This is a genomic window from Actinomadura fibrosa, assembly GCF_900659615.1.
GTDB classification, from domain to species: Bacteria; Actinomycetota; Actinomycetes; order Streptosporangiales; family Streptosporangiaceae; genus Spirillospora; species Spirillospora fibrosa.
In genome coordinates this window covers 1-56,630 of the sequence record NZ_CAACUY010000006.1, presented here as the reverse complement: position 1 = coordinate 56,630, position 56,630 = coordinate 1, and the positions used below count along the sequence as shown (strand labels likewise).

Here is a 56,630-nt window from a genome sequence, read left to right as displayed (position 1 = left end):
CGACCGCGAGGAACACCAGGAGGCTTAGGGCGGACCAGATGAGGAAGGTGGTCCGCCAGCCGGTGAGGTCTTCGACGGCCGTCCCGAGCGGGATCCCGACCACGGCGGCGATCGAGATGCCGGACATCACGACCGCCGCGGCCCTGCTCGCGTGCCGTTCGGGCACCAAGCGCATCGCCATGCTGACGCCGATGGCCCAGAAGACGCCGCTGGCGAAGCCCATGACGAGCCGCGTGGTCAGGACCAGCGGGTAGTTCAGTGCGACGGCCGTGACGAGGTTGCCCAGCGTCAGGACCGCCAGCAGCGCGGACAGCAGGACGCGCCGGTCGACGCGTCTCGTCCAGGCCACGATGAACGGCACGCCGAGCCCGGCCGACACGCCGTACAGGGTGACCATCAGGCCGGCGACGCCCACGGAGATGTCCAGGCTCGAACTGATGGGGGTGAGCAGGCCGACGGGCATCAGCTCGGTCGTGAGGAAAACGAAGAGGCTGGCTGTGATCGCGGAAACGCCCAGCCACGCCCTGAGAAGGCCGTGGTTCGTCATGGATGCAGTCTCACGCCGGAGCGATCGATGAGTCCAACACATGTTTGTCATCCGATCGATCTGCATCCACGATGGATGCATGGAGCTCCAGCAGATGCGCTACGTGGTCGCCGTCGCCGAGACGAGCAGCTTCACCCGCGCCGCCGAACGCTGCCAGGTCGTCCAGTCCGCGCTGAGCCATCAGGTCGCGCGCCTCGAACGGGAGCTCGGGGCGAGGCTGTTCGAGCGCACCAGCCGCCGGGTGCGGCTGACGCCCGCCGGGGAGGCGTTCCTGCCCGCGGCCCGGCAGGCGCTCGACGCCGCGGAACGCGCTCGCGCCGAGGTGGCGGCGGCCTCCGGGGAGCTGCGCGGCCGGCTCGCCATCGGCACCATCCCGACCGTGACGGCGGTCGATCTGCCGAGCGCGCTGAAGGGCTTCCACGTGCGCCATCCGCAGGTGCGGATCACGCTGCGGGTCGGGGCGAGCGACGAGCTGGCCGAGCAGGTCCGGCAAGGTTCCCTGGACGTCGCGTTCCTCGGGCTGCCGCCGAGCGTGCGGCCGAAAGGCGTCTCCGGGCGGGTCCTCGCGCGCGGCGAGCTGGTCGCGGCAGTGGAGCCGGGCCACCCACTGGCCGGGGAGGCGGACGTGGACCTGCGGCGGCTGTCGGCCGAGGTGTTCGTGGACTATCCCGCCGGGACGGCCGCGCGCGTCCAGTCGGACGAGGCGTTCGCCGCCGCGGGCCTCACCCGGGAGGTCGCCTACGAGGTGACGAACGCGGACCTGCTGGCGCGGCTCGTCCGGCTCGGCCTGGGCGTCGGCATGCTGCCCGCCGCCTTCGCGCCCGAGGTGCCCGGCGTGCACGTCATCGAGCTCCGCGATCCCCCGACCCGCGTGGAGCACATGATCTGGAGCCGCTCGCGGCCCTCCCCGCCCGCCACCGCGTTCCTCGACGCCCTGGAAGCCGAGTGACCTGAGGCGCTGCAGCGCCGTCGGGGGCGGCGGTCCGGTGCCGGTCGCATGGTGGATCTTCCGTACCCGCTTGGCGATGATGGTGTCGGCCAACATGCGCGGACGACCCGACGCGGAGGCGGCATGGCGGCATCGTTGCGCGGTGGTGACCCCGAACGGCTCGGCCCCTACCGGCTCACCGGCCTGCTCGGCGAGGGCGGGCAGGGCACGGTCTACCTGGCGGAGGCACCGGACGGCCGCCGGGTGGCGGTGAAGGTCCTGCACGCCCGGTTCGCCGAGGACGAGGCCACGCTCGACCGCTTCACGCAGGAGATCACCGCGGCGCGGCGGGTCGCCGGGTTCTGCACGGCGGCCGTGCTGGACGTCTCCACCGACGGGCCCGCCCCCTACATCGTCAGCGAGTACGTCGACGGCGAGCCGCTCAGCACCGTCGTCGCGCGGGACGGCCCGCGGACCGGGGGCACGCTGGAGCGGCTGGCCGTCGGGACCGCGACCGCCCTCGCGGCGATCCACCGGGCGGGCGTCGTGCACCGGGACTTCAAGCCGAGCAACGTGCTGATCGGCCCGGACGGCCCACGGGTGATCGACTTCGGGCTCGCACGGCCGCTGGACACGCTGACCACGGTGTCGCGCGGGCCGGTCGGCACGCCCGCCTACATGTCGCCCGAGCAGATCTCCGGCGGCCCGGTCGGCGAGCCGTCCGACGTCTTCTCGTGGGGCGTCACGATGGTGTTCGCCGCGACGGGGCGTCCGGCGTTCGGCGCGGACACCGTCCCCGCGGTGATGAACCGCATCCTGCACGAGCCTCCCGAGCTGGCGGGGATGGCGCGGGCGCCCGGTCCGCTGCACGATCTGGTGACGGCGGCGCTGGACAAGCGGCCGGAGCGCAGGCCGTCCAGCACGGACCTGGTGCTCGGGCTGCTCGGCCGCGAGAGCGCGGGCGGACGGCCGGAGGAGGCGCTGCACCAGGGCGCCAGGCAGGCGACGATGCTGCCGCGGCGGCCCGAGCCCCGCCCTGAGCCCCGCCCCGAGCCCGCCGGTGCGCGCAGGCGCCGGGCGTGGTGGATCGCGGGCGCGGGCGCCGCCGTCGTGCTGGCCGCCGCGGCGGCGACGGCCCTGTTCCTGCATCCGGCGGGTCACGGGACGCGGCACGTGACCGCGGCGAACGCGCCCCAGCAGAGTTCCGCCGCCGTGCCGTCGGTGCCGCCGGAGTCACCGTCGCCCGAGGCGAGCCCGTCCCCGACGATCTCCGCCGAGCGCACTCCGTCCCCGGCTCCGGCCTCCACGTCCGCCCGCGCGCCGCGGAAGTCGACGACGGCGCCCGAACCCGCCGCGCCGGAGAAGGACGAGCGCGCCGGGGACGTCCCCGAGTACATCACCCCGTCGAACGGGCAGCGCGTCGACGCCGACGGCGACTACCGGGTCGAGGTCACGCCCGTGCGGGGCTCGTCCGGCTACCTGTTCGGGTTCTTCCAGGACGGTTCCATGGTCTGGGAGAACTACCGGGACGAGAAGCGGCTGTCCGGACCCGAGTACGTGATCGCGAAGGGCACCGCCGCGCACGCCCGCTTCCACAAGGGCAGCGTGGACGTGTGGGCCCGCGCCTACGTCGGCGGGAAGTGGACGGACGCGGCCGTCATCACGATCAGGCTCGTGTGATCGTTCAGAGCTTCTCGACTGGGGCGTAGCGGAGGACGAGGCGCTTGACGCCGTACTCGCCGCCGAAGTCGACGCTGGCGGCGGCCTTGTCGCCCGCGCCGTCGACGGAGACGACGGTGCCGAGGCCGAACGAGTCGTGCGTGACCTTGTCGCCCGGCGACAGGGATGGGACGTCACGGTTGCCCGGCGAGCGGACGCCCGGGCGGGCCGCCATCCGCGACATCGCCGAGGTGGACGCGGACGAGGCCTCGCGCTCCCAGTCGATCAGCGTCGACGGGACCTCGCCGAGGAACCGGGACGGCGGGTTGACCTGCGGGGCGCCCCACGAGCTGCGCATCGTGGCGCGGGAGAGGTAGAGGCGCTGCCGGGCGCGGGTGATGCCGACGTAGGCGAGGCGGCGCTCCTCTTCGAGCTCCTTGGGGTTGCTCATGGCGCGCAGGTGCGGGAAGACGCCGTCCTCCATGCCGGTGAGGAAGACGACGGGGAACTCCAGGCCCTTCGCGGTGTGCAGGGTCATCAGCGTGACGACGCCCTGCTCGGTCTGCTCGGGCTGCTCGCCGGGCGGCACCGGGTTGCCCTTGGCGCCGCCGGGGATGGAGTCGGCGTCGGCGACGAGCGCGACCTGTTCGAGGAAGTCGGGCAGGCGCCCCTCGGCGGACTCGCCGTCGAGGCGCTCCTCGAACTCGCGGGCCACGGCCTCAAGCTCGTGGAGGTTCTCGATGCGGGTCTCGTCCTGCGGGTCCTTGGAGGCCTGGAGCTCGGCGAGGTAGCCGCTCTTGACGAGGATCTGCTCGACCAGCTCGGCCGGGGTCGCGGACTCGGCGGCGGCGCGCAGCTCGTCCAGCAGGGCGACGAACTCGCGGACGGCGTTGGTGGAGCGGGTCGCCATGCCGGGGACGTCCTCGGGCGCGCGGAGCGCCTGCCAGAACGAGACGCGCTCGCGGGACGCGTGGGCCTCGACGCACGCCTCGGCGCGGTCGCCGATGCCGCGCTTAGGGACGTTGAGGATGCGGCGCAGGGAGACGGTGTCCTCGGGGTTGGCGAGAACGCGCAGGTAGGCGAGGAGGTCGCGGATCTCCTTGCGCTCGTAGAAGCGGACGCCGCCGACGACCTTGTAGGGCAGGCCGACGCGAATGAACACCTCTTCGAAGACACGGGACTGCGCGTTGGTGCGGTAGAAGACGGCGACGTCGCCGGGACGGGCGTCGCCGGCGTCGGAGAGCTTGTCGACCTCGGACGCGACGAAGGCGGCCTCGTCGTGCTCGTTGTCGGCCACATAGCCGGTGATCTTGTGGCCCTCGCCCTGGTCGGACCAGAGCTTCTTGGGCTTGCGGTCGGCGTTGCGCTCGATGACGGCGTTGGCCGCGGACAGGATCGTCTGCGTCGAGCGGTAGTTCTGCTCCAGCAGGATCGTGGTGGCGTTCGGGTAGTCGCGCTCGAACTCCAGGATGTTGCGGATCGTCGCGCCGCGGAACGCGTAGATCGACTGGTCGGCGTCACCGACGACGCACAGCTCGGCGGCCCCCACACCCTCCACGGGAGCGGTCAGCTCGCGCACCAGCTCGTACTGCGCGTGGTTGGTGTCCTGGTACTCGTCGACGAGGACGTGCCGGAACCTGCGCCGGTAGTGCTCCGCCGCCTCGGGGAAGACCTGGAGCAGGTTGACCGTCATCATGATCAGGTCGTCGAAGTCCATCGCGCCGGCCTGCTGGAGCCGCGCCTGGTACATCTCGTACGCCTCGGCGAGCGTCTGCTCCATGTGCGTGGACGCGCGGTTCTTGAACGTCTCGTAGTCGATCAGCTCGTTCTTCAGGTTCGAGACCTGGGCGCTGAACGACTTCGGCGGGTACCGCTTGGGGTCGAGGTCGAGCTCGCGGCAGACGAGCGCCATGAGGCGCTGCGCGTCGGCCTGGTCGTAGATCGAGAAGCTCGTCGGGAAGCCCAGCCGCTTGGCCTCGCGGCGCAGGATCCGCACGCAGGCGGAGTGGAACGTCATCACCCACATGGCGCGCGAGCGCGGGCCGACGAGGGCGTCCACGCGCTCCTTCATCTCCGCGGCGGCCTTGTTCGTGAACGTGATCGCCAGGATCTGGCCGGGGTGCACGTCCCGCTCGCCCAGCAGGTGGGCGATGCGGTGGGTGAGCACGCGGGTCTTGCCCGAGCCGGCGCCCGCGACGATGAGCAGGGGGCCGCCGGAGTGCACGACGGCGGCCCGCTGCTGCGGGTTCAGGCCGTCGAGCAAGGGGTGAGCTTCGGTCTTCGACATCACGTGCGAGTGTACGGCTCCGCCCGGACGTTTTCGGCGCGCTCGCCGCTACACGCCGGTCACCGGACGGCCGCCCGCGGTCACCCGGACGGCCGCCTCCGGTCATCCGGGCGGCCGCCTGCGGTCACACGGCGTCCGCTCATGGTCACCAGTCCGCATTAGGACAATCGACGCTACTCGGCGCCTTTCCGGGTTGACTCGACCTTGTGACGGGCGGAGCGTGAACCGCGTAGGGCGACGCGCACCACGGCCCGTCGGCCCCTTGAGGTGGCCCCACTGGGCTCAATCCCCCCTTGGAGGCGTCCTCGCGCGTCCGCCCTCAGCCGCGCAGGGCCAGCAGGGGCCCACGCACAGTGACGGAAGGTGGCGTCGAGGATGATCCACCAGGAGGAGCTCGTTCAGCAGCAGCAACAGCAGTACGCCCCGGTGCAGTCCATGCCCGGGCGGGGGACGGAGGTCCCCGAGTCGCGCATCGAGCGGCTGGCGCCGCAGCTCCGCGTCGAGGGGGCGCTCCGCGCCACCCGCCGCCCGGCCGAGCGGGAGGTGCCGATCCCGGTGCCCGCGGCGGCGGGCCACCGCTTCCTCATCTACAAGCAGGACCCGTCGGTCGCCGAGCTCGGCGTCCGGCTGGTCTTCGTCCCGACAGTCGTGCTGAACGGCCCCACGGACGCGCGCATCACGACGGAGCTGCCGGGCACCGCGCCGGTCGCGCGGAACGCCAACGGCGACTTCGTCTTCCCCCCGAACTCGCCGCAGTTCGACTGCGCGCACACGTTCGCCGTCGTCCGGGAGACCCTGACGATGTACGAGCGGCACAACGGCGGCAATCCGATCCCGTTCGCCTGGAACGTCGGCGGCAACACCGACCGCATCACGGTGTTCCCCCGCGCCGGCACGGGCGCGAACGCCTTCTACAGCCGCACGGCCAAGGCGCTGAAGTTCCTGTTCTTCACGCCGCAGGGGCAGCCTCCGACGGCGACCGTCTACACCTGCCGCTCGCTCGACATCGTCTCCCACGAGACGGGCCACGCGGTGCTGGACGGTCTCAAGCCCGGCTGGCTCGCCGCGGGCAACCCGCCGCAGACCGGCGGCCTGCACGAGGCGTTCGGCGACATCTCGGCGATCTTCCTGGCGCTGTCGCAGCCCGACCAGGCCGAGGCGCTGGTGGCGCTGACCAAGGCGAACCTGCACGACAGGTCGTTCCTGCCGGCGCTCGCCGAGGAGTTCGGCCGGGCCCTCGGCCTGCCGACCGGCCTCCGCAACGCCGACAACGACCTCAAGCTCAGCCAGGTCGGCAACGAGGTCCACGCGATCTCCCAGGTGTTCACCGGGGCGATCTACGACGTGCTCGCGGACGTCTTCACCTTCGAGCTGGCCGCCCAGCGGCGCGCGAAGGACCCGACGATCATCCTGATCGAGGTCGCGTCCAGGCTCTGCAAGCTGCTGTTCGACGCGATCGTGGCGGCCCCGGCGACGGGCGCGACGTACGTCGACGTGGCGAACAAGATGCTCCAGATCTCGGCGAGCCGCGGCGACCCCGCGATCTACCGGACGTTCATCCGCAACCGGTTCGCGGTCCGCGAGATCACGACGGCGGCGACGCCGCTGCGGGACCTGATGAGCGGGCGGGTCAAGATGACCGAGGCCGACTACACCGGCGACGGCCGCGACGTCACCGAGGTCGAGACCCACGACGAGCACTCGGCGAGCCTGCGGGCCGAGCAGGACCGCTCGCGGTGCTGCGGCACGATGCAGATGCCCGAGTACCGGGTCGTGGACGCCAAGAAGCTCGCCAAGCGCGGCACGCTGGAGGACGACGACATCCTCCGGCACGAACTCGACGAGCTGAGCAGGGCGTTCAGCAAGTGAGCCGCGCCTCCGGCGGGTGAGCCGGGCGGTCCCGTACGAAAAGACCGGTCTTCCCGGTCGTCACGCCCGAAGGCGGGCATGACGACCGGGGAGGCGGTCCTGCGGAGGCCCGCCGGAAAGGTGGCGTGCCATGCGCGTGACGATCGAGAGCAGCGGCGGCTTCGCGGGACGGGACGTGGTCGTCGCGCAGTACGACACCGCGGACCTGCCGCCGGGCGAGGCCAAGCGCATCAGGGAGGCGGTGGACGAGCTGGCCGCCGCGGAAGCCCGCGGCGGCACGAGCGAGATCGGCGCCGACATCCCCTCCTACCGGATCACGGTGGAGGACCCGGACGACCCGGGCGCCGCCGGCTCGCGGACGTACGAGCTGCGCGGCGACCCGTCCGCGGACGCGAAGGCGCCCCTGGCCACCCTCCTGGAGGTCTCGGGTTCCTGAGCTCCCGGCGCCGCCGCCTCAGCTCTTGCGGTGGTCGCGGGCGGACTCGGCGGCGGCGAGCACGGCGGCCAGGTCGGCGCCAGCCGCGGCCATCGAGGCCGCCGCGACGGCGCCCTCGACGAGCGGCGCGTCCGCGAGGACGACACCGCCCTGGACGCCGTCCTCGTCGTCCTCGGCGGCGTCCTCGATGTACATCTTCGCGGTGAGGACGGAGCTGCCGAGGTCGGCGAGCAGCACGACGCCGTCGCCGCCGTCCGCGGCGGCGACGGCGCGCTCGACGAGGTCGATGCTGGTCCCGAACCCGCCGTCGGCGTCGCCTCCGGCGGGTTCCACGACGGCCTTCCCGACGCCGAGCGCGCGGGCGAGCTCGGCCACGCCCTCGGCGAGGATGCGGCTGTGCGAGATCACGACGAGCCCGACCACGCGGCACCCCCTTCCGCGGTGACGTCGGCGAGCGCGCGCAGGACGAGCGCGGTCGACGAGGCGCCGGGGTCCATGTGCCCGGTGCTGCGCGGGCCCAGGTAGCTGGCCCTGCCCTTGCGCGCCTGGAGCGGGACGGTCGCCTCGGCGCCCCGGGCGGCGCCGTCGGCGGCGGCGCGCGCGCAGGCGGCGAGGTCGGCGCCGTCCGCCAGCGCGGCCTCGTACCCGGCGACCGCGGGGAGCAGCGCGTCCACCATGGTCTTGTCCCCTTCGGCGGCCTGCCCGAGTTCCCGGACGCCCTCCAGCGCGGCGGCGAGCGCGTCGCCGAGGGCAGCGGCGTCAGCGGTGTCGGCGGTGCCGAGCGCCTTGCCCGCGCGGCGCAGCGCCGTCCCGTACAGGGGCCCGGACGCGCCGCCGGTCTTGGAGACGATCGCGCGCCCGGCGGCGATGAGGACCTTGCCGGGCGGCGTGCCGCCCGGCAGCGCCTCGACGGCCTCGACGGCGGCGGTGAGCCCGCGGTCGAGGTTGAGGCCGTGGTCGCCGTCGCCGATGGCCGCGTCGAGCCGGGTGAGGCGCTCGGCGTCGGCGGAGACCAGGCGCGCCGCGTGCCGGATCCAGGACGCGACGCCCGCGCCGTCCAGCGCGCGGCCGCCCGCCGCCCCGGCGCTCATCGGCCCCACCTCAGCGCGGGCGTCTCGACGGGCGCGTCCCACAGCCGGGTCAGCCGCGGCGTCAGCCGGCACACGCTCACCATGCAGCCGGCCATCTCCAGGCTCGTCACGTAACCGCCGACCAGGGGGCGGACGACGGCGGCGCCGTGCGCGGTGAGCCACTCGGCCGCCGCCGCGTAGGCGACGTACTGCTCGATGAGCGGGGTGCCGCCCATCCCGTTCACGAGGACGAGCAGCTCCTCCCCGGCGAGCGGCATGTCGGCGTCGATCGCGGTCAGCGCCGCGTCCACGATCTCCGCGGCGGTGCCCGCCTTCACGCGCTCGCGGCCGGGCTCGCCGTGGATGCCGATGCCGAGCTCCATCTCGTCCTCGCCCAGCTCGAACGTGGGCGTGCCCGCCGCCGGCACCGTGCAGGGCGACAGGGCCACGCCGAACGAGCGGCTGCGCTCGTTGACCTCGCGCGCCACCGCGGCGACGGCGGCGAGGTCGGCGCCCTCCTCGGCGAGCGCCCCGGCGATCTTCTCGACGAACAGGGTGGCGCCCGTGCCGCGGCGGCCCGCGGTGTAGGTGCTGTCCTCGACGGCGACGTCGTCGTCCACGAGGACGGTGGCGACCTCGATCTCCTCGTCCTCGGCCAGCTCGGCGGCCATCCGGAAGTTGAGGACGTCGCCCGTGTAGTTCTTGACGATGTGCACGACACCCGCACCGCCGCTGACCGCCATGGTCGCGGCGATGATCTGGTCGGGCACCGGCGAGGTGAACACCTCCCCGGCGCAGGCCGCGTCGAGCATCCCGTGGCCGACGAACCCGGCGTGCAGCGGCTCGTGGCCGGAGCCGCCGCCGGACACGAGGGCGACCTTCCCGGCGCGCGGCGCGTCCGCCCGCAGGACCGTCCCGCTCCCGGGATCAACGCGCAACGAGGGGTGGGCCGCGGCGAGTCCGCGCAGCGCGTCGGAGACGACGTCCGCGGGGGCGTTGATGAGTTTGCGCATGTCTCAGCTCTACCCCGCCCGGACGCGGCGTCCCAGGCCCAAAGGGCGATCAGCGCGGAAAGCGCGCTTCTTGATCGCACGGAGTGCCGGGTGCCGCGCGCGCCGCTTATGGTTGAAACCGTGACCGATGTTCTGGACGACAGTGAGGTGCGGCGAATCCTCGCCGTGATGGCGCATCCCGACGACGTCGACTTCGGCGCGGCCGGGACGGTGGCGGGCTGGACGGACCGGGGCATCGAGGTGGTGTACCTCATCGTCACCGACGGCGACGCGGGCGGGTTCGACGACGCGGTCACTCGGGCGGACATGGCCGTGCTGCGCCGCGACGAGCAGCGCGCCGCCGCCAAGTGCGTCGGCGTGACCGACGTCCGGTTCCTCGGCTATCCCGACGGCCGCGTCGAGGCGACGCTCGACCTGCGCCGCGACATCGCGCGGGTGATCCGCCAGGTGCGGCCCGACCGGGTGCTGATGCCGAGCCCGGAGCGCAACTACGAGCGGATCTACCCGAGCCACCCCGACCACCGGGCGGTGGGGTCCGCGGCCCTGGACGCCGTGTACCCGGACGCGCGCAACCCCTACGCGTTCCCCGAGCTGCTCTCCGCCGAGGGCCTCGACGCCTGGACGGCCCGCGAGGTGTGGATCAGCGGCGGCCCGGCGGTGAACCACCACGTCGACATGACCGACCAGTACGACCGGAAGGTCAACGCGCTGCGCGCCCACGCCAGCCAGACCGGCCACATGGGCGACGGGCTCCACGACATGCTGCGCGGCTGGCTGTCCGCCAACGCGACCGCCGCGGGCCTGCCCGGGGGCCGCCTGGCGGAGGCGTTCCAGGTCGTCGACACGGCCTGAATCGAGAACGGGCTGAAGCGGGAGGAAAGGGCGCCCCACGCGGTTGTCACGTTCCAAAAGCTCGCGGTCACGGGCCGTTATCTTCGCCAGAGCGGGCATGTACCCCCCTGTCGCGCTCGCGCGGCGGAGCCCTTGCCGGCGCCCGTCCGCCGCGCGGGCGGCCGGGAAGCGGGGGAAGGCATGCCGTACGAGATCGAGGCGACCGCCACCTGCTTCGCCGCGCCCGAGGTGATCTTCAAGCACCTCTGCGTGGCGGAGGCGTGGGGCGAATGGGGCGGATTCTGGACGCGCCCGCGGCGCGAGCGCGCGGGCCGGGAGCATCCCAACGGAATCGGGGCCATCCGGTACATCCCGCCGTGGCGCGAGGAGGTCGTCGTCTACGAGCCGCCCCGCCGCTACGGCTACGTCGCGCTCGCCGGCCCGTCCCGCGGCCTGCGCGCCGAGATCACGCTGGTCCCGCAGGGCTCCAACACGCTGATCCGGTGGCGCGGCGTCTTCGAGGGAGGCCTCCCCGGCGCCGGCCCCCTGACACGGGCGGTGCTGCGCCGCAGGCTCAACGGCTACGCCCGCCGGGTCGCCTGGCACTCCGAACGCTGCGAACCCGGCTGCCCGGCCCGCCTGCCGGGAATCCTGTAATCCCGAGAAGATCTGCCCCCAGAGGTCGCACTGCTCGACCCTCCGGGCACCCTCAATCCGGTAATGGACGACAAAGACTCCGTACGGGTCGAAGGGCACCGGGTGAAGGACGAAGCCCCCCGGGTAGGCCGCGAGTGATCATGGTGGTCCGGCGGGACCGCCGCCGTCGCGCGGATCGGGGGATCGATGCGGCGCCACTTCACCGTGCTCCTCATCGCGGCGTCCGCCGTGGTGTCGACCGGAGCCGGCCTCATGGCCGCCCTGGTCATGCGGGACGGACCGGACACCGACCGCACACGCCCCGCCGAGCAGGCCGACGCCCCCCGCACCCCGCACTCCGGAGACCACGCCGCCGACATCGCGGCCGGATCGCGGGACACCGCGAAGGACACGCTGCGACGGCTCCGGTTCGACCCCGCGAGACTGCGGCGGACCGTCCAGGCGTACCTCGCGGGACGTCCGGCCAAGGCGGGCGTGATGGCGCTCGACCTGCGCACCGGCAGGGCGTTCGGGCACAACGAGAACGCCCGCTTCGTCATCGCCAGCGTCATGAAGGTGGACATCCTCACCGGCCTGCTCCTCCAGCGCCAGGGCCGCCACCGGGACCTGTCGACCGAGGAGCGCGACCTCGCCGACCGGATGATCAGGGAGAGCGACAACACGGCGGCCGACGCCCTGTACGCCAGATCCGGCTACGGGACGGGCATCCAAAGGGCGAACCGGCACCTCGGCCTGCGGAGCACGACCCCGTTCACCACGTCCTGGGGCTCCTCGCTGACGAGCCCCGCCGACCAGGTGCGCCTGCTCAGCGCCCTGACCACGTCCACGAGCCCGCTCGGCGCCCCCGGCCGCGCCTACGTGCTCGGCCTCATGGGCTCCGTCCTCCACGAGCAGGCGTGGGGCATCAGCAAGGCCGCCCTGAGCGGCGAACGCGTCGCGCTCAAGAACGGCTGGACGCCCGTCCACCACCAGGGCCACGGCTGGGCCGTCAACAGCATCGGCCGCATCACCGGCCCCGACCACGACTTCCTCGTCGCGGCGTGCAGCGCGGAGAGCCCGACCATGGAGTCCGGCGTGACCACGATCGAGCAGCTGACCACCATGGTCGTCTCCAGCATGCGCTGAAAAAATAATGCCGATGGGAATACAAGGAAATCACTGAGGGGTTGCCGCCGACATGACCATCGGCGTAGCCCTGCACCCCTCCCCCACCGGCAACCTCGTCGACGAGACCGTCACCCTGGCGAAGGAGGCCGCCGACGCGGGCCTGGCCTCCGCCTGGCTGGGCCAGCGCTTCGACTACGACTCGGTCGGACTGGCGTCCATCGTCGGCCGCGAGGTGCCCGCCCTGCACGTCGGCACCTCCGCCGTCCCGATCTTCGCCCGGCACCCGATCCTCGTGGCGAGCCAGGCGCAGACGGCCCAGGCCGCGACCCGCGGCCGCTACCACCTCGGCCTCGCCCTCGGCGCGAAGGCGTTCGTGGAACCGGTCTTCGGCGTCCCGTACGAGCGCCCGATCACGCGGCTGGCGGAGTTCCTCACCGCCCTGCGCTCTCTGGTCGAGACCGGCACCGCCGACCTCCACGGCGAGACCCTGACCGCCGCGCCGCCGCTGCCCACCACCGTCCCGGGCGCCGAACCCCCCGTCCCGCTGCTGGTCGCGGCGATGGGCCCGCAGGCCCTCCGCGTCACCGGCGAACTGGCCGACGGCACGCTCCCCTTCCTGGCCGGCCCCCGGACGCTGAGCGAGCACATCGTCCCAGCCATCACCAAGGCCGCCGAACAAGCCGGCCGCCCCGCCCCCCGCATCGTGGCCCTCCTGGCAGGCGTAGTCACCGACGACATCGACACCGCCCAAGAAGCCGCCGCCACCCAAACCGCCTTCTACGACAGAATCCCGTCCTACCAGCGAGTCATCGCCCTGGAAGGCAAGACCAAGGCCGCAGAACTAGTGGTCGTCGGCGACGAGAAGAAGTTGTCAGCCGAAGTAGCACGCTACTTCGACGCAGGCGCCACAGAAGTGGTCCTAACCCAAACAGACCTAGCAGGCCCAGACACCCGCAAAAAGACCTGGCAAACCCTAGGCACCCTGACCAAGAAGCGCCAAGAAGCCTGACCGAAGCCGCGAAGCGGCGAGGGACAAACCGCAGGAGCACGGACCAGCGGGGACACGGTCGGGGCAAGGTATGAACCGAAGTGTCGGCGAGCCGGGGCGTTGCGATCGCGTGCGAAGCCAGATCCGAGCTTGCGAGGATCTGATCGCGAAGTGAGCCGCCAGGCGAGCCGAAGCGATGCAGCGATCGCCGCAAAGCCCGTTGAAGGGAGGCGCGCCAGCGCCGACCGCCAAGGGCTTTGCAATAAACCCGGACGGCGGGCCGGCCGCCCGGCTTGCGTGGACCCGGTGGATCAGGCGTGGATGCGGCGGGTCAGTTTCTTGCCTTCGGTGGCGTGCACGGCGACGCAGGTGACGGTGCGGTCGCCGCGGGTCCAGGATTCGGCGGTGGGGTAGTAGTAGGAGGTCGCGAGGCTGTTGGCGGCGGGGTCGCGGGCGAGGCGGGCGCCGATGCGGGCCTTGCAGCCGGTGGATGCCTTCTGGCTCATCTCCTTTTCGCTGGGGAAGAGCCCGGAGAGCTTGAAGACCGCGAGGACTTCGCCGTCGTGGGGTCCGGTGCAGGGGACGACCTTGACGCTTTCGACCTCGACGGGTCCGGCGGTGGGGTCGGAGGTGGCGGCTCCGGAGTTGTCGTTGATGCAGTCGCCGAGTTTCATCTTGGCGGCGTCGACGTCCTTGGGCTTGGTGGAGGACGTCTTGGGCTTCGCGCCGGTGCTGCCGGAGTCGTCGTCGGAGCCGCTGGCCATGGCGTAGAGGATGATGCCGCCGACGACCCAGACGGCGGACAGGGCGATGCCGGCGATGGCCATGCCCTTGCCCTTGCCGCCGCGCTGGCCGATCTGGCGGAGCGCGATGGCGCCGAGGACGGCGCCGAGGATGCCGAAGCAGCCGAGGAGGCCGGTGACGAGGGAGGCGATGGCGAGGCCGTTGGTCTTGCCCTCGTTCGACTGGCGGCCGTGGCCGCCGTAGGAGGGGCCGCCGGGCATGGGCGGCGGGGGTGCGCCGTAGGACGGCTGGCCGGGGCCGCCGGGCGGAGGGGGCGGCGGGGGCGGGTTGTGCTGGGAGTCGAATCCGCCGCGCGGCGGTTCAGAGGGATAGGTCATGAGCAGCGACTGTCCCATATCGGTACGACAAGGGAGATCATGTCGCTAGAAAATGGGGGCATTACGATTTGCTCACAACAGCCCCGTAGTGTGGCACCGCGATCACGGAGGGTGCTTCCGCTCAGACCAGACGGCGTGCCGCCGCCCACCGCGACAGCTCGTGCCGGTTCGAGAGCTGGAGCTTGCGCAGGACGCTGCTGACGTGAGTTTCCACCGTCTTGACGGAGATGAAGAGTTCTCTCGCGATCTCCTTGTAGGCGTAGCCGCGGGCGATCAGCCGCAGCACGTCCCGCTCCCGCTGGGTGATCTGGTCGAGCTCCGGGTCGACGGCGGGCGCGTCGGTCGCCGCGAACGCGTCCAGGACGAAGCCGGCGAGCCGCGGCGAGAACACGGCGTCGCCGTCCGCGACGCGGCCGATCGCGTCGGTCAGCTCCGGTCCCGAGATCGTCTTGGTGACGTAGCCGCGCGCCCCGCCGCGCACGACGCCGATGACGTCCTCCGCCGCGTCCGACACCGACAGGGCGAGGAACCGGGACCGGACGGCGCCGTGGAGCCGCCGCAGCACCTCGATGCCGCCGCCGCCCGGCAGGTGCACGTCCAGCAGCACGACGTCCGGTTCCGCGGCGCGGATCACCGCGACCGCCTCGTCGACGTCGCCGGCCTCGCCGACGATCTCGACGCCGCCGCCGAGCTCGGCCTTCACGCCGGTCCGGAACATCTGGTGGTCGTCGACCAGCACGACCCTCGTCATCGCCTCACCCACGGCTCCGCCTCACCCCGCCTCGCGTCGCTCACGACTTCCTGATCTCCAAGCGCACCTCGGTGCCCTCACCGGGGGCGGTGCGGACCGTCGCCTTCCCGCCGTTGCGCTCCATACGTCCGATGATGGACCCCCGGACGCCCATCCGGTCCGCCGGGACCTGATCCAGGTCGAATCCCTTGCCCCGGTCGCGGACGAAGATCGCGATCTCGTCGCCCTCGACCTCCGCGTACACCGACACCGACGGGGCCTCGGCGTACTTGGCGGCGTTCACCATCGCCTCCCGCGCGGCCTGCAACGCCGAGCCGAGCCGCTCGTCCAGCGCGGTGTCGCCGACGCAGACGACCTCGATCGGGACGCCGTGGTCGTCCTCCACCTCCCCGGCGGCCTCCCGGATCGCGGCGGCGAACGTCTGGTCGGGGTCGGCGCGCGGCTGGTAGAGCCAGGTGCGGAGCGTCCGCTCCTGGGAGCGGGCGAGCCGCTGCACCTCGCGGGTGTCGTGCGCGTTCCGCTGGATCAGCGTGAGCGTGTGCAGTACCGAGTCGTGGATGTGCGCGGCGAGCTCGGCGCGCTCCTGGGAGCGGATGCGCTCGTGCCGCTCGGCGTCGAGGTCCTGCCAGAGCCGGACCACCCACGGCGTCACGATGAACGCGACCCCGGTGAGGATGATCAGCATGGCGATGACGACGGAGCGGGCCTGCCCGGCGTCCACCTTCTGCGCCACGAAGCCGCCGATGCCGCCGACGACCAGCAGCAGGCCGAGGAGGCTGCGCAGCCACCGCTGCCGCAGCGGCAGCACCCACCGCTGCCGCTGGTCGCGGTCGGCCTGCTGCCACAGGATCGCGGCGCCGATGCCGCCGATCACGAACGGCCACAGCGCCCACTGGACGAACCCGGCGCCCCACGGCAGCGCCAGCAGGCCGAGGGCGACCGCCGCGTAGGCGAGGAGCTGCCCCCAGTCCCGGCGCGACCCGGACCGGGCGGCCTCCGCGGGCGCGCCCGCGAGGGTGTCCGCGGCCTCGGCGGTGGTCTCGCGCGGGACCAGCACCCAGAACGCGGAGTACGCGGCGAGGCCGAGGCCGCTCGCCGCCATCAGCAGGATGAACGCGGCGCGGACGACCAGCACGTCCACGCCCAGGTGCGCGGCCAGCCCGCGGCACACCCCGGCGACGAGGCGGCCGCTCGCGGCGCGCTCCAGCCGCGGCACCGGCCGCTCCCGGCCGCCGGTGTCCGCGCCGGTGGCGGCCGGTCCGCTCGCGTCCCGCTCGCTCACCGCCGCCGTTCCCATGGTCCCTTGCGATCTCCCACGTCATCGATCGTCACACGCCCGCGCCCGGCGCGCATCAGGGCGGCACCCTGGTCCTGTTCAGGGTCGGGTCAGGGACGTCCCGGATACCGCGCGGGGACGCGGCCCGCCACGATGGTCACCATGGGCGAGGAGCAGAAGGCCACCACCGGGGCGGGGGAACCCGCCGAGCCGCAGCCTGACCCGGCGCAGGAGCCCCGGCAGGGGGCGACGCGTGCGCGCCGGGAGGAATCCGCGCAGGAGACGCCGTCCGGGCCCGGGTACCGGCGGCTGGCCCGCGATCCGGAGCGCCGCCTGCTGGCCGGGGTGTGCACGGGGCTGGGCCGCTACACCGGCATCGACCCGGTCGTCTACCGCGTCGGGTTCGCGGTCCTCGTGCTCGCGCACGGGCAGGGGATCATCCTCTACGTCGCGGCGGCGCTGCTGATGCCGGCCCGTCCCGGCGGGTCGTCGGTCGCCGAGCAGGTCCTCCGCCGGTGGTTCGACGCCTCCGCCGTCCTGACGATCCTCGGCGCGCTGCTGGCCCTGGGCGTCGTCGGCAGCGTGTTCGGCGGCGTCACCACGGACGCGGTCGCGATCGTCGTGGTGTTCGGGCTCGTGCTGCTCGTCTCGCACGCCAGGGGCGTCGACCTGCTCTCGGTCGCCCGGACCGTCCCGGAACGGCTGGCCGGGCATCCGCCGGAGCCGTCCGCGGCCCGGTCGGCGCACGCCTCGTCCGCGAGCACCTCGCCGGGCGGCGTCTCCCTCGGCAAGGACGGCCCCGGCGGCCTGCCCGAGGGCATGATCGACCTCGCCGCGTACGGGACCGCGTGGTCGGCCTCGGTCAAGACGGCCGAAACGGACGCGTCCGCCGCCCGGTATGCCGGGAAGACGGACACGGTGCGGCGGGAACGGCCCGGCTCGCCGGTCGCCTCGATCACGCTGCTCGCCGCCATGGCCGCCGGTGCCGCGATGATCCCCCTCGCCCGGACGCATCCGACGCCGGACGCGTGGATGCTGGTGATGGCGCCCGCCCTCGCGGTGATCGGCCTCGGCCTCGTGCTCGGCGGCTGGTTCCGGACGCGCGGGCTCGCCGCCGCGGGCACCGTCCTCACCCTCGCGCTCGTGACCTCGACCGCCGCCGCCGAGATCCCCCGCGACTCCCGGTTCGGGGAGGTGGAATGGCGGCCCACCGACGTCGGCTCCGCCCAGCAGCAGTACCGGGTCGCGTTCGGCCAGGGCACGCTCGACCTCACGGCGCTGCCCCTCGCCGCCGGGCAGAGCGTCTCGATCGAGGCCGGCGTGACGGTCGGCGGGCTGGTGGTCCGGCTGCCCCGCGACGCCCGCGTCCGGCTGGACGCCCGGATCGGGCTCGGCGACCTCCGCATCGAGCTGCGGACCACCAGCGGCCCGAACGCCAAGGCCGTCCAGGTGCTGGAGCCCGAGACCCCGGTGAAGAACCCGCCCGAGATCGTCCTGCGCATCCGCGGGAGGCTGGGAGATGTGGACGTGAAGCGTGTCTGACGACTACTCCGGCGGGCGCCCCTACGCGGGGCGCCCGGCCCGCGCCCGCCGCCGGTTCGACCCGGCGGGCCCCGTCACGGGGTTGTTCTTCCTCGTCCTCGCCGGGCTCTTCCTCGCGGACGGGCTGTCCGGCGACCTGACCCTGCGCGCCGAGATCATGGTCCCGGTGGTGCTGATCGGCCTCGGCGCCGTCGGGACGGTCCGCGTCATCACCCGGTCGCGCCGCCGCACCCTCCGCTGACCTGCGGACGGGCTGTGAGGGAGGTCATGCGGGGGAACGGGAAGCCTCCGCGCATGCGCCGTCGTTGAAGCGACCCGTGGAGTTCTCCGAGAAGAGCGTCGTGCTCGTGGCCCGGCTGCACATCGACCTGTGCCGCCTGGCCAGCGTGCTGTGTAGCGCCTGAACGCGCTCCCGCCCCCTTCTCGTTCCGTCCAACGCGTCCGCCGCGCCCCCCGTTCCCGGGCGCGGCGGTCCCTCGCGCCTGGAGAGACTTCAGTGAACCCTCGTGTCTGGCAGTGGCAGTTCTGGCAGCAGATCGTGCTGTCACTGGTGCTCGGCGTCATCGCCGGCGCCCTGATCAACACCTTCGCGGACGGCGGCGCCACCGCCGAGGACTGGCTCGATCCGTTCGGCGACGTCTACGTCAGCCTGCTCAAGGTCGTCGTGGTGCCGCTGGTGTTCGCGGCGATCGTCGTCAGCGTCGGACGGCTCCGCGGCGTCGGCAGCGTCGCGCGGCTGACCGCGAAGACCCTCGGCTGGTTCGTCGTCACCTCGGCGATCGCCACCGCGATCGGCCTCGCCGTCGCGCTGCTCATCGAGCCGGGCAAGGGCCTCGGGAAGCTGGCGAGCGAGTCCGCCGAGACCGACCCGGTCACGTGGACGCAGGTCCTGCACAACCTGTTCCCGTCCAACATCGTCCAGGCGATGGCGGACGGCAACGTCCTCGGCGTCGTCACGTTCGCGGTGCTGTTCGGCGCGGCGCTCGTCGCGATCGGCGAGCGCGGCGAGCGGCTCACCGGCCTCATCGACGACCTGTACGTGGTCATGCAGAAGGCCGTCTGGTGGGTCGTGCGGCTCACCCCGATCGGCTCGTTCTTCCTGATCGGCTCGGTGGTCGCCACCTACGGCCCGAGCTCCCTCGAACCGCTCGCGAAGTTCACCGGCGCGATCTACCTCGCCGTCGCGATCATGCTGCTGGCCGGCTACCCCGTCCTGCTGCGCGTGTTCGGCCGCGTCAGCCCGCTGAAGTTCCTGCGCAACTCCTGGCCCGCGATCCAGTTCGGGTTCGTCTCGTCCTCCTCGCTGGCCACGCTGCCGATCGCGCAGCGCGTGTCGACCGAGCGCAACGGCGTCCAGCGCGAGTACGCGAGCTTCGCCCAGCCGCTCGGCGCGACGATCAAGTTCGACGGCTGCGGCGCGATCTACCCGGCCGTCGCCGCGGTGTTCGTCGCCCAGTACACCGGCGTCCACCTCGGCATCGCCGACTACGCGCTGATCGCGCTCGCCGCGGTGATCGGCCAGCTCGGCACCGGCGGCACGCCCGGCCCGGCCCTCGTCGCGCTGACGCTGACGCTCACCACCGTCGGCCTGCCGCTCCAGGCGGTCGGCTACCTCATCGCGATCGACAAGGTCATCGACATGGCGCGGACGGCGCTGAACGTCACCGGCCAGCTCACCGTCCCGGTGCTCGTCGCGCGGTCCGAGGGCCTGCTGGACGAGGACGTCTTCAACGGCCGCCCGGTCGAGCTGACGTCCGGCCAGGCCGACGTGGCCCGGACCGAGGCGCACGAGCCCGAGCCGGAACGGGAGCGGACGCCCGAGCCCGTGTGACCCGTTACGCACGATCCGGCCGTCCCGCCGCGCCGGGTACGGGAAGTAGTCTGTCCCCGACGGCAGGTGACCACCCCGTCCCGGCGCGGGCGGACCGGAAGCGAGGGAACCGCGAGCTCGTGACGCCACGCCAGCCCGGCACGCCCGAGAACAGCGGCCAGGACATGCTCCTCCCCGGCTCGCGCTCGGCGCTGGACCCCGGCCGCGCCATCAAACCGGGACGGCACGGCCTCTCCCCCGAGGCCGTCGCGGACATCCAGCGGGAACGGCTCATCGACGCCTTCGTCCAGGTCGTCTCCGAGCGCGGCTTCGCGCACACCACGATCGGCCGGGTCACCGAGGCCGCCGGCGTCACGAAGAAGACCTTCTACGCGCACTTCGCGGACCTGGACGCCTGCTTCCTCGCCGCCTACGAGCGCGGCATCGACATCCTCCTCGGCCGGATGCTGGAGGTCTACGCGGCCGCGCCGTCCTGGCCGGAGGGCATCCGCGCGGCGCTCCGCGCGCTGCTGGCGATCCTCGCCCGCGAACCCCGCTTCGCGCGCGCGTCCCTCGTGGAGGTGAACGCGGCGGGCCCCCGCGTCCGGCACGCGAGCATCGGCACCCTCGCCCGCTTCCGCGCCTTCTTCACCGACCCCGCCTACGGCCTGCCGCCGGTCCCGGTGCCCGTCGTCGACGCGATCGTCGGCGGCATCCACACCGCGATCTACATCCAGCTCGAAACGGGCGAGGCGGAGCGGCTGCCGTCGCTCCTGCCGTCCCTGACCTACTTCGCGCTGCTCCCGCTGATCGGACGCGAGGCCGCCGCCCCCTACCTCACCGACACCGACTAGGACGCCAGGTCGGCGTGCAGGCTCACCGCGAACGCCGGACCGGGATTGCTGAACGCGTGCGTGCGGCTCCCGTGCACCCGGACCCGGTTCGCGCGCAGCGGCCGCTCGGTCACCCCGTCGCTCGCGATCACCACCTCGGCGAGCTCCCCCGCGATCAGCGTGCTCACCGCGGTCCCGGTGTGGTCGTGGACCCGCGTCCGGTGCCCGGGCGGCCAGGTCGTCAGCCACACCCGGACGCCGTCCAGCTCGTCCAGCAGGATCTTCACGGGGACGGCGTCGAAGCCGACCAGCCGCCACCACCCGGCGGGCCGCGCGGCCAGCTCGCCGAGGCGGGCGGCGAGCTGCCCCACCGTGGGCTGCCGCGCGATCGTCGCACGGCCGTGCGGGTCGTCCTGCCCGCGCATCGTCAGATCGGGAACCATGTCCAGAGGTCCATTTCGTGTCGGCCGGTATCCGGGGACGCTTCACCCGGGGAAAGGGGAACTAGCGGCGACACGAAGGACACAGCGCGCTGGCCACGCGGCGGAGCGCCACGGGGCTGTCGGAGGAGACACGCGCTGACATGGGCTCTAGGAGACACTCCGTCACCGAGCGTTGTCAAGTCGATCGGCGTTGTTCACCGCCCGTCCACCCGATGATCCGCCGTAACGGTGCAGCATGCGGCACGGATCACCCTAGGGAAACGGAGACGTCGATGGACCGTCGGAGCGTTCTGCGCGGTGGGCTCACCGCGGGCGGCGGCGCCGCACTGACCCTGCTCACGGGCGGGCAGGCGTCCGCCCTCGTCCGGACGGGCCGCCCGAGCCTCACCCACGGCGTCCAGAGCGGCGACGTGACCGCCCGCGAGGCCGTCGTCTGGGCCCGCGCCGACCGCCCGTCCCGGATGCTGGTCGACCTCAGCCGCCGCCCCGACTTCCGCGGCGCCCGCACCGTCCTCGGCCCGGTCCTCACCCCGGACACCGACCTCACCGGCAAGGCGTTCCTGAACGGCCTGCCGCCCGGCGAGGAGATCCACTACCGCGTCCGCCTCACCGACCTCGACCGCCGCCTCACGTCCGCGCCCGCCGCCGGACGGTTCCGCACCGCGCCCCGCACCCGCCGCGACATCCGCTTCGTCTGGTCCGGCGACCTCGCGGGCCAGGGCTGGGGCATCAACCCCGACGTCGGCGGCTACCGCATCTTCCGCGCGATGAACGCCGTCGACCCCGACTTCTTCCTGTGCAGCGGCGACCTCGTCTACTCCGACGGCCCCCTCACCGAGACCGTCCAGCTCCCCGACGGCCGCACCTGGCGCAACCTCGTCACCGCCGAGAAGTCCAAGGTCGCCGAGACGCTCCCCGAGTACCGCGGCCAGTTCCGCTACAACCTCCAGGACGCCAACCTCCGCGCGTTCAACGCGAACGTCCCGATGCTCTACCAGTGGGACGACCACGAGACCCTCAACAACTGGTACCCGGGCGAGATCCTCGACCTCCCCCAGTACACCGAGAAGCGCGTCGACGTCCTCGCCGCCCGCGCCCGCCGCGCGATGTCCGAGTACACGCCCGTCCGCACCGCCCGCTCCGGCCGCCTCTACCGCAAGATCGCCTACGGCCCGCTGCTCGACGTGTTCATGCTCGACATGCGCACCTACAAGTCGCCGAACGACGCCGGCACGTCCCCCACCCAGAAGGACGGCCTCCTCGGCTCCGAGCAGGCCGCCTGGCTCAAGCGCGAGCTCCGCGCCTCCAAGGCCACCTGGAAGGTCATCGCCGCCGACCTCCCCCTCGGCCTCGTCGTCCCCGACGGCACCGCCCAGGAATCCGCCTCCCAGGGCGACAACGGCGCCCCCCTCGGCCGCGAACGCGAGATCGCCGACCTCCTCTCCTTCCTCAAGCACCACCGCGTCCGCAACACCGTCTGGCTCACCGCCGACGTCCACTACGCGGCCGCCCACTACTACGACCCGTCCAAGGCGTCCTTCACCGACTTCGACCCCTTCTGGGAGTTCGTCTCCGGCCCCCTCAACGCCGGCGCCTTCGGCCCCAACACCCTCGACGGCACCTTCGGCCCGACGGCCAAGTTCGTCGCCGCACCCCCGCACGCGAACACGTCCCCCCTTGAGGGCTCGCAGTTCTTCGGCGAAGTAGAGATCGACGCGCACACGTCCGTCCTGACCGTCCACCTCCACGACCTGAACGGCAAAACCCTCCACACCCAACCCCTAACCCCAAAGCACTGAGGCACCCCGAACAAGGGCGGCGCGGCCCACAACAAACCGCGCCGCCCAACCCCTACGCCCGCGAGTAAACGGCACCGAAAGAGTGCGCGATCAACTCGGCCGCATCCTCGGGATCCCGGCTGATCTGCGTGCCAGCGTCGGGGCCGTCCTGCCACGCGTACGCGTCACACTTGACGTCCCACCCCACGTGAACCGCCGGACGGTCCTGGTAGGTGATGAACACGGCGCTTCCACAAGCTGGCCGGTCGATGCGCTTCACACCCATCTGCGGCGCACCGCGCCGAAGGGCGGCATACAGAGCATCATCGGGCCCATACCCCTGACGGCCAGCGTCCCGACGCCCGTCCATGGCCATGGTTCACCTCCTCGTGAGATCGCGGACGCGAGCGACCAACCCCCGCGGCTCGACGGGAACCGCTGCGGACACCATCGCGTGGCAGGCCGCCTCGGTGAGCGACTCCATCCACCCGATGACGGCGGCACACGCCTCAAGCAGGTCGTGGCACGGCGCGAGCGGGTGCCCGGTCGAGGTGACGAACCACGGCACGCCCCCGACCCCGGCCTTGACGCGGATGCTCTCCCCGACCGTGGCCTTCTCGGACGCAGCCACGATCACCAGCGGCGGAGTGCTCGCGATCCGTGGGCGGCACGTCCACCCGGCGGCGGCGAGGACGCGGGCGAGACGGAGCAGGTAGTCGGTGTCCCTCATCCGCCCGTCCAGACCACGGCGCCGGTGCCCTCGTCCCGGCGGGCCTCACCGACCCGATCGAGCTCGAGGTACTCGACCGACCCGCTCGCCGACGCGACGACCTTCCGAACCCTGCCGGACGTACCGGACCCGGCGTCCCGCAACCCGCGAGTGACGCGCGAGATAGCCCGATCCCGATCGTCGGTGACCCCGCATTCGCCACCGCGCGGCCCATCAACGTCCCACGCATACAACACCGGCACCTGAGCACCGCCGCTCGGCGTGATCGACGATCGCGCGACCGACTCGGCAGGACGATCCTGATCACCCGTACGCTGTCGCATAGCCGGACCTCGTTTCCGGTCAGGCCCCGGATCCCCGGCGTTCCCGCGCCGGCCGGGGCCGCTTCTGTGTCGTAGGACACAGGGTCAGCCCGGCGGCACACACGCAGAGACAGGATTCCTGTCCCCACGTCATCAGACCAGCAGCCCGATCCGATCAGCGAGGTCCCGGGCACCGTGCCGGATCGACGGTGGGCCGTCCTGCGCCATCTCCGTCGTCATGCGGCGCGCATACCCGTTCCAGCGGATCGTTTCGGGCGCCACGGTGTACGCCGTGACGAGGCTGCCGAGCGCCTCGGTCCGGTCCCCGGCGAGCTGCCACGCGCGCGCGACCTCGATGAGATGCCGGCCTCGCCGCGGCTGTGACGGGATGGCGGCCTGCTCCACCTTGCGCGCCTGCTTGCGGGCTTCGCCGCCCTGCCTCAACTCGACGGCGAACGTGACGGCATGGGCGCCCATGATGATCCGTGAGAACGACGTCATCGGGTCGTAGTGGTCGGCGGGCAGGCCGCGAGCGATGCGGTCGGCCTCCTCCCACCACCCCCACGCCACACCACGCTGCCCAGACCGCGCTGCGGTGTATCCGGCACTCACGTGCAGTGCGCCCCACATCGCGCGCAGCTCGGCTCCGGCGTTGTCCATATGCGGGCGAAGAGCGTCGAGTCCCTGCCGGTTCACCGTCTCGGCGGCGTCGAAGTCTCCGGCGTCGCGGTGCGCTTCGGTGAGCAGCCACACCGCGCCGCCGAACGCGCGCGGATCCTCTGACTCCTCAGCCGCCATGATGGACCGCTCGGCGATCCGCCAGAGCAGCCCGGAATCCGGCTGGTAGGCCGCATAGAACTGGGTGAGAGAGTAGACCTCCGAGAGAATGGCCAAGGCTCGACGCCGGTCGGCTCCCTCCAGGGCACGGGACGCGCGCTTGGCGTCGCGGATCAGCTCGGGCAGCAGCGAACCGAGGACCGTCCGGTGATCGGGTGCCGCGTGCCGAGCCCGCCAGGCCGCGTCCAGCCGGGCCTGAAGGTGCCTCAGCGGCGGAGGCGCGTCGGCCGTCGACACGGCGACCGTGTTGATCGCAGCCCGGACGGTCGACAGCGCGGGATGACCGGGTCCGCGGAACATGCTCATGGGGACCGGCTTGCCGCCGGTGAGCGTGGCGACGTCGCGGAGCCTCAGCGCCTCGGCAATGCTCAGGAGGGTGGGAAGCTTGGGCTGGCCGATCTCGCCGCGCTCGACGGCTTTGATCCATCGTCCGTTCCTGCCGATCAGGCCGCCCAGAACGTCCCGAGGCATCCCACGTCGCTCCCGGTAGTACTGGATGCGCTGCCCGACGGACAGGCCTGGATCAGCGGGATCGATGCTACGGTCACGCATAGGCCGGAACCTCCCGGAAAACTCGACACTCCCAGGCTAGGCGTGGGGCGTGTGCCTTTTACAGGAGCATGCGGATCGGGTCTTCCGCTGGCCACTGCGCAGGCGCCCAGCTCGTGGAGATGCTCGTCCACCTTGGGAGGATTGACGTGAGTCTGCGGACGCCCCTCACCGCCGAGCAGGTCACCGAGCGGCTCGCCCGAACCGGGTGGTCAGGAGACACCACGTCGATCTATCGGGTCTTCGCCGTGGAGTACGACGTGGCGATGCGGATCGTCTCCGAGGTCGCCGTCGCCGCCATCGAGCTGGAACACCGCCCCGACATCGACATCCGTTGGGACCGGCTGCGCTTCTCGATGACCACGCACACTGCCGGCGACGTGGTCACGGAACTCGACTTCAAGACAGCCGAACGGATCAACGAGATAGCCACGCGCCACGGCGCGAAGTCGGTACCGGACGACCAGACCGGATGACCACCCGACAGCGGCCAGGCCTGGCTGTGCCGTCGTGACGACGGCATCGCCGAACCGCGACTCCCATGGAACGCGTCGAGGCGCTGAAGGCGTTCGCCGCAGCGTTGGCTGGGGCCTGTGATCCTTGGCCGAGAGAGTTGTCGAGATCGCGGGGCGGGCTGTCGCGGCGTGTGGTGAGACGGGGTCCGAGCGCCTTCGCGAGGAGTTGGGCGCGCTGCCTGCGCGCGCGGCGGCCTGGGCCCACAACTCGGCGGGACGCGAGCTCGCTGGGATCATCGCGTCCATCGCCTGATTGCGGGAGGTTGCCGTGCCCATTCCCGAGCCTTTGACGGACCGGCAGATCGCCGAGCGCCTCGCGTCCCTTCCCGGATGGGAACGCGACGGGAACGCGATCACCCGGACGTTCGCCCACACCTACCACGAGACGGTGCACCTGGCGATGTACGTCGCGGCGAAGGCCCGCGAGGTCGGGCATCACCCGGACATCCACATCACGTGGCAGCGGATTCGGTTCGAGATCACCACACATGACGCCGGACACCGGCTCACGGCCAAGGACTTCGAGTTGGCCGCGCACATCGACTCGATCGCCGCGGGGCATGGCGCGGAGCCGGTCTGACCTGCGCCTGATGGTTCACTACGCGGCGGCTCAACACCGACCGGCCGAAGTGTCGGTGGCTCACGTACGGATTGTCGTGTGGTGGTTGGCCGTGTTTAGCGCGTGGCGGCTAGTACTGCCTTCAGGCCCTTTTGTAGGTCTTTTAGGAAGTACTCGGGGACTTCTAGGGAGGGGAAGTGGCCTCCGCGTTCGGGGGTTTTCCAGTGGACGATTTGGCGGTAGCGCTCTTGTGCCCAGGGGCGGGGGTACTTCTCGATGTCGCGGGGGTACATGGTGATCGCTGAGGGGACGTCGACTCGGAGGTCGGGGTCGAGGGAGTTGTGGCTTTCGTAGTAGATGCGGGCTGCTGAGGCGCCGGTTCGGGTCAGCCAGTAGAGGGTGACGTTGTCGAGGACGCGGTCTCTGGAGATCGTCTCGAACGGGGTTTCTTCGGTGTCCGACCATTCGGCGAACTTGTCGAGGATCCAGGCGAGAAGGCCTACGGGTGAGTCGACGAGGGAGTAGCCGATGGTCTGTGGGCGGGTCGCCTGTTGCTTTGCGTAGGCCGCGCGGTTGTGCCAGAAGTCGCGGGTCTGCTCGGTCCATTCGCGCTCGGCCGTTGTCAGGCCGTCCGTTGTCAGTCCGGGCGGTGCCTGCGCGAAGGTCGAGTGGATGCCGAGGACGTGCTCGGGGAATCTGCCGCCGAGGACCGTGGTGATGACGCCTCCCCAGTCTCCGCCGTGGGCGACGAACTCGCTGTAGCCGAGCCTTTCCATCAGTTCCACCCATGCGGACGCGATTTTCTCGGTTCCCCAGCCGGTGGCGGACGGCTTGTCGCTGTAGCCGAAGCCCGGCAGTGAGGGGACCACGACGTGGAACGCCGGCGCGTCCGTGTCTTTCGGGTCCGATAGTTCGTCGATGACGTCGACGAATTCGACGATGCTGCCTGGCCAGCCGTGGGTCAGGACGAGAGGGGTGGCGTCCGGGCGTGTGGATCGGCGGTGCAGGAAGTGGATGCCCAGGCCGTCGATGGTCGTGCGGAACTGGCCGAGTTGGTCGAGGCGCTCTTCGAGTGACCGCCAGTCGTATCCGGTGCGCCAGTAGTGCACGAGATCGGCGAGGTCGGTGAGGGGGACGCCCTGGTCCCATCGGCGGCGGCCGGACGCGGTGCGGTCCACCGTCTCGGGCTCCGGCAGCCGGGCGGCGGCCAGGCGGGCGCGCAGATCGTCGAGGTCGGCGTCGGTCGCGCGGGCTTTGAACGCCTGCACGTCGTGCGGGGACATGGAACCTCCTAGAACCGGCTAAGACGGTTCTAACAGGTGTCCGCGGGCAGGTGCAACCGGCTAAGGTGGTTCCATGCGTGCCGGGTTCCCTGAGTTCCGCCTGGGTAGCGTGCTGGCAACGAGCTTCACGGCGACCCTGACGGAGCGGTGCGGCGACTCTGTGGAGCGCATTCCGACGCCGCAGCGGCTCGTCGACTGGCTGGCGGTGAGCGGTCTGGCCGTGGACTCCTGCACGGCTGCCCAGCTCGACCTCGCTCGGGAGTTGAGGGAGTCGATTCACGCTGCCGCGACGGCGGCGGCGGTCCAGGAGCCTCTTCCCGTTTCTGCTATTCAGGTCATCAATGACCGCAGTGTTGACGGACGGGCGGCGGCGGTCCTGACGTCCGAGGGCAAGCGGGAATGGCGGCTCGGCTCGGCTCGCGTGGAGGATGCCCTTGGCGTGATCGCCGCCGATGCGGTCAGCATCATCGCGGGTGAGCGGGACGGGCGGCTGGCCCTGTGCGCATCACCGACCTGCCGGGCCGCCTTCTTCGACACGAGCCAGAGCCGCACCCGCAAATGGTGCGACATGAACACGTGCGGGAATCGGCAGAAGAAGGCGCGGTTCAACGCCAAGCAGCGTGAGAAGTCCGGGTGACCCGTTAGGCGGGGTGGGCTTCCACGAGACCGTCTTCCGTGAGTTGGCGGGGTGCCTCGACTCGCCGCCGCACCACCGATGTCCCCCTTCCGGTCGGGAAGTTCCGGGGGCGAAGCAACCTTTGGGGCGTTCGGTGGTTGTCAGTGCATGACGTTCGACCGAAGTCCGACCGCCGCGGTCGCCCGGGACGCCGGGACGCCCGGTGACGGCGTGGCGGAACTGTTCCGCGTCCATCATCTGGCGCTCGTCCGGCTCGCTCTGCTGATGCTGGGCGACCGGGCGGGCGCCGAGGACGTGGTGCAGGACGTCTACGCCCGCCTGCACCGGCGCCGCCGGGCGGTGCCGGACGTCCCCGATGAGCTCCTCGCCTACGCCCGCGCGTCCGTGCTCAACGCGTGCCGGACGCTGCTGCGCCGCAGGGCCCTGATGAGCAGGCTCGTCCAGGCGCCCGACCCCGTGTGGTCCGCGGAGAACGACGTGCTGATCGCGGACGACCGGCGCCGCGTGCTGCAGGCCCTGCTCAAGCTGCCGCCGAGGCAGCGCGAGGCGATCGTCCTGCGCTACTACCTCGACCTGTCGGAGGCCGAGATCGCCGCCGCCATGGGCGTGCGCCGCGGCACGGTGAAGTCGACCGTGGCCCGCGGGCTGAACGCGCTCGGCGAGCGCTACCAGGAGGAACGATGACCCGCTTGACCGACGATCTCGTCCGCGCCGCGCTGCGGGACGGCGCCGGCACCGTCGACCGCGACGGCCTCCGTCCCCTCGCCGCGCCCGCCCGTTCGCGGCGCCGCTGGGTGATTCCGGCGTGCGCCGCCGTCACCGCGGCCGCCGCGGCGGTGGCCGCCGTGTTCGCCGTGCCGCATCAACGCGGTGAGCCTGAGATGTCCCTCGCGTCCTACGTCGGCGCCCGGTACGTCGTGGACGGCGCCTGGCCCACGGGCGGGAAGGAGCTGACGATCAGCGAGGTCTCCACCGACCGGATCGTCGGGCGCGTCCCCGCGCCCGCGGGCTCCTCCGGCTTCATCGACGCCGCCGGTACCGGGGACAACCGGACGTTCCTCCTCACCACCGCCGACGCCAGGGCCTGCCGGACGTACTTCTACCGGCTGACGCTCCGTGGGAACGGGACGCCGGAGGGGCTGACCGCGCTGCCCTCCGCGACCGTCCCGGGAAGGCAGGGCGACGGCCCGGACCAGCTCGCCGCGGCGCCGGGGGGCGGCAGGCTCGCGTACTCCACCGTGGGCTGCGGCGCCGGGAAGCCCCAAGGGCACATCACCGTCGTGGACGTCGCGACGGGCGTCCGGCACGAGGTCGGCCTGCCCCGGGGGGCGCAGGCCGAGGACCTTCGGTGGGCGCCCGACGGCCGCCGGCTCACCTTCCGGCTCGCCGCGGACGGGTGGGACGGATGGCAGATGAACCTCTTCGACCTCGCCACGGGCGCGAGGACTCCCATCTCGCTCGGGCCTGCCGGGTCCAGCTTCGAGATCGGCCAGATCACACCGGACGGCGGGCATCTGGTGGCGATCGTCTCCACGGGCGGGGAGCGGCGGATCGTGTGGTACTCGCTGACCTCCCTGGCCGTCACGCACCAGGTGTCCCTGGGCGCCGGTCCGGCGAACGTCCCGATGATCGCCGGCGCCGGGACCGACGACGTCGTGTTCGCGATCGGTGACCGCTTCTACCGCGTCCGGGGCACGAAGGTGGAGTCCAAGCGTGTGCGCAACGACGGTACGACCGGCATCTGGTGACGGGCGCCGGTCAGGCGGGGTGGGCTTCCAGGATTGAGACGACCGTTCCTGTGGGGACGATGTTCGTCAGGCGCAGGTCGGCCGCGGTGAAGAGGTGCTCGAATTCGGCCTGGGTGCGTTCTCTGCCGGTGAAGGCCGCCATGAGCAGGACGTCCAGGGCCTTGGCCTGGTGGGGCTCGTTGCCGCGCGGGACGACCGCGTCGAAGACGAGGACGCGGCCGCCGGGAGCGAGGGCGCGGCGGCAGTTCCGCAGGATCTGGACACACCGCTCGTCGTCCCAGTCGTGCAGGATGCGCTTCACCATGTGGACGTCGCCGAAAGGGACCTCGGTGAAGAAGTCGCCGGGGACGACCTCCCAGCGGCCCGCGGTCTCCTCGGTGTCCAGGCGGTGGCCGGGCACCACGTGCGGTTCGTCCAGGAGGACGCCGCGCAGGCCGGGGCGGCGGCGCAGGACCTCCAGGAGCAGGCCGCCCTGGCCGCCGCCGACGTCCACGACCGTGCCGGTCTCCGGGAAGTCGTAGGCGGCGGCGATCGGCCCGTTCTCCTGGTCGGAGAAGGCGGCCATGCCGTTGTGGAACGCGGTCGCGGTGCGCTCCTCCTTGCCGATGTACTCGAAGATCGGCATGCCGAAGAGGTCGTCGAAGATCGGGCCGCCGCGCCGGACGCAGCGGTCGAGCTCGCCGGCGGGCGCCCACAGCGACCGGTCGGTGATCATCAGGATCGCGGGCCCGGCGGGCGGTTCGGCGTCCGAGCGGAGGGGCTGCCCGAGGTCTGTGAGGCGGAAGCGGCCGTCGTCGAGCTCCTCGACGACGCCGCGGGTGGCGAGGACGCGGAGCATGCGGAGGAGGTTGCCCTCGTGCACGTCGGACCGCGCGGCGAGGTCGGCGACGGGGAGCGGGCCGTCCGCGAGGTGGTCGGCCAGGCCCAGGAGGGCGGTCGCGCGGAGTGCGGCGGGGAAGACGAAGTCGAGCGCCTGGTCGATGAGGGCGGACGCCGCCTCAGCGGCCGTGCCGTTCTCGGTGTGCATCGCGGTCTCCCTTCCGGCGGAGGGCCGACGGTCTCCATGGAACATCGCCGTCCGTCCGCCCGCCAGACCCGGAAACCCGCGGAGTCAGGGTGAACGGTCCGGCTGCGGTAGGTCGGCTGGACGGCCGGCCGCGTCGGCGAGCGCGTCCAGGTACTTCAGGAGCAGGCCGCGCGAGAGCCTGCCGTCGTACTTCTCCACGGACACGAGGTCGTCGCCGCGGCGGAGACCGTCCAGGCCGCCCGGCTGGAGGACGTCGATGACCTCGAACCGGTCGCGTTCCCACGCCATGAAGGCGGGGTAGCAGGCGAGCCTGAGGTCTTCGCCGGACGCGGCGGGCGGCGCGGTCATGGCGAGGGTGACGACGTGGTCGTAGCGCCAGACGCGCCGGGGCGACACCTTGACCCGCCGCTGGCGCGCGTGGAAGACGTGCCCCCGGTACTCACCGAGCAGTTCGATGTGGGTGTCGGGGAGCGGACCGTCGTCCCAGCGCGCGGCGCCGTCACGCGGCCGTTCGCCGCGGTTCCACCACCAGCGGCGGTGGAACCGCAGTGACCAGCCGTTCTCGCGGGCCATGCGGCGCGCGAGGAACAGGACGAACAGCAGCCGCGGCACCTCGCGGTACGCCCACCAGGCCAGGGCGGCGAGGACGGGGATCCAGATCGCCCACTCGACCGGTCGGTCAGGCAGGAACAGCAGCCAGTACTCCATGGCGAACGCACCGTAGGGCAGGGCTCACGTGCGCGGCAAGCCTCGCGGGGCTCAGTGGACGCGGAGAAGGATCGGCCAGGTCTTCGGGCCGACGACGCCGTCCGCGGTGACGCCGCCCCATTTCTGGACGGCCTTCACGGCGGCCTCGGTGGTGGCGTCGAAGCGGCCGTTCATGGTGACCTCCGGGTGGCTGCGGGCCATGAGCAGGCCCTGCACGCTCTCGACGTGCTCGCCCGAGTCGCCCTTGCCGAGCTGGGGTAGTTTCCTCACGATCTCCTCCGTCCAGTCGCCGCCGCCGTAGGCGGGACGTCCGTATCCGGCGATCACCGACGCGTCGCGGACGCGGCGGCGGCAGGCGTCGCCGGTGTTGGCCTCGATGGTCTGCACCCGGGCGCCGCTGAGGACCTTCTCGACGATGCCGACGTGGTCGATGGCGTCGATCCGGTTCGTGGCGTCCCAGTCGAAGAAGACGATGTCGCCCGGTCTGGCCGCTCTGAGCTGGGCCGTGGTGCCGGCGTGCCATCGTCCGATCTTGCGGAAGTCCTCGGCGTGCCAGGGGGTGTAGGCGCGGTCGCCGGCCGGGAGGACCGTGGCCGCGTTGCCGCTGTGCCGGGCCCAATAGGTGACGGCCATGTCGCACCAGGAGGCTTCGAGGAACTCGTCGCCGTGCCGGGACGCGTACTCGCGGGTGATCCGGTTCGGCCGGCCCGACATCCCGATGCACTTGCGGGCCTCGGAGAGCATCCGCGCGGCGCTCATCAGGCATCCTCCCCGCGGAAGTACCCGTCGGAATCGGGAGCGCCGTACAGCTCTTCGAGGACCTGCTCCTCGTCGGACTCGGTGGCGCGGTGGACGTCGGGGTGCGCGTCCACCGCGTCCATACGGGTGAGTTCGTTGGCGTCTTGTCTCGTCTGGGGGGTCACTGCGCCTCCGGACCGTCGACTGTGACCGTCTCTCTGCGTGGGCGGTCACCGACCGAACGTAATGAGTCCCCCCTCTCTTCACCGGTTTTGCCTTTGGACGACGCCACGAGTGACCCAAGTGACGGCAAAGCCCGGCGGTGGGCGTCCGGTTGGCTATTCGTCGTCCGATTCGCCGGGTGTCAGGGTGGTGGACGAGCCGGTCAGCGCGCCGCTGGCCGAGCCCGGGGACATCGCGGTGGACGCGCCGCTCACCTCGTTGATGACGTCGCTTCCGGGGCTGCCGTCGCCCTTGGCGAGGTTGAAGGAGCGGTCGATCTCCAGCCAGCTGTCGTTGCCGGCGTCCTCACCGCTGTTGGTGAAGTTGAACGCGTGGACGTCGATGGCCTTCGCGTCGGCGGACGCCGGGGACGGCGCCGCCGCGAGGAGGGCGGTGGCGGCCGCCGCGGTCAGAAGGGTCGTGGCGACAGTACGCATGGGTGTTCTCCGGGGGATGTTCAGGCGGCGGCGGTGGCGGCGTCCGGTACGGGCGCCGGGCGCGTGGCGAAGCGCTGGGCCAGCCACGAGCAGACCAGCAGCTGCATCTGGTGGTAGAGCATGAGCGGGAGGACGGTGGTGCTGACGGTGGCGTCGGCGAACAGGACGGCCGCCATGGGGAGGCCGCTCGCGAGGCTCTTCTGCGAGCCGCAGAACAGGATGGCGACGCGGTCCTCGCCGGAGAAGCCGGCGGCCCGCGCGATCAGTTCGGCGATGGCGAGGGCGACGGCCAGCAGCAGCGCGATGACCAGCGCCAGAACGCCGAGGGTGGCGGGCGCGAGGCCGTCCCAGACGCCAGCGACGACGCCCTTGCTGAAGGCCGTGTAGACGACCAGGAGGATGACGCCGCGGTCGTAGCGCGACAGCAGCCCGCGGCGGGCCCGCACCCGGTCGCCGATCCAGCGCTGGACGAGCTGCCCGGCGAGGAACGGCAGCAGGAGCCGGACGGCGATGTCGCCGAGGGCGTCGAGCGAGAACCCGCCGCCGTGCCCGGCCTCGATCAGCGCGGCGGCCAGCAGGGGGGTGAGCAGGACGCCGAGCAGGTTGGACAGGGAGGCGCTGCAGATCGCGCCCGCCTCGTTGCCGCGGGCCATCGAGGTGAGCGTGATGGACGACTGGACCGTCGACGGCAGCACGCACAGAAACACGACACCGGCGTAGAGCGGCTCGTCGAGGATCTCGGGGACGAGCAGCGCGCACGCGACCGCCAGCGCCGGGAACACCAGGAAGGTGACGGACGTGATGGCGGTGTGCAGGCGCCAGTGCCGCAGCCCGCGCAGGGCCTCGGCGGTGGAGAGGCGGGCGCCGTAGAGGAAGAACAGCACGGTGATCGCGACCGTGCCGGCATGGTCCAGGGCGGTCGCGGCCGGGCCGCGGGCGGGGATCATCGCGGCGATTCCCACCGAACAGAGAATCGCCGCGATGTAGGGATCGATGTGCAGCCGCGTCAGCGCCGCGGTGACAACGCGCATCTCGTCCTGTGCTCCTTACAACGTGCCTTGCCGTCATCGATCCCAGGCGGTGTCACACCGGGGCGCCCGCGAGCTCCTTGTCCTGCGAGGCGACGCCCGGCTCCGGGTCGACCGGTTCCGAGCAGGCCGGTTCCGGGTCGGCCGGTTCCATGCGCGCCGGCCGGACGGCGACCGGCTTCGCGTGGTTCCGGCTGATGTTGCGCTCCAGCAGCGCGAGCGACTCCTTCACGCCGACGGCGCCGGCGGTGACCTCGGGCAGCCGCCCGTCGTCGCCCTTGAGCCGCAGCAGCGCCTCGTCCATGGCGCTCTGCGCCGCGAACAGGCACGGCGTGCTGTAGATGGCCACGTTGACGCCGAGGTCGGCGAGCTCGGGCAGCGAGATGCGGGGCGACTTGCCCCCGGCGATCTGGTTGAACAACAGCGGCTTGTCGCCGATCACCGCTCGGACCCGGTGGATCCACTCGACGCTGCGGACACCGTCCACGAGGATGACGTCGGCGTCGGTCTCCGCCAGCGCCCGCGCGCGGATCAGGATCTCCTCCTCGTCGGTGGCGTCGGTGCGCGCGACCACGACCAGGTCGCGCCGGGTGTTGAGCACCATCTCCAGCTTGTCCAGGTACTCCTGAAGCGGGAGGATCCGCTTGCCCTCGACGTGCCCGCAGCGGCGCGGCCGCTGCTGGTCCTCCAGGATCACGCCGGACGCGCCGATCATCTCCAGCTGCTCGACGACGTGGCAGGCGACCTCCGGGTCGACATAGCCGTCGTCGATGTCGACCAGCAGGTGCTGGGCCGGGAAGGCGAGCCGCAGCCGCTGCACGAACGCCACCATGTCCGGCCAGGCGATGAAGCCGATGTCGGGCAGGCCGTAGTACGAGGCCGCGAACCCGAAGCCGGAAACGAAGAGGCCGTCGTAGTGCTGCGCGGCGACGGAGGCGGAGAACATGTCGAAGACCCCGATCAGCGGGGTCACACCATTCGTCATGATCTCGCGTCGTAGCTCGTCTCCGTAATTCACGTATCACTCCTCTGCTCTCGCGTGATGGAGGGCATCCCGGATCCCGGTCGGGTCGCCGGGAATGCCGCTTCTAGAACCCGACCGCAGAATTGTCTCGATTCCGCGTCACAAATAGTTACTCATCCATGGTGCATAGAGCGAGTAAGGACAGGGTATGGCCAGCGTAAAATTGGACACAGCCGGTCCGCTATGCACGCTGAATGGGGATTTATAACCGCGATCGGCGAAAGTCGCGCGGAGCCGGTCGAGGCGCGCGAAGCCCCGTCCACACGGGCGATGTGACGCTCCGTGTTCGCTGCTGCGGTCGACCCGTAACAGCCGGGCCATCCGGTATCGGGCGCCATCGAGATCAAAGGCGAGGCATCGTCCGGTAGGCGGCGAGCAACAATTACCGGCGAACATCAAGGCCCGCCCACAGTCGCGTCGCATGCGGAAGCTCCGCGTCCCGGAGTGGCACGGGACGAGCGGTTCGGCCAATTGCGAGTGAAGTACCGATTCTTCCGCTCTCACCGCTCGAACCGGATTCCAGAAAGGTTCATCTGTGGACGGCGCGCACAACGAACGCCGCCCGGGCCCACCCCACGTCTCGTCGCGGTCTCGCGCACGTCTTGCCTCTGTCGCTACTCGGTCTCGCGTGCGCCGCGCCTCTGTCTCGCGTGCGCCGTGCCTCGGTCGCGTCTTGGGCTCGTGTGCGCTTCGCCTCTGTCGCGTCTTGGGCTCGTCCGCGCTCCGCCGCGGGCTTGGCTGTGGTTCGCGGTTGCCGTCCGCCCGGCGCGCCGCGGCGGGTGGCGCGAACCGGGGCAGATCGGTCGGCCGCGAGGGCTGGTACGGGATTCGACCTCGGATTACGGTCATTAGGTCGCCTGCCACGGAGGTGGCCCCGATGACGTGGCCCGACCAGCGCGCACCGCCCGGAGGACGTTCCCTTCCCGGTCCACCCCGAGACGTCCCAGGGAGAGACGCATGCCCCCAATCCGTGTCGAGGTCGACGGTGCGACGTACGAGGACGACGTCGAACCGCGCCTCCTACTCGTCCACTACCTGCGCGATCGGCTGGGGAAGGTCGGTACCCCGGTCGGCTGCGACACCGGCAACTGCGGCGCCTGCACCGTCCTGATGGACGGGCTGAGCGTGAAGAGCTGCTCCGTCCTCGCCGTCCAGGCGGACGGGCACGACGTCACGACCGTCGAGGGGCTCGGGGCCGGCGGCGCGGAGCACCCGATGCAGCGGGCGTTCCACGAGGAGCACGCGCTCCAGTGCGGCTACTGCACCCCCGGCATGATCATGGCGTCGATCGACCTGCTGCGGGAGAACGCCGACCCGTCCGAGGCGGAGATCCGGGACGGGCTGGAGGGCAACCTGTGCCGGTGCACCGGCTACCAGAACATCGTCCGGGCCGTCCGGCGGGCCGCCGGCGAGATGCGGCGCCCGGCGGAGGAGCGCGCGACGGCGGAGGAGCGGGAGGCGACGCCATGACGGTCGAGGAGGTGGGCGCGCCGCGGCGGCGCGTCGAGGACGCCCGGCTGGTCACCGGCCGGACGCGGTGGACCGACAACATGGCGCCCGCCGGGACGCTGTACGTCGCGTTCCTGCGCAGCCCGCAGGCGCACGCGCGGATCACGCGGGTCGACACCGCGCGGGCGAAGGAGCGGCCCGGGGTGGTCGCGGTGTTCGGCGGCGCCGACCTGGCGGAGGAGCAGGGCTCGCTGCCGTGCGCCTGGGTCGTCACCGAGGACATGCGGCATCCGGAGCATCCGCCGATGGCGGTGGAGGAGGTCCGGTACGTCGGGGAGCCCGTCGCGTGCGTCGTCGCGCGCGACCGGTACGCGGCCGTGGACGCGCTGGAGGACATCGACGTCGACTACGAGCCGCTTCCCGCGGTCGTGGACATGGAGGAGGCGCTGGCCGAGGGCGCCAACCTCGTGCATGCGGACCTCGGCACGAACGCGTCCTACACGTGGGTGTTCGAGAACGGCGACCTCGACGCGGCGCTGCGGGACGCGCCGGTGGTGCTGGAGCGCCGGTACGTGCAGCAGCGGCTGATCCCGACGGCGATGGAGCCGCGCTCGGTGCTGTGCGTGCCGGAGGGCGACGAGTTCACGCTGTACTCGGCGACGCAGATCCCGCACATCCTGCGGCTGATGCTCGCGACGGTCACCGGGATCCCCGAGCACCGGATCCGGGTCGTCGCGCCGGACGTCGGCGGCGGTTTCGGGTCGAAGCTCCAGGTGTACGGGGAGGAGGTCCTCGCGCTGCTGCTCGCGCGGCGGCTCGGCCGTCCGGTGAAGTGGACGGAGACGCGCAGCGAGGGCAACATGGCCGTCCACCACGGGCGCGACCAGATCCAGCGGCTGACGCTCGCGGCGGAGCGGGACGGCCGGATCCGCGGCCTGAAGGTGGACCTGCTCGCCGACATGGGCGCCTACCTGATGCTGGTCACGCCGGGCATCCCGCTGCTCGGCGCGTTCATGTACAACGGCATCTACAAGATGGACGCGCTGTCGTTCACGTGCACGGGCGTGTTCACGACGAAGACGCCGACGGACGCGTACCGGGGCGCGGGACGTCCCGAGGCGACGTACGCGATCGAGCGGCTGATGGACGAGCTGGCCGCCGAGCTTGACCTCGACCCGATCGAGGTGCGGCGCCGCAACTGGATCGGGCACGGCGAGTTCCCGTACGAGACGATCGCGGGGCTGACCTACGACTCCGGCGACTACGAGTCGGCGACGGAGAAGGCGCTCCAGCTCTTCGAGTACGACAAGCTGCGCGCCGAGCAGGCCGACCGGCGCGAGCGCCGCGACCCGGTGCAGCTCGGGATCGGCGTGTCCACGTTCACCGAGATGTGCGGGCTCGCGCCGTCGCGGGTGCTGGGCTCGCTGTCGTACGGCGCGGGCGGCTGGGAGCACGCGTCGGTGCGGATCCTGCCGTCCGGGAAGGTCGAGGTCGTCACGGGCTCGTCCGCGCACGGGCAGGGCCACGAGACGGCGTGGGCACAGATCGCCGCGGACCGGCTCGGCGTCCCGTTCGAGGACGTGAAGGTCCTGCACGGTGACACCGCCGTGTCGCCGAAGGGCATGGACACCTACGGGTCGCGGTCGTTGGCCGTGGGCGGGGTGGCGCTGTACTCCGCCTGCGACAAGGTCGTCGAGAAGGCCCGGCGGGTCGCCGCGCACCTGCTGGAGGCGTCCGAGCAGGACCTCGACTTCAGCGGCGGGCGGTTCAGCGTCCGCGGCGTCGCGGACGAGGGCAGGACGCTCCAGGAGGTCGCGCTCGCCGCGTTCGCCGCGCACGACCTGCCGGACGGGATCGAACCGTCCCTCGACTCGGACGCGACCCACGACCCGGACAATTTCTCCTTCCCGCACGGGACGCACCTCTGCGCGGCGGAGGTCGACACCGAGACCGGCATGGTGACGCTGCGGTCGTACGTGGCCGTGGACGACGTCGGCAAGGTCGTCAACCCGCTGATCGTGGAGGGGCAGGTGCACGGCGGGCTCGCGCAGGGCATCGCGCAGGCCCTGTACGAGGAGGCCGTGTACGACGCCGACGGCAACCTGACGACGACCACGATGGCCGACTACCTCGTCCCGTCGGCGGCGGACCTGCCCGTCTTCGTCACCGACCGCACCGAGACGCCCGCGACGACCAACCCGCTCGGCGTGAAGGGCGTCGGGGAGGCCGGCACGATCGCGTCCACCCCGGCGGTCGTCAACGCGATCGTGGACGCGCTGCGCCCGTTCGGCGTGCGGGACGTCCCGATGCCGTGCACGCCGGAGCGCGTCTGGCGAGCCCTGCGCGCGGAGGAGGAACCGGACGAGTCCGAACCCGGAGCGGGCGGCGGGCTCGGTTCGGCGGACGGCGGGCTCGGCCCGGCGGGTGGCGGATCCGGCTCGGCGGGAGGTGCGCGATGATCTCGGCGACGTTCGCCTACGTGCGTCCCGGCTCGGTGGACGAGGCCGTCTCGGCGCTCGCCGACGCGGGCGAGGACGCGAAGGTCCTCGCGGGCGGCCAGAGCCTGACGCCGCTGCTGCGGCTGCGGCTCGCCTACCCCGACGCGCTCGTCGACGTCGGCCGGATCGACGAGCTGCGCGAGATCCGGGACGAGGGCGACGCGGTCCGCATCGGCGCGATGGCGACGCACCACCAGGTGCTGCGCGACCCCCTCGTCAACGAGCACCTGCCGCTGATCGCGCAGGCGACCGCGACGGTGGCGGACCCCGCCGTCCGGCACCGCGGCACGTTCGGCGGCTCGCTCGCCCACGCCGACCCGGCGGGCGACCTGCCCGCCGTCGCGCTGGCGCTGGACGCGGTGCTCGTCGCCCGGTCCGTGCGGGGCGAGCGGGAGATCCCGGCGGCGGACTTCTTCGTCGACTGGATGACCTCGGCGCTGGAACCGGACGAGTTGCTCACCGCTATCCGGGTGCCGAAGCTCGGCCCGGGCTGGGGCTCGCACTACTGGAAGTTCCACCGGACGGCGCAGGCGTGGGCGATCGTCGGCGTCGCGTGCGCGGTCCGCCGGGAGCGCGGCGCGATCGAGGACGCCCGGGTCGCGCTCACCAACATGGGCCCGCGGCCCGTCCGGGCCCGCGCGGTCGAGCGGTTCATCGAGGGCCGGAGCGTGTCCGAGGACGCCTTCCGCTCCGCGGGCGCGCACGCCGCCGAGGGCACGGAGCCGCCGGGCGATCTGCACGGCTCGCCGGAGTACCGGACGCACCTCGCGAAGGTGCTCACCACCCGGGCGCTGACCGCCGCGGCGGCGGTCTAGGCGGGGGGCCACGCGGCCGGGCCGCCCATCCCGGCCCGGCCGCGTGGCCGTCCAGCGCGCTGTGCACCCGCTCAGCCTGCGGCTTTCCGCCGGGGTGCGCGCTCCAGGGGGAGGCGACTGGCGGCGGCCCCGGAGACGGTCGTAAGGTCGCGGGCAAGCTCCCGGTCGAAAGGACTCGGACCATGGAACTCGACCACGATTTCACCGTGCCCGTACCGGTGGACCAGGCGTGGGCCGTGCTGCTCGACGTGGAGCGCGTCGCGCACTGCATGCCCGGTGCGACCCTCGACTCGGTCGAGGGCGAGGAGTACGCGGGCCGCATGAAGGTGAAGGTCGGCGCGATGGCCATCACCTACCGCGGCACGGCCCGGATCGTCGCGGCGGACGAGGCGTCCCGCACGGTCACCTTGGAGGCCGCCGCGAAGGAGGCCCGCGGCCCGGGCACGGCGTCCGCGACCGTCCAGGCCCGGCTGGAGGAGGCCGGCGGGACGACGCGCGTCAGGGTCCACACCAAGCTCAACGTGACCGGACGGCCCGCGCAGTTCGGCCGCAACATCCTGTCCGAGGTCGGCTCCAAGATCATCGCCCGGTTCGCCAAGGCCCTGGCCGAGGAGCTGGAGGCCGGAACCGGGACCCCGCAGGCGGACACCCCCGTGGCGAGCCCCCCGGTGGCGGACACGCCGGTGGCGGAAACCCCCGTGTCCCAGACGCCGGTGGCGGAAACGCCCGTCACGGACGCCGCCGAGGCGGACACCCCGGTGACCGGAACGCCCATCGCGGGAACGGCCGACACCGTCGCGGCCGGATCGGGCGCGGATCAGCCCGAGCCGCCGACCGCCGCCAAGAACACGACCACGGACGTTCCGAGCGCGGGCACTCCGAACACGACCGCGCCGAGCACGCCCGCCACAGGCCCGGCCGCTGCGAGCTCGGGCGCCGCGGGCGCGGGTGCCACGGATGCGGGCGCAGCGGGTGAGGGCTCGGGCGGCGCGGGGGCGCGGGCGGTTCGGGCTGTGCGGCCGGTGCGGGAGGAGGATGACGCGATCGATCTGCTGGAGGTCGCGGGGCCGTCGCTGGTCAAGCGGGCGGTTCCGGCGGCCGGGGCGCTGGTCGCGGTGGTGCTCGCCGTCCGGTTCGCGGTCCGCCGCCGCAAGGGGCGCAAGGGCCGCTGACCGGCCCGTCCCGCGAGGAGATCTCCGGGACGGGTTCAAGGGCGGGTCAATGATGGGCAGCGTCGGCCCCATGGGTCGGCGATGACGTTGGCCCGGACGCCCCGCCATGCCGTCGGCTTGGACCGTGGACAGCATCGAGCTCCAGCGGGTCGCGCGGATCGAGGACGGCAACTGGTGGTACCGCGAGCGGCGCGCGGCGCTGTCCCGGGAGCTGCTGCGCTTCAGCGTGCCGGGGGACGCCGTCGACATCGGCGCCGGGGCGGGCGGCAACTCCCGTGAGCTGCTCGGCCACGGGTGGCGGGCCACGGCGATCGACCTCAACCCCGCGGCGGTGACGCTGGCGCGCGCGCAGGGCGTCGAGGCGTACGAGGGCGACGCCCGCTACCTGCCGCTGCCGTCCGAGCGGTACGACCTGGCGCTGGCGATGGACGTCCTGGAGCACGTCGAGGACGACGGGCGCGCGGCGGCCGAGATCACGCGGGTGCTGCGGCCGGGCGGGACGGCGCTGATCTCCGTCCCGTGCGACATGGCCCTGTGGTCCGCGCACGACGTGGCGGTCGGGCGGGTCCGCCGGTACACGCGCCGGGCGCTGGTCGAGCTGGTCGAGGGGGCGGGCCTGCTGCTGGAGCGGATGTGGAGCCGCGGCGTGCTGCTGCGGCCGCTGCTGCGGCTGGTCCGGCACCGCAGCGTGCGGCGCGAGGACCTCGCCCCGCTGCATCCGGTCGCCAACGAGCTGCTGCGCCTGTCGGCGGCGCTGGAGCGGCGGCTGCCGCTCGCGTCCCGGTCCGGGACGTGGCTGTTCGCCCGCGCCCGCCGCCCGGGGTGATCCCGGGCGGCCGGGCGGCCGGGCGGTCCCTCAGCTCAGCAGGCGGTCGGCCGCGCGCGCGGACGCCTGCCCGTCGTCGTGCGGGCAGTACGTGTCGAAGAAGCGGTCGTAGGCGTCGACGTGGTCGTCCTGGACCTCGTCGATCGAGCGCAGCGCCTCGGCGACCTCCGTGGACGTGGACAGCAGCGGTCCGGGCGCCTCGGCCTCGAAGTCGAGGTAGAAGCCGCGGACGTGGTCGCGGTAGCGCTCCAGGTCGTAGGTGTAGAACAGCATCGGCCGGCCGGTGACCGCGAAGTCGAACATGGCGGACGAGTAGTCGGTGACGAGGACGTCCGCGGCGAGGTACAGCTCCGCGATGTCGGGGTAGCGGGACACGTCGATCGTGAAGCCGTCGGCGGCGGGACGGTCCCGGTCGGTGATCAGGTAGTGGGTGCGCAGGAGCAGGACGTGGTCGTCGCCGAGGGCGCGGCGGAGGGCCTCCACGTCCAGGCGGAGGGAGAAGCCCCGCCGTCCGGGCGCGTGGTGCTGGTCGTCGCGCCAGGTCGGCGCGTAGAGGACGACCTTCTTGCCCTTGGGGATGCCGAGCCGCCGCCGCGTCAGCATCCGGAGCGGCTCGTGGTCGGGGCCGCTGAGGACGTCGTTGCGCGGGTACCCGATCTCCAGGATCTCGCCGTCGTAGCGGAACGCGCCGCGCATGACGCCGGTCGTGAACGGGTTCGGCGACAGCAGGACGTCCCAGCGCGGGACCTCGCGCTCCATCCAGTCGAGCTTCTCGGTGCGCCGGTACGGCATGTCCTTGAGGTCGTAGGCGAGCCGCTTCAGCGGGGTGCCGTGCCAGGTCTGCATGTAGGTCTGGCCGTCGCGCTTGGCGAACCACGCGGGCAGGCCGTAGTTGGTGACGATGTACCGGGCGTTGGCGAGGACGCGGTAGTGCTCGCGGGTCTCCGCGAGGACGGTCCGGGCGTCGCCCTCCACGGTGAACTGCCCGTCCTTGGAGATCCAGACGCATTCGAGGTCGGGGCGGCGGCGCGCGACCTCCTCGTAGATCGCGCGGGGGTTGCAGCTGTACTGGGACGCGTCGTAGCTGTCGAAGACGACGACGTCCGCGAGCGCGTTCTTCCGCAGGACGGGGTACTCGCGCTCCCGGAGGAGGCGCTGCGCGTACCGGCCGCGCTCGTCCTCGGCGAGCGCGGTGCGGCTGCGGAGCTGGAGCGCGTCGGTCTGGTAGACGCCGAGCTCGAACTCGTGCGTGCCGACGGCCTGGCGTTCGGGCAGGGCCGGGATGGCGGCCCGTTCGACGACGACCGCCACCGGCCCGGCCGCGCCGGACCCCGAGCCGGAGCCGGAGCCGGGGCCCGAGCCGGGGCCCGGGGCGAGAACCTCCCAGGTGCCGGTCCGCAGCGGGGCGTCCACGTCGAAGGCCGCCATCGCGCCCGGCGTGAACGCGCCGGTGAACCGCTCGTCCTCCCAGGTCAGCGGCACGTTGTACGTCTCGCCCGAGCGGCGGCGCCGGAGGATCAGGTGGTCCGGGCGGTGATCGGGGTCGGCGAGGTCGCCGGACAGGGTGAGCGTCCCGTCCGGGGTCCACCCGGCGGACGTCACGACCGGCCGGAAGCTGCGCTCGACGCCGCGGAGGTTGCCGTACGCGGTGCGGGTGAGGGCGAACTCGCGGCGGCCCACCGCGTACCGGGCCCCCGGGAGGGTGCGGGCGGCGGTGAGGCGCAGCGGGCCGCCGGCGCCGGTCAGGCGGATGTCCCAGTCGATCGCGTCGCGCAGGTGGGCGCCGCAGGGCCCCGGGTCGTCGCCGTCGGGGCAGGACGTCAGCGCGTCCAGGGGAAGGGTCGCCGTGAAGTCGAAGCCGGTGCCCTTCTCCATCCGCATGCCGGTCGCCGGGCGCAGCGTCACCTCGCCGCGGACCTCCGCGCCGCCGTGCCTGCGCGCCGCCACGATCGCGGCTCCGGCGCCGAGGGCGCGCCGCGTCCAGCCGGTCAGCTCCAGCGCGCCGTCCACCAGGCGGTGCCCGGTGACGATGGCCTTGACGCGCTTGACGCGGACGCCGAACCCGCCGCCCGCGTCGGCGACGGGCTGGACGGTCACGTGCTCGTCGACCGGGCGGGCGGGCGTCCAGTTCACCGCCGGGTTCGGGGAGGCGAGCCGCTGCGACGCCCTGCGGCCCTGCGTCGTCACCTCCGCGTGGAACTCCCAGTTGGCGGTGCGCCAGTCGTCCGCGGTCTGGAGGTCGTCCTGCTCGACGCGGACGCTGAACCCCGACCCGTCGTAGGAGACCAGCGACTGCGCCGACCGGGCCGTCGCCTCGGGGCAGCGGATCCGCTCGACCGGCAGCCGGACCTCGCGGGCCGTGACGGTGTCGCGCATCCAGATCCGGATGCGCGAGTCCTCCGGGACGGCGACCTCCAGCCGGTCGAAGTGCGCGTGCCCCTCGACGACGAGGGCCCCGCCGTCCCAGCGGACGCGGTCCACCTCCGTCCACAGCCGGAACTCGTCCGTGACGTCGTAGACCTCGTCCGGGACGCCCTTGGACCGGTCGCCGAAGAAGGGCAGCTCGGCGTACCAGCGCTGCCGGAACCTGCCGCGCCCCACGACCGGGACGTCGTGCAGCCCGTCCTCCTCGAACCGGAGCACCTCCAGCAGCTCGGGCAGCCTCCCCGCGCCGAGCAGGTGCGTCTCCAGCCGCTTGACCGCCTCCAGCCCGGCGACGGCGGACGGATCGGCCTCCGCGACGATGCCCGCGCCGAGCTCGGCGAGCCGGTCACGGTCCTTCTCCGGCGCGCCCGGCAGCGCGAGGATCAGCGCGCGGACGTCCAGGTCCAGCGCGTACCGGTCGTAGGCGGGCAGCAGCGCGGGCGCGTGGTCGCCGAGGATCCCCCGCACCATCTCCAGCGACGCCATCCGGTCGGTGATGTTGGCCATCTCGTACCGGCTCTGCGTGATCGAGCCCGGCCGCCGCCGCCAGAAGTACACGGTCGTGTCGAGCACGTCCACCGCGGACGCGAGGACGTGCGCGGCCACGCTCACCGGCGGGTCCTCGTACAGCATCGCGGGGAACTCGAACCGGTGCGCGTCCCAGAACGCCCGCCGGTACACCTTGTTCCAGACGGTGCGGTCCTGGAGCAGGACGGGGTGGCGGGTGATGTGCGTGGCCTTCACCGTCCGCGCGTACGCCTCGGTGTGCAGCCACGACTGCCAGACCCGCCCGCCGTCCAGGCGCAGCACGTTGCCGCCGACGAGGTCGGACCCGGTCGACTCCAGCGTGCCGACCATCAGCTCGTAGGCGTAGGGCGGCAGCGCGTCGTCGCCGTCGCAGAAGGCGAGGTAGCGGCCGGCGGCCCGCTCGATCCCGGCGTTGCGCGCCGGGCCGGGCCCCTCGTTCTCCCGCTGGACGAGCACGAACCGCGGGTCGCGGCCGGCGTACTCCTTCGCGACGACGGCGCCGCCGTCCGCCGACCCGTCGTCCACCATGATCACTTCGAGGTCGCGGAGCGTCTGCCGGGCGAGCGACTCCAGGCACTCGGGGAGATGCTCCTCGACGTCGTGGAACGGGACGACGACGCTGATCTTGGGCGGCACGGACGGGCCTCGTTTCAGGATTCGGTGGTGCCCTGGAGGACGCGGTCGAGGACGCGGGAGGCGGCCAGGCCGTCGTCGTGCGGGCAGTACTTGGCGGTGAACGCGGCGCGCGCCGCGCGGTACCCGGACTCCAGCGCCGCCGGCTCGCGCAGCGCCTCGACGACCTCGCGCGAGGTGGCGAGCAGCGGCCCGGGCGCCTCGGCCTCGAAGTCGAAGTAGAAGCCGCGGACGTGGTCGCGGTAGCGCTCCAGGTCGTAGGTGTAGAACAGCATCGGCCGGCCGGTGACCGCGAAGTCGAACATGGCCGACGAGTAGTCGGTGACGAGCATGTCGCTGATCAGGTACAGCTCGGAGATGTCCGGGTAGACGGACACGTCCATCACGCAGTCCCCCGGCCGCCACGCCGGGCGGTCCGTCACCAGGTAGTGGGTGCGCAGCAGCAGCACGTGGTCGCGGCCGAGCTCCGCCCGGAACCGCTCCACGTCGAACTCCAGCCGGAACGCGCGCTTGCCGATCGCGAGATGGAAGTCGTCCCGCCAGGTCGGCGCGTACAGGACGACCTTCTTGCCCTTCGGGATGCCGAGCCGCCGCCGCACCGCCGCCGCGATCTCGTCCCGGTGCGGGCTGTTCAGGACGTCGTTGCGCGGATACCCGCTTTCGAGGATCTCCCCCTCGTAGCCGAACGCCCGCCGGAACAGCGGCACCGAGAACGCGTTCTGCGCCAGCAGCACGTCCCACTGCGGGACGTCGTGCTCCATCCAGTTGTGGCCCTCGGTGCGCTTGTACGGCATCGCCTTGACGTCGTAGCCGAGCTTCTTCAGCGGCGTCCCGTGCCAGCACTGCACGTACGTCTGGTCCTCGCGCTTGGCGAACCACCGCTGCTGCGTCCAGTTGCCGAACAGGTACCGGGCGCGGGCCAGGGCCTCGTAGTGCTCCCGCGTGCCCGCGAGGACCGTCCGGGCCCCCGCCGGCCTGCCGAACTGGCCGTTGTCGGTCACCCAGACGCAGTCCAGCTCCGTCCCGCGGCGGCGCAGCTCGTCGTAGACGCCCCGCGGGTTGCACGAGTACTGGCGGCCCTTGTACGCGTCGAACACGGCCATCTCGCGGACCGGCAGGTTCAGGTGCCGCCGGTAGTGCCCCGAGCGGAGCCTGCTCTGCGCGTACGGGCCGCGCTCGTCGTCGTCCAGCGCCGTCTCCACCCGCAGGACGAGCTGGTCGGTCAGCCGCACCCGCACACCGACCCGGTGCAGGCCGGTCTCCTGCGGCTCCGGCAGGTCCCGCAGCGAATGGCGGCGCACCACGACCGGGTGCTCCCGCCCGCCGAGCGGCGCCAGCACGTCCCACCGCCCCGCGACGAGCGGCCGCGCCATCCCCAGCACCGGCATCCGCGACGGCGCGAACGACGCGGTGAACCGGTCGCCGTCCCAGCGCAGCGGGACCGTGTGCTCCTCGCTGGACCTCCGGCGCCGCAGCACCAGCGCCGCCGGGCGCCCCGCCGCGTCGGGGCACGCCCCCGACAGCCGCAGCGTCCCGTCCGGCGACCAGCGGACCTCGTCCACCACCGGCGATCGCCCCCGCACCACGATCCGCAGCGTGCTGCGGCGCGTCCGGGCGATCTCCAGCTGCCCGCCGGGGATCGGGAACAGCGCGCCCGCCGCGTCCTCCTCCAGATGCGGCCTGACCCCGCCGGGCAGCGCCACCTCCCAGTCGCCCTCGCGGCGCGCCAGCGCCGCCACCGGCAGCCGCGCCCGGAAGACGACCGTGTCACCGCCGCTCGCCAGCGCGTTCGCGATCTCCCCGGCCGCGTACCCGACCGTCCGGGACGCCGCCGGCGCCTCCACGGCCTGCGGCGCCGGCGCCGGCTCGACCGGCCCGGTCACCGTCGCCCTGCCGACCCGCGGCGTCGCCGTGACCTGCGGCTCCGTACCCAGCGGCGCCCGGCACCAGCCCTCCAGCCACACCTCGTCGCCGTCCAGCCCGCAGCCCGTGACCGCCGCCGCCGTCCGCCGCACCTGGAGCACGAACCGCCGCTTGCCCGCGACGCCCTGCACGAGCACGCCCGGCGCGCACTCCCGCTCGGCGGGCCACTGCCGGTTGGTCAGGTTCGGGTTGCCGAACGTCCGGCGCCGCCGCACCCCCCGGTTCACGATCTCCACGCACGGGATCCAGTCGACGTCCCGCCACCGCCCGAAGATCTTCAGCGCGGACGGGTCCAGCTCCGCGACGAACCCCGACCAGTCGTAGGACACCACCGGCTGCCGCGACCGCGCCGTCACGTCCGGCCGCCGCACCCGCCGGACCGGCACCCGCATCAGGCCCCGCCGGTTCGACGCCAGCAGCCACACCCGGATCCGCGACCCGTCCTCGGTGGAGGAGTCCAGATGCCGGATGTAGGCGTGCCCCTCGATGCGGAGCCGCCCGTCGTCCGCCCACTCCACCCGGTCGATCGCCGCGACCGGCGTCAGCTCCTCCGTCACGTCGTACACGTGCGACGGGACGCCCCGCTCCTCGTCCTCGAAGAACGGGTACTCCGCGTACCAGCGGGACCGCAGCCCCCGCCGCACCCGAGGCGTCTGCACCGGCATCCCCAACTGGACGAACCGCAGCACCTCCAGCAGCTCCGGGAGCATCCGCCGGCACAGCAGATGCAGTTGCAGCCGCTGCAACGCCGGAAGCCGCTTCAGCACACGGGCGTTCAGCCCCTCCGCGAGGTCCGCGCCCATCCCGAGGAGCTCCTCGCGGCGCGCGTCGTCCGTCCTCGGCAGGGCCTCCAGCAGCACCCGCAACTCCACGTCCACCAGGACGTGCTCGTCATAGGCGGCCAGCAGATTCGGCGCGTAGTCGGCCAGCCCGTCCCTGACCACCTTCGCGGAATTGATGCGCTGGGAGATGTTGTCCCATGCGTAACGGTCCTCCGTGATGGACCCGGGACGCTTCCGCCAGTAATAGACCGTGTCACTCAGAACGTCCACGGACCCGGCCATCGCGTGCGCCTTCGCCGTCACCGGCGGATCCTCGTAGAAACCCGCCGGGAATTCCAGCTCCGCGCGCTTCCAGAACTCCCGCCGGTACACCTTGTTCCACGGCGTCCGGTCCCGGATGAGCAGCGCGTACCGCGACACGTGCGTCTTCGGGCGCGCCTCGGCGAACACGCCCTCGTGCAGCACCGACTGCCACGTCCGGTCGCCGTCGAACCGCTCGACGTTCCCGCACGCGATGTCGGACCCCGTCCGCTCCAGCGACCCGACCAGCCGCGCGTACGCCTCCCGGTCGACCGTGTCGTCCGCGTCCGCGAAGGCCAGGTACTCGCCGCTCGCCTGCCGCACCCCCGCGTTGCGCGCCGGCCCGGGCCCCTCGTTCTCCCGCACCACCAGCCGGAAGCGCTCGTCGCGCTCGCACAGCTCCTTGGCGATCACCGCGCCGTTGTCGGTGGACCCGTCGTCCACCATGATCACTTCCAGGTCGCGGAAGGACTGCCCGGCCAGCGACTCCAGGCATTCCCGGAGGTACTCCTCGGTGTTGTGGAACGGGACGACAACGCTGAGCTTCGGGGACAATCCGGCCTCCAGAACGGTCGCGCGAAGTGCCGCCCCGGAGAGCGGTCCGACGGAAACCTCGCCCCACAGAGAATGGTGACCGAACGCCACGACGGGTAACCGCATCGCGATTGCCAGTCCGTCACCTGACGCAGACTTGACCCGCCCTGGCCCGCGTTTACCGCGCGCTGACCTTGCGCCCCCGGCGCCCCTTCGGCGAACGCCCGCGCATTCTCACGCGGAACGGACGCCCGGCTCGGAAAGCAGCGGGCCGACCGCGGCGCGGATGCACCCGGCCAGCGCCTCGAACTCGCCCGCGCGCGGCGACGCCGTCCGGAACGCGAGCCCGACCCGCCGCGACGGCGCCGGCGGCGCGAACCGGCGCGGCGCGAGATCCGGCGCCCGCCGCGTCTCCACCGGCAGCGCGGTCTCCGGGACCAGCGTGGCGCCCAGCCCCCCGGCCACGAGCTGGACCAGCGTCGCCAGGCTCGTCGCGTACGTCGTGGCCGTCGCCCCGGCCCCCACCTCGCGGCACACCTCCAAGGCCTGGTCGCGCAGGCAGTGCCCCTCGTTCAGCAGGATGACGTCCAGCTCCCGGAGCGCCGCCCGCGGCACGGGCTCGTCCAGCTTCAGCGAGGACGGTGTCACCAGCACGAAGTCCTCGTCATACAGCGGCACCTCCGTCACCCCCGGAACCCGGACGGGCAGCGCCAGCAGCACCACGTCCAGCCGTCCCGCGAGCAACTCCGCGACGATGTGCTCCGTCTGCTCCTCGCGCACCGACAGGTCCAGATCCGGGAACTCCTCGGCGAGCCTCGGCAGCACCACCGGCAGCAGATACGGCGCCACGGTCGGGATCACCCCCACCCTGAGCGGCCCCACCAGCGGCCCCCGCACCGCCCTGACCTCCTCGACCATCCGGTCGAGCTCCGCCAGCACGGCCTCCGCCCGCCGCGCGACCCGCTCCCCCGCCGGCGTCAGCAGCACCCTCCGCGTCGTCCGCTCCACGAGCCGCGCGCCGAGCGTCTCCTCCAGCGCCGCCACCGCCCCCGACAGCGCCGGCTGGCTCATCCGCAGCGCCGCCGCCGCGTCCCGGAAGTGCAGATGCTCGGCAAGCGCCACGAACGCCCGCAACTGAGCAACCGAAGGCCGCCCGCCGCTCACCCAGGACCCCCCGAACACCCCGCCGACCCTCAGAGAAAGTTACCTGGTCAAGTCCCCACAAGAGCCCCACGAACCCCCTGGGCACCAGTGACGTTCCGCACCCTCACTCGGCGTCCGTGCGCGGCGCCGGACGTCCCGCCGTCCACAGGACCTCAACGCCCCGTATCGGATCGGACAAAAACCCTTTGTGGCCAGGAACCCGCTTCTCTAGGGTGTCGCCGTGGACATTGGCTTAACCACCTTCGCCGGCACCTACGGCATGGAACCTCCCGCGCTCGGCCGCGCGGTCGAGGAACGCGGATTCGAGTCCCTCTTCTTCCCCGAACACACGCACATCCCCGTGCGCAGCCGGCGGAGGGACGGAACCTCCACCCGGGGCTACGCCGAAACCTACGACCCATTCGTGGCGCTGTCGGCGGTCGCCGCGGCCACCCGCACCCTCACACTCGGCACCGGAGTGTGCCTGGTGACGCAACGGGACCCGATCATCACGGCCAAGGAGGTCGCCTGCCTCGACCGCCTGTCGGGCGGCCGCTTCGTGTTCGGCGTCGGCGCGGGCTGGAACCGCGAGGAACTGGCCAACCACGGCACCGACCCCCGCACCCGGATGGCCCTGCTCGCCGAACGCGTGCTGGCGATGCGCCAGATCTGGACCACCGACGAAGCCGAGTTCCACGGAGACCACGTCGACTTCGAGCCGATCTGGTCGTGGCCCAAGCCACTCCAGCGACCGCACCCACCGGTCCTCGTCGCAGGCAACGGCCCGGGCACGGAAGACCGCGTCCTGGCATTCGGCGACGGCTGGCTGCCCCAGTGCGAAGGACTAGCCGACGCCGACCAGCTGAGCAAACGCGCCCAGACACTACGCCAACGCGCCGCCGACGCGGGCCGAGCAGCGCTCCCGATCACGGTGTTCAACACCCCACCGGACACCCGAACCCTGGACACACTAGCCAACGCCGGCATAGACCGCTGCCTACTCCTCCTACCATCCGGAACCGAGCCAGACCTCCTAACCCAACTAGACAAATGGGCCCCGCTAGCCCCCAGATGGCAAAACCCCGAGTAACCATCTGCACCTACACTCGTAGGTCATATCAAGACGAATCCATACAGATTCGACTAAGTGGCGCGCGCCTTTCCTGCATTTGGAGCCAACCGGATTCGTCCGGCTGCTAGCGTCCGAATCATGTCCCCCCACGACACATCACCCGAAGCCCTGTCGCCGATCTCCTCAGCGAGTACCATTCGAGGAATAACGGTCGGATTGTATCTTCGCATCTCAGAAGACAAGGGCATGCGATCCAGAGCGGCACCCTGGCGCGAGATCGGGGAGGAGGTGAGTGCGCAGCGGGAGGAGTTGGAAGGGCTGGCCGCCGAACTGGGCTGGACCGTAGCCGAGGTCTATGACGACAACGACACGTCGGCGACCGACCCGTTCACCGTCCGGGACGGCTTCGAGCGGATGCTCGTAGACCTCCAGACGGAGATGCTCCGAGGCATCCTCTTCTACCATTCCGACCGTCTCGCTCGGCAGGAGTACGACGCTGCCCGCGTCAACCGCCTGTACCAGATGAACCCGACACTGGTCGGACTCTCGCTGAGCGGAAGTGTCGACCTCTCCACGCAGGAGGGTCGTGCCATGTTCACGATGCAGGCCACCATGGCCGGCATTGAGGCCGCCAATGCCGGCCGACGAGTCGCCCGTAAGCGGAAGCGCTTGGCGGAACGCGGCATCATGGGCGGCACCCCGCGTCCGTTCGGCTGGGCGGACGACCGGCTCAGCCTCCATCCCGAAGAGGCCGCACATCTGGCGTCCGCGATCCGTGCTGTGCCCGGCGGGAAAAAGGTCGGAACCGTTCGCAGGGAGTGGTTCACCCTGGGCCACAAGAAGCGGCAGACAAGGAAGGGTAAGGAGAGACACGGCGAACGGGACATGCCCTTCGAGCACTCCACAGTCGAAGCAATCCTGGCGAATCCACGCAATTGCGGGTATATGACACACCTGCCTCAATCCGAGCGCCGGAACCGCAAGACCAGACCGTGGATGCCCGACCACGTCGTCTACAGGGACGGCGAGCCGGTACGCGGGCCATGGGAACCGATCGTCACCCCCGAGGAGTGGGCGGCCTGCGTCAGGACGATCGCGGAGCGCAAGAAGGAGCGCAGGGACGGACTCGCCGAACCGCACGACACCTCCGAGAAGTACTTGCTCGCCGGCGTCGCCCGCTGCGGCAGATGCATGTTCCCCCTCACCGCCAACTGGTACAGCAAGGCCAGCCCCTCGTTCGAGCGCTACGGGTACCGGTACGCATGCCTCAGCAGCCTCGGTGGCTGCGGCGGCGTGAGCCGGGTCGGCCCTCTCGTCGAGGCTCTCGTCGAAACGGAATTCCTTGACGAGGTCCGCCGCTCCCTCGACGAGCCGGTCGTCGCATCCCTGGTCGTCGAGTCGGTACACGTCGAGCGCCTGACGGCGATCGAGAAGGAGATGGACGCCATCAATGAGCGCCGAAAGGCCGAACGCATCCCGCTCTCCCTCGCGCTGGACCTCATCGAGGAACTGGAAAGCGAGCGGCTGAGGCTGAGCGATGAACGGCGCGCGCTCCAGGCGTCCAAGGTGAAGCGCAGAACCGAGTACCCCACGCTGCTGAGACAATGGCAGGACTACACGATCGCCGAGAAGAAGCAGCATCTCAAGCGGAGCATCCGGGCCGCCGTCGTCCATCCCCAGGGCAGGGGACGGCAGCCGTTCAAACCGGAGCTCATCGAGATCGTGTGGCAGTAGAAGGGTAGTTCCGTTCTCGTTGCGGACGAGTTGCTTCGGATACTCCCCGTTCACCCGTTTCAGCAGGCCAGGGCCGAGTTCGGTGTGATCTTCCTCATCACGCGGCCGCGTTTCACCCGTCCATCGCGGACCGATCGCCTGGACAGCGCGGCGTTGCCGCGACTGATAAGCGGTTCCTATCGGACTGAGGTGTCGAAGTGATTGGCCCGGCACGGAGAGTTGCGGCAACATCGAACGCATCCCGCCGCCTCAGGCGGCGCTCACACGATCCAGACCAGCAGAGGGAGCACTGTGCTTACCGTCGGAGACCAGTTCCCCGAATTCGAGCTGACCGCCTGCGTCTCTCTCGACGCCGACAAGGCATTCGAGACAATCACCCACAAGACGTACGAAGGCTGGAAGGTCATCTTTTTTTGGCCCAAGGACTTTACTTTCATCTGTCCGACGGAGATCGCTGAGTTCGGGCGGCTGAACGAGGACTTCGCCGACCGGGACGCGCAGGTGCTCGGCGCGTCCGTGGACAACGAGTTCGTCCACTTCGCGTGGCGCAAGGACCACCCGGACCTGCGCGACCTGCCGTTCCCGATGCTGTCGGACCTCAACCGGGAGCTGGTCTCCGCGCTCGGCATCCTCACCGAGGACGGCGTGGCGCAGCGCGCGACGTACATCGTCGACCCGAACAACGAGATCCAGTTCTCCATGGTGACGGCGGGCTCCGTCGGCCGGAACGTCAAGGAGGTCCTGCGGGTCCTCGACGCGCTCCAGAGCGACGAGCTGTGCCCCTGCAACTGGAACAAGGGCGAGAGCACCCTGGACGCCACCAAGCTGATGGCCGGCGTCTGACCTCCCGCAGGACGGACGACGGCGGCCGGCCGCGGTACCTCGCGGCCGGCCGTCCGCAGGAAAGGACGCATGATCATGAGTGTTGACGCACTGAAGGGCGCGCTGCCCGGGTACGCCAAGGACACCAAGCTGAACCTCGGTTCGCTGACGTCCACCTCGCAGCTCACCGACCAGCAGCTGTGGGGGACGGTCCTCGCCTGCGCGCTCGCGACCCGCAGCACGACGGTGATCCGCGAGCTGGCCGAGGAGGCGGGCGACTACCTGTCCGCGGAGGCGTTCGAGGCCGCCAAGGGCGCCGCGTCGATCATGGCGATGAACAACGTGTACTACCGCGCCACGCACCTGATCGGCGACGAGACGTACGCCACGCTGCCCGCCAAGCTGCGGATGAGCATCATCGGCAGGCCCGGCGTGGACAAGGTCGACTTCGAGCTGTGGTGCCTGGCGGTGTCGGCGATCAACGGGTGCGGCCGGTGCCTGGAGTCGCACGAGAAGGTCGTCCGCGAGGCGGGACTGTCGCGCGAGCTCGTCCAGGAGGCGCTGCGGGTGGCCGCGATCGTCAACGCGACGGCGGCGACGCTGGACGCGGAGGCTGCGCTGGCTCCCGCGACCGTCTGACGGGAACCGGAAGGGCCCGGACGCAGTGCGTCCGGGCCCTTCGGCGTGTCTGGGGTCATTCCCACTCGATGGTGCCCGGGGGCTTCGAGGTGATGTCCAGGGCGACGCGGTTGACCTCGCGGACCTCGTTGGTGATGCGGGTCGAGATGCGCTGGAGCAGCTCGTACGGGAGGCGGGCCCAGTCGGCGGTCATGGCGTCCTCGCTGGTGACGGGGCGCAGGACGATCGGGTGGCCGTAGGTGCGGCCGTCGCCCTGCACGCCGACCGAGCGGACGTCGGCGAGGAGGACGACCGGGAACTGCCAGATGTCGCGGTCGAGGCCCGCGCGGGTCAGCTCCTCGCGGGCGATCGCGTCGGCCTCGCGGAGGATGTCGAGGCGCTCGCGGGTGACGGCGCCGATGATGCGGATGCCGAGGCCGGGGCCGGGGAACGGCTGCCGCCAGACGATCTCGGGGGGCAGGCCGATCTGCTCGCCGAGCGCGCGGACCTCGTCCTTGAAGAGGGTGCGGAGCGGTTCGACCAGCGCGAAGCGGAGGTCCTCGGGGAGGCCGCCGACGTTGTGGTGGGACTTGATGTTGGCCGCGCCGGTGCCGCCGCCGGACTCGACGACGTCCGGATAGAGGGTGCCCTGGACGAGGAACTCGACCGGCTCCGCGGCCTGCTCACCGGCGATCTCCCGGGCGGCCTCCTCGAAGACGCGGATGAACTCGCGGCCGATGATCTTGCGCTTGTCCTCGGGGTCGGTGACGCCGTCGAGGGCGGCGAGGAAGCGGTCCTGCGCGTCCACGACGTGGAGGTTGACGCCGGTGACGGCGACGAAGTCCTTCTCGACCTGCTCGGCCTCGCCCTTGCGCAGCAGCCCGTGGTCGACGAAGACGCAGGTGAGCTGGTCGCCGATGGCGCGCTGGACGAGCGCGGCGGCGACGGCGGAATCCACGCCGCCGGACAGGGCGCAGATCGCGCGCTTGCCGCCGACCTGCTCGCGGACGGCCTCGATCGACTCGTCCGCGATGTTGACCATCGTCCAGTTGGGACGGCAGCCGGCGCCCTCGTAGAGGAACCGCCGGAGGATCTCCATGCCGTGCTCGGTGTGGAGGACCTCGGGGTGGAACTGGACGCCGAAGAAGCCGCGCTCGCGGTCCTCCATGCCGGCGACGGGCGTCACGTCGGTGCTGGCGGTGACGGTGAAGCCCGCGGGGGCGCTGCTGACGAAGTCGCGGTGCGACATCCACACCGCCTGCTCGTGCGGCAGCCCGGCGAACAGCATGCCGGGCGCGGTCACCGCGACGGTGGCACCGCCGTACTCGGCGACGTCGGAGTTCTCGACCGTCCCGCCGAGGGCCTGGGCCATCACCTGGTGGCCGTAGCAGATGCCGAACGTCGGGACGCCGAGGTCGAACAGCCCGTCGGGGGCGATCGGGGCGCCCTCCTCGTACACCGAGGACGGGCCGCCGGACAGGATGATGGCCTTCGGCCTCTTGGCGAGCATCTCCGCGGCGGGCATGGTGGACGGCACGATCTCGCTGAACACGTGGCACTCGCGGACGCGCCGCGCGATGAGCTGCGCGTACTGCGCGCCGAAGTCGACGACGAGAACGGTGTCAAAGGACTGGTCTGCGGCCACCAACAACGCCTTTCGCAGGGCATGACGGGATTCGGCGGAAGGACCCCCAGTCTACGGGCCCCTGCCTGCGCCGACGCGCGCACCCCGAACCGGGGCGTCACTTAGCGAAACAGGTCGATAACGGTCGGCAAGCATTTACCTTGATCACACGCGCAGCAGGACTTCACTCTGATACCTCTTGATAACGCCCTGTGTTCAGTTCGTTTCCGTCCGCGTTCGAACGTCCCGCCTAGGAGTGCCGTGAAGCTGCTCGCCGCCGCCCTGATCGCCGCGCTCGTACCCGCCGCGCCGGCCGCTTCCGCCGGTCCGGCCGTCCCGGGCGGGGCCGCCGCGCTGGTCGTGACGAACCTGCCCCACGGCGCGACGACGCCGGACGCCCGCCGCCAGGCGCCCAGCCCGACCCGGACACTGGACGCGCGGAC

General features: G+C 72.0%; 54 protein-coding genes (1 of these 54 running past the window's edge). 29 read left to right on the top strand and 25 right to left on the bottom strand.

Features of this window, described 5'->3' with window-relative positions; genetic code table 11:
* Window positions 1-547 carry the beginning of an MFS transporter gene (locus E1300_RS04235; RefSeq protein ID WP_131755540.1) on the bottom strand. It extends 668 nt beyond the left edge of the window, so 547 of the gene's 1,215 nt are visible here — the first part of the coding sequence; its start codon is at window positions 545-547; its stop codon lies off the left edge, out of view.
* Window positions 548-626: 79 nt separating this feature from the next.
* On the opposite strand from E1300_RS04235, the gene E1300_RS04230 reads away from it, so the two are divergent.
* Both E1300_RS04230 and E1300_RS04225 read left to right on the top strand, forming a co-directional pair.
* Entirely contained in the window at window positions 627-1,496 is an 870-nt protein-coding gene (locus tag E1300_RS04230) for a LysR family transcriptional regulator (protein WP_131755539.1), read from the top strand.
* Between the two features lie 123 nt (window positions 1,497-1,619).
* Window positions 1,620-3,155: a serine/threonine-protein kinase gene (locus E1300_RS04225; protein ID WP_165502669.1), complete on the top strand. Its 1,536-nt coding sequence runs from the start codon at window positions 1,620-1,622 to the stop codon at window positions 3,153-3,155.
* Between the two features lie 4 nt (window positions 3,156-3,159).
* Here E1300_RS04225 and pcrA read toward each other — a convergent pair whose 3' ends face one another.
* Window positions 3,160-5,421 carry a DNA helicase PcrA gene (gene pcrA / locus E1300_RS04220; protein WP_207399467.1) on the bottom strand — a complete coding sequence of 754 codons (2,262 nt, stop codon included), beginning with the start codon at window positions 5,419-5,421 and terminating at the stop codon, window positions 3,160-3,162.
* Between the two features lie 375 nt (window positions 5,422-5,796).
* On the opposite strand from pcrA, the gene E1300_RS04215 reads away from it, so the two are divergent.
* Both E1300_RS04215 and E1300_RS04210 read left to right on the top strand, forming a co-directional pair.
* Complete coding sequence (locus tag E1300_RS04215; protein ID WP_131755537.1) at window positions 5,797-7,290, top strand: gluzincin family metallopeptidase; 1,494 nt, start codon at window positions 5,797-5,799, stop codon at window positions 7,288-7,290.
* 130 nt (window positions 7,291-7,420) lie between these two features.
* On the top strand, window positions 7,421-7,726 hold the full coding sequence (locus E1300_RS04210) for a protealysin inhibitor emfourin (RefSeq protein ID WP_131755536.1): 306 nt from the start codon (window positions 7,421-7,423) through the stop codon (window positions 7,724-7,726).
* A gap of 18 nt (window positions 7,727-7,744) precedes the next feature.
* Here E1300_RS04210 and dhaM read toward each other — a convergent pair whose 3' ends face one another.
* From dhaM to dhaK, 3 genes are read right to left on the bottom strand one after another with little or no spacing between them, the layout of a single operon-like run.
* Window positions 7,745-8,149 (bottom strand): dihydroxyacetone kinase phosphoryl donor subunit DhaM, encoded by a 405-nt coding sequence (dhaM, locus tag E1300_RS04205; RefSeq protein WP_131755535.1) that lies wholly within the window; start codon window positions 8,147-8,149, stop codon window positions 7,745-7,747.
* Window positions 8,131-8,817: a dihydroxyacetone kinase subunit DhaL gene (dhaL, locus tag E1300_RS04200; RefSeq protein WP_131755534.1), complete on the bottom strand. Its 687-nt coding sequence runs from the start codon at window positions 8,815-8,817 to the stop codon at window positions 8,131-8,133. Before dhaL ends, dhaM begins: the two co-directional genes overlap by 19 nt.
* A complete protein-coding gene (dhaK, locus tag E1300_RS04195; RefSeq protein ID WP_131755533.1) occupies window positions 8,814-9,809 on the bottom strand; it encodes a dihydroxyacetone kinase subunit DhaK in 996 nt (331 codons plus the stop codon). The genes dhaL and dhaK overlap by 4 nt, the downstream gene beginning before the upstream one ends.
* A 168-nt stretch (window positions 9,810-9,977) precedes the next feature.
* Between dhaK and E1300_RS04190 the strand changes: the two genes are divergently transcribed.
* From E1300_RS04190 to E1300_RS04175, 4 genes are all read left to right on the top strand, one after another.
* Window positions 9,978-10,661, top strand: a complete 684-nt coding sequence (locus E1300_RS04190) for a PIG-L deacetylase family protein (RefSeq protein ID WP_242618942.1) — start codon at window positions 9,978-9,980, stop codon at window positions 10,659-10,661.
* Window positions 10,662-10,841: 180 nt separating this feature from the next.
* On the top strand, window positions 10,842-11,297 hold the full coding sequence (locus E1300_RS04185) for an SRPBCC family protein (protein WP_131755531.1): 456 nt from the start codon (window positions 10,842-10,844) through the stop codon (window positions 11,295-11,297).
* Between the two features lie 186 nt (window positions 11,298-11,483).
* Complete coding sequence (locus tag E1300_RS04180; protein ID WP_131755530.1) at window positions 11,484-12,422, top strand: serine hydrolase; 939 nt, start codon at window positions 11,484-11,486, stop codon at window positions 12,420-12,422.
* A gap of 52 nt (window positions 12,423-12,474) precedes the next feature.
* The gene (locus tag E1300_RS04175) at window positions 12,475-13,413 is read left to right on the top strand and encodes a TIGR03564 family F420-dependent LLM class oxidoreductase (RefSeq protein ID WP_131755529.1); all 939 of its coding nucleotides are present in this window, start codon (window positions 12,475-12,477) and stop codon (window positions 13,411-13,413) included.
* Between the two features lie 290 nt (window positions 13,414-13,703).
* Here the strand turns inward: E1300_RS04175 and E1300_RS04170 are convergent, their stop codons facing one another.
* From E1300_RS04170 to E1300_RS04160, 3 genes are all read right to left on the bottom strand, one after another.
* On the bottom strand, window positions 13,704-14,513 hold the full coding sequence (locus tag E1300_RS04170) for a DUF4190 domain-containing protein (RefSeq protein ID WP_165502668.1): 810 nt from the start codon (window positions 14,511-14,513) through the stop codon (window positions 13,704-13,706).
* Between the two features lie 121 nt (window positions 14,514-14,634).
* Window positions 14,635-15,264, bottom strand: coding sequence for a LuxR C-terminal-related transcriptional regulator (locus E1300_RS04165; protein ID WP_131755527.1), 630 nt, complete (start codon window positions 15,262-15,264; stop codon window positions 14,635-14,637).
* A 40-nt stretch (window positions 15,265-15,304) separates the two neighbouring features.
* The gene (locus E1300_RS04160; RefSeq protein WP_370784382.1) at window positions 15,305-16,471 is read right to left on the bottom strand and encodes an ATP-binding protein; all 1,167 of its coding nucleotides are present in this window, start codon (window positions 16,469-16,471) and stop codon (window positions 15,305-15,307) included.
* 231 nt (window positions 16,472-16,702) lie between these two features.
* Here E1300_RS04160 and E1300_RS04155 point away from each other — a divergent pair, with 231 nt between their 5' ends.
* The 5 genes from E1300_RS04155 (at window position 16,703) to E1300_RS04140 (ending at window position 20,746) form a co-directional block, all read left to right on the top strand.
* Window positions 16,703-18,082, top strand: a complete 1,380-nt coding sequence (locus tag E1300_RS04155; protein ID WP_165502667.1) for a PspC domain-containing protein — start codon at window positions 16,703-16,705, stop codon at window positions 18,080-18,082.
* A complete protein-coding gene (locus tag E1300_RS04150; protein ID WP_131755524.1) occupies window positions 18,075-18,323 on the top strand; it encodes a hypothetical protein in 249 nt (82 codons plus the stop codon). Before E1300_RS04155 ends, E1300_RS04150 begins: the two co-directional genes overlap by 8 nt.
* A 64-nt stretch (window positions 18,324-18,387) precedes the next feature.
* Window positions 18,388-18,486: a putative leader peptide gene (locus E1300_RS53815; RefSeq protein WP_370784366.1), complete on the top strand. Its 99-nt coding sequence runs from the start codon at window positions 18,388-18,390 to the stop codon at window positions 18,484-18,486.
* 92 nt (window positions 18,487-18,578) lie between these two features.
* Window positions 18,579-19,913: a dicarboxylate/amino acid:cation symporter gene (locus E1300_RS04145; RefSeq protein ID WP_131755523.1), complete on the top strand. Its 1,335-nt coding sequence runs from the start codon at window positions 18,579-18,581 to the stop codon at window positions 19,911-19,913.
* Window positions 19,914-20,032: 119 nt separating this feature from the next.
* On the top strand, window positions 20,033-20,746 hold the full coding sequence (locus E1300_RS04140; RefSeq protein WP_131755522.1) for a TetR/AcrR family transcriptional regulator: 714 nt from the start codon (window positions 20,033-20,035) through the stop codon (window positions 20,744-20,746).
* Here the strand turns inward: E1300_RS04140 and E1300_RS04135 are convergent.
* A complete protein-coding gene (locus E1300_RS04135) occupies window positions 20,743-21,168 on the bottom strand; it encodes a cupin domain-containing protein (protein WP_131755521.1) in 426 nt (141 codons plus the stop codon). The genes E1300_RS04140 and E1300_RS04135 overlap by 4 nt on opposite strands.
* A gap of 272 nt (window positions 21,169-21,440) precedes the next feature.
* On the opposite strand from E1300_RS04135, the gene E1300_RS04130 reads away from it, so the two are divergent.
* Window positions 21,441-22,967, top strand: a complete 1,527-nt coding sequence (locus E1300_RS04130) for an alkaline phosphatase D family protein (RefSeq protein WP_131755520.1) — start codon at window positions 21,441-21,443, stop codon at window positions 22,965-22,967.
* A gap of 52 nt (window positions 22,968-23,019) precedes the next feature.
* Here E1300_RS04130 and E1300_RS04125 read toward each other — a convergent pair whose 3' ends face one another.
* The 4 genes from E1300_RS04125 to E1300_RS04110 form a co-directional block, all read right to left on the bottom strand.
* Entirely contained in the window at window positions 23,020-23,322 is a 303-nt protein-coding gene (locus E1300_RS04125) for a hypothetical protein (protein ID WP_131755519.1), read from the bottom strand.
* Window positions 23,323-23,325: 3 nt separating this feature from the next.
* On the bottom strand, window positions 23,326-23,676 hold the full coding sequence (locus E1300_RS04120; RefSeq protein WP_131755518.1) for a hypothetical protein: 351 nt from the start codon (window positions 23,674-23,676) through the stop codon (window positions 23,326-23,328).
* On the bottom strand, window positions 23,673-23,999 hold the full coding sequence (locus E1300_RS04115) for a hypothetical protein (protein WP_131755517.1): 327 nt from the start codon (window positions 23,997-23,999) through the stop codon (window positions 23,673-23,675). The genes E1300_RS04120 and E1300_RS04115 overlap by 4 nt, the downstream gene beginning before the upstream one ends.
* A gap of 132 nt (window positions 24,000-24,131) precedes the next feature.
* Entirely contained in the window at window positions 24,132-25,367 is a 1,236-nt protein-coding gene (locus tag E1300_RS04110; protein WP_131755516.1) for a helix-turn-helix domain-containing protein, read from the bottom strand.
* 119 nt (window positions 25,368-25,486) lie between these two features.
* Between E1300_RS04110 and E1300_RS04105 the strand changes: the two genes are divergently transcribed.
* Both E1300_RS04105 and E1300_RS04100 read left to right on the top strand, forming a co-directional pair.
* Window positions 25,487-25,840: a 4a-hydroxytetrahydrobiopterin dehydratase gene (locus E1300_RS04105; RefSeq protein WP_207399471.1), complete on the top strand. Its 354-nt coding sequence runs from the start codon at window positions 25,487-25,489 to the stop codon at window positions 25,838-25,840.
* A 307-nt stretch (window positions 25,841-26,147) separates the two neighbouring features.
* Window positions 26,148-26,459: a 4a-hydroxytetrahydrobiopterin dehydratase gene (locus E1300_RS04100; RefSeq protein ID WP_242618929.1), complete on the top strand. Its 312-nt coding sequence runs from the start codon at window positions 26,148-26,150 to the stop codon at window positions 26,457-26,459.
* 95 nt (window positions 26,460-26,554) lie between these two features.
* On the opposite strand, the gene E1300_RS04095 is transcribed toward E1300_RS04100, so the two are convergent.
* Window positions 26,555-27,721, bottom strand: a complete 1,167-nt coding sequence (locus tag E1300_RS04095) for an epoxide hydrolase family protein (protein ID WP_131755515.1) — start codon at window positions 27,719-27,721, stop codon at window positions 26,555-26,557.
* 73 nt (window positions 27,722-27,794) lie between these two features.
* Between E1300_RS04095 and E1300_RS04090 the strand changes: the two genes are divergently transcribed.
* From E1300_RS04090 to E1300_RS04080, 3 genes are all read left to right on the top strand, one after another.
* Entirely contained in the window at window positions 27,795-28,358 is a 564-nt protein-coding gene (locus E1300_RS04090) for a CGNR zinc finger domain-containing protein (RefSeq protein WP_131755514.1), read from the top strand.
* A gap of 147 nt (window positions 28,359-28,505) precedes the next feature.
* Entirely contained in the window at window positions 28,506-29,042 is a 537-nt protein-coding gene (locus tag E1300_RS04085; RefSeq protein ID WP_131755513.1) for an RNA polymerase sigma factor, read from the top strand.
* Complete coding sequence (locus E1300_RS04080; protein WP_131755512.1) at window positions 29,039-30,106, top strand: TolB family protein; 1,068 nt, start codon at window positions 29,039-29,041, stop codon at window positions 30,104-30,106. Before E1300_RS04085 ends, E1300_RS04080 begins: the two co-directional genes overlap by 4 nt.
* A gap of 10 nt (window positions 30,107-30,116) precedes the next feature.
* On the opposite strand, the gene E1300_RS04075 is transcribed toward E1300_RS04080, so the two are convergent.
* The 7 genes from E1300_RS04075 to E1300_RS04050 form a co-directional block, all read right to left on the bottom strand.
* Window positions 30,117-31,133 carry a methyltransferase gene (locus E1300_RS04075; RefSeq protein ID WP_131755511.1) on the bottom strand — a complete coding sequence of 339 codons (1,017 nt, stop codon included), beginning with the start codon at window positions 31,131-31,133 and terminating at the stop codon, window positions 30,117-30,119.
* Window positions 31,134-31,217: 84 nt separating this feature from the next.
* Window positions 31,218-31,841: a hypothetical protein gene (locus E1300_RS04070; RefSeq protein WP_131755510.1), complete on the bottom strand. Its 624-nt coding sequence runs from the start codon at window positions 31,839-31,841 to the stop codon at window positions 31,218-31,220.
* A gap of 51 nt (window positions 31,842-31,892) precedes the next feature.
* Entirely contained in the window at window positions 31,893-32,600 is a 708-nt protein-coding gene (locus tag E1300_RS04065) for a peptidoglycan-binding protein (protein WP_131755509.1), read from the bottom strand.
* A complete protein-coding gene (locus E1300_RS53305) occupies window positions 32,600-32,722 on the bottom strand; it encodes a hypothetical protein (protein WP_278045339.1) in 123 nt (40 codons plus the stop codon). The genes E1300_RS04065 and E1300_RS53305 overlap by 1 nt, the downstream gene beginning before the upstream one ends.
* Before the next feature lie 195 nt (window positions 32,723-32,917).
* Complete coding sequence (locus E1300_RS04060; protein WP_131755508.1) at window positions 32,918-33,238, bottom strand: hypothetical protein; 321 nt, start codon at window positions 33,236-33,238, stop codon at window positions 32,918-32,920.
* Between the two features lie 20 nt (window positions 33,239-33,258).
* Complete coding sequence (locus E1300_RS04055; RefSeq protein ID WP_131755507.1) at window positions 33,259-34,269, bottom strand: bile acid:sodium symporter family protein; 1,011 nt, start codon at window positions 34,267-34,269, stop codon at window positions 33,259-33,261.
* Between the two features lie 52 nt (window positions 34,270-34,321).
* Window positions 34,322-35,251, bottom strand: a complete 930-nt coding sequence (locus E1300_RS04050; RefSeq protein WP_131755506.1) for an isocitrate lyase/PEP mutase family protein — start codon at window positions 35,249-35,251, stop codon at window positions 34,322-34,324.
* A 996-nt stretch (window positions 35,252-36,247) separates the two neighbouring features.
* Between E1300_RS04050 and E1300_RS04045 the strand changes: the two genes are divergently transcribed.
* From E1300_RS04045 to E1300_RS04020, 5 genes are all read left to right on the top strand, one after another.
* Entirely contained in the window at window positions 36,248-36,760 is a 513-nt protein-coding gene (locus E1300_RS04045) for a (2Fe-2S)-binding protein (RefSeq protein ID WP_131755505.1), read from the top strand.
* Window positions 36,757-39,198, top strand: a complete 2,442-nt coding sequence (locus E1300_RS04040) for a xanthine dehydrogenase family protein molybdopterin-binding subunit (RefSeq protein ID WP_131755504.1) — start codon at window positions 36,757-36,759, stop codon at window positions 39,196-39,198. Before E1300_RS04045 ends, E1300_RS04040 begins: the two co-directional genes overlap by 4 nt.
* Window positions 39,195-40,052, top strand: coding sequence for an FAD binding domain-containing protein (locus tag E1300_RS04035; RefSeq protein ID WP_131755503.1), 858 nt, complete (start codon window positions 39,195-39,197; stop codon window positions 40,050-40,052). Before E1300_RS04040 ends, E1300_RS04035 begins: the two co-directional genes overlap by 4 nt.
* Window positions 40,053-40,234: 182 nt before the next feature.
* Complete coding sequence (locus E1300_RS51270) at window positions 40,235-41,224, top strand: SRPBCC family protein (RefSeq protein ID WP_207399466.1); 990 nt, start codon at window positions 40,235-40,237, stop codon at window positions 41,222-41,224.
* A 124-nt stretch (window positions 41,225-41,348) separates the two neighbouring features.
* Window positions 41,349-42,050 (top strand): class I SAM-dependent methyltransferase, encoded by a 702-nt coding sequence (locus E1300_RS04020; RefSeq protein ID WP_165502666.1) that lies wholly within the window; start codon window positions 41,349-41,351, stop codon window positions 42,048-42,050.
* A gap of 30 nt (window positions 42,051-42,080) precedes the next feature.
* On the opposite strand, the gene E1300_RS04015 is transcribed toward E1300_RS04020, so the two are convergent.
* The 3 genes from E1300_RS04015 to E1300_RS04005 form a co-directional block, all read right to left on the bottom strand.
* The gene (locus E1300_RS04015) at window positions 42,081-45,638 is read right to left on the bottom strand and encodes a bifunctional glycosyltransferase/CDP-glycerol:glycerophosphate glycerophosphotransferase (RefSeq protein WP_131755501.1); all 3,558 of its coding nucleotides are present in this window, start codon (window positions 45,636-45,638) and stop codon (window positions 42,081-42,083) included.
* Window positions 45,639-45,652: 14 nt separating this feature from the next.
* Window positions 45,653-49,195, bottom strand: a complete 3,543-nt coding sequence (locus E1300_RS04010; RefSeq protein WP_131755500.1) for a bifunctional glycosyltransferase/CDP-glycerol:glycerophosphate glycerophosphotransferase — start codon at window positions 49,193-49,195, stop codon at window positions 45,653-45,655.
* Window positions 49,196-49,408: 213 nt separating this feature from the next.
* Window positions 49,409-50,308 (bottom strand): hydrogen peroxide-inducible genes activator, encoded by a 900-nt coding sequence (locus tag E1300_RS04005; protein WP_242618928.1) that lies wholly within the window; start codon window positions 50,306-50,308, stop codon window positions 49,409-49,411.
* A gap of 250 nt (window positions 50,309-50,558) precedes the next feature.
* Here E1300_RS04005 and E1300_RS04000 point away from each other — a divergent pair, with 250 nt between their 5' ends.
* The 4 genes from E1300_RS04000 to ahpD all read left to right on the top strand — a co-directional run bounded on the left by E1300_RS04000 (window position 50,559) and on the right by ahpD (window position 54,584).
* Complete coding sequence (locus E1300_RS04000; RefSeq protein ID WP_207399465.1) at window positions 50,559-51,407, top strand: LLM class F420-dependent oxidoreductase; 849 nt, start codon at window positions 50,559-50,561, stop codon at window positions 51,405-51,407.
* A gap of 120 nt (window positions 51,408-51,527) precedes the next feature.
* Complete coding sequence (locus E1300_RS03995) at window positions 51,528-53,123, top strand: recombinase family protein (protein WP_131755499.1); 1,596 nt, start codon at window positions 51,528-51,530, stop codon at window positions 53,121-53,123.
* A 291-nt stretch (window positions 53,124-53,414) separates the two neighbouring features.
* Window positions 53,415-53,966: a peroxiredoxin gene (locus E1300_RS03990; RefSeq protein WP_131755498.1), complete on the top strand. Its 552-nt coding sequence runs from the start codon at window positions 53,415-53,417 to the stop codon at window positions 53,964-53,966.
* Between the two features lie 75 nt (window positions 53,967-54,041).
* Entirely contained in the window at window positions 54,042-54,584 is a 543-nt protein-coding gene (ahpD, locus tag E1300_RS03985; RefSeq protein ID WP_131755497.1) for an alkylhydroperoxidase, AhpD family, read from the top strand.
* Window positions 54,585-54,639: 55 nt separating this feature from the next.
* On the opposite strand, the gene guaA is transcribed toward ahpD, so the two are convergent.
* Complete coding sequence (gene guaA / locus E1300_RS03980) at window positions 54,640-56,214, bottom strand: glutamine-hydrolyzing GMP synthase (protein WP_131755496.1); 1,575 nt, start codon at window positions 56,212-56,214, stop codon at window positions 54,640-54,642.
* 234 nt (window positions 56,215-56,448) lie between these two features.
* Between guaA and E1300_RS03975 the strand changes: the two genes are divergently transcribed.
* A partial coding sequence (locus E1300_RS03975; RefSeq protein WP_207399464.1) for a hypothetical protein occupies window positions 56,449-56,630 on the top strand: 182 nt, incomplete at its 3' end.

Coding starts and splice junctions, on each gene's coding strand:
- E1300_RS04230 (WP_131755539.1), top strand. CDS start 627: ATGGAGCTCCAGCAGATGCGCTACGTGGTCGCCGTCGCCGAGACGAGC.
- E1300_RS04225 (WP_165502669.1), top strand. CDS start 1,620: ATGGCGGCATCGTTGCGCGGTGGTGACCCCGAACGGCTCGGCCCCTAC.
- pcrA (WP_207399467.1), bottom strand. CDS start 5,421: ATGTCGAAGACCGAAGCTCACCCCTTGCTCGACGGCCTGAACCCGCAG.
- E1300_RS04215 (WP_131755537.1), top strand. CDS start 5,797: ATGATCCACCAGGAGGAGCTCGTTCAGCAGCAGCAACAGCAGTACGCC.
- E1300_RS04210 (WP_131755536.1), top strand. CDS start 7,421: ATGCGCGTGACGATCGAGAGCAGCGGCGGCTTCGCGGGACGGGACGTG.
- dhaL (WP_131755534.1), bottom strand. CDS start 8,817: ATGAGCGCCGGGGCGGCGGGCGGCCGCGCGCTGGACGGCGCGGGCGTC.
- dhaK (WP_131755533.1), bottom strand. CDS start 9,809: ATGCGCAAACTCATCAACGCCCCCGCGGACGTCGTCTCCGACGCGCTG.
- E1300_RS04190 (WP_242618942.1), top strand. CDS start 9,978: ATGGCGCATCCCGACGACGTCGACTTCGGCGCGGCCGGGACGGTGGCG.
- E1300_RS04185 (WP_131755531.1), top strand. CDS start 10,842: ATGCCGTACGAGATCGAGGCGACCGCCACCTGCTTCGCCGCGCCCGAG.
- E1300_RS04180 (WP_131755530.1), top strand. CDS start 11,484: ATGCGGCGCCACTTCACCGTGCTCCTCATCGCGGCGTCCGCCGTGGTG.
- E1300_RS04175 (WP_131755529.1), top strand. CDS start 12,475: ATGACCATCGGCGTAGCCCTGCACCCCTCCCCCACCGGCAACCTCGTC.
- E1300_RS04170 (WP_165502668.1), bottom strand. CDS start 14,513: ATGACCTATCCCTCTGAACCGCCGCGCGGCGGATTCGACTCCCAGCAC.
- E1300_RS04165 (WP_131755527.1), bottom strand. CDS start 15,264: ATGACGAGGGTCGTGCTGGTCGACGACCACCAGATGTTCCGGACCGGC.
- E1300_RS04155 (WP_165502667.1), top strand. CDS start 16,703: ATGGGCGAGGAGCAGAAGGCCACCACCGGGGCGGGGGAACCCGCCGAG.
- E1300_RS04135 (WP_131755521.1), bottom strand. CDS start 21,168: ATGGTTCCCGATCTGACGATGCGCGGGCAGGACGACCCGCACGGCCGT.
- E1300_RS04130 (WP_131755520.1), top strand. CDS start 21,441: ATGGACCGTCGGAGCGTTCTGCGCGGTGGGCTCACCGCGGGCGGCGGC.
- E1300_RS04125 (WP_131755519.1), bottom strand. CDS start 23,322: ATGGCCATGGACGGGCGTCGGGACGCTGGCCGTCAGGGGTATGGGCCC.
- E1300_RS04120 (WP_131755518.1), bottom strand. CDS start 23,676: ATGAGGGACACCGACTACCTGCTCCGTCTCGCCCGCGTCCTCGCCGCC.
- E1300_RS04115 (WP_131755517.1), bottom strand. CDS start 23,999: ATGCGACAGCGTACGGGTGATCAGGATCGTCCTGCCGAGTCGGTCGCG.
- E1300_RS04110 (WP_131755516.1), bottom strand. CDS start 25,367: ATGCGTGACCGTAGCATCGATCCCGCTGATCCAGGCCTGTCCGTCGGG.
- E1300_RS04105 (WP_207399471.1), top strand. CDS start 25,487: ATGCTCGTCCACCTTGGGAGGATTGACGTGAGTCTGCGGACGCCCCTC.
- E1300_RS04095 (WP_131755515.1), bottom strand. CDS start 27,721: ATGTCCCCGCACGACGTGCAGGCGTTCAAAGCCCGCGCGACCGACGCC.
- E1300_RS04090 (WP_131755514.1), top strand. CDS start 27,795: ATGCGTGCCGGGTTCCCTGAGTTCCGCCTGGGTAGCGTGCTGGCAACG.
- E1300_RS04085 (WP_131755513.1), top strand. CDS start 28,506: ATGACGTTCGACCGAAGTCCGACCGCCGCGGTCGCCCGGGACGCCGGG.
- E1300_RS04080 (WP_131755512.1), top strand. CDS start 29,039: ATGACCCGCTTGACCGACGATCTCGTCCGCGCCGCGCTGCGGGACGGC.
- E1300_RS04075 (WP_131755511.1), bottom strand. CDS start 31,133: ATGCACACCGAGAACGGCACGGCCGCTGAGGCGGCGTCCGCCCTCATC.
- E1300_RS04070 (WP_131755510.1), bottom strand. CDS start 31,841: ATGGAGTACTGGCTGCTGTTCCTGCCTGACCGACCGGTCGAGTGGGCG.
- E1300_RS04065 (WP_131755509.1), bottom strand. CDS start 32,600: ATGAGCGCCGCGCGGATGCTCTCCGAGGCCCGCAAGTGCATCGGGATG.
- E1300_RS53305 (WP_278045339.1), bottom strand. CDS start 32,722: ATGGACGCGGTGGACGCGCACCCCGACGTCCACCGCGCCACCGAGTCC.
- E1300_RS04060 (WP_131755508.1), bottom strand. CDS start 33,238: ATGCGTACTGTCGCCACGACCCTTCTGACCGCGGCGGCCGCCACCGCC.
- E1300_RS04055 (WP_131755507.1), bottom strand. CDS start 34,269: ATGCGCGTTGTCACCGCGGCGCTGACGCGGCTGCACATCGATCCCTAC.
- E1300_RS04050 (WP_131755506.1), bottom strand. CDS start 35,251: ATGACGAATGGTGTGACCCCGCTGATCGGGGTCTTCGACATGTTCTCC.
- E1300_RS04045 (WP_131755505.1), top strand. CDS start 36,248: ATGCCCCCAATCCGTGTCGAGGTCGACGGTGCGACGTACGAGGACGAC.
- E1300_RS04040 (WP_131755504.1), top strand. CDS start 36,757: ATGACGGTCGAGGAGGTGGGCGCGCCGCGGCGGCGCGTCGAGGACGCC.
- E1300_RS04035 (WP_131755503.1), top strand. CDS start 39,195: ATGATCTCGGCGACGTTCGCCTACGTGCGTCCCGGCTCGGTGGACGAG.
- E1300_RS51270 (WP_207399466.1), top strand. CDS start 40,235: ATGGAACTCGACCACGATTTCACCGTGCCCGTACCGGTGGACCAGGCG.
- E1300_RS03995 (WP_131755499.1), top strand. CDS start 51,528: ATGTCCCCCCACGACACATCACCCGAAGCCCTGTCGCCGATCTCCTCA.
- ahpD (WP_131755497.1), top strand. CDS start 54,042: ATGAGTGTTGACGCACTGAAGGGCGCGCTGCCCGGGTACGCCAAGGAC.